This is a genomic window from Bifidobacterium amazonense, assembly GCF_018555435.2.
Taxonomy (GTDB): domain Bacteria; phylum Actinomycetota; class Actinomycetes; order Actinomycetales; family Bifidobacteriaceae; genus Bifidobacterium; species Bifidobacterium amazonense.
In genome coordinates, this window is the sequence record NZ_JAFEJT020000001.1 from 115343 (window position 1) to 164649 (window position 49307).

Annotated in this window: 41 protein-coding genes (1 of these 41 cut by a window edge); 27 read left to right on the forward strand and 14 right to left on the reverse strand. The window is 64.8% G+C overall.

The genetic code is table 11. From position 1 onward, the window contains the following. Positions 1-3275, forward strand: partial view of a chromosome segregation protein SMC gene (smc, locus tag JS533_RS00430; RefSeq protein ID WP_241512599.1) — the 3' portion only. Its footprint begins 436 nt before the window's first position; only the last 3275 of its 3711 coding nucleotides appear in the window; its start codon lies off the left edge, out of view; it ends in the stop codon at positions 3273-3275. Between the two features lie 47 nt (positions 3276-3322). Here the strand turns inward: smc and JS533_RS00435 are convergent, their stop codons facing one another. Together JS533_RS00435 and JS533_RS00440 are read right to left on the reverse strand one after the other, a co-directional pair. Beyond that, positions 3323-4321 (reverse strand): lipid II:glycine glycyltransferase FemX, encoded by a 999-nt coding sequence (locus JS533_RS00435; protein WP_241512600.1) that lies wholly within the window; start codon positions 4319-4321, stop codon positions 3323-3325. Positions 4322-4393: 72 nt separating this feature from the next. Continuing rightward, positions 4394-5959, reverse strand: coding sequence for a UDP-N-acetylmuramoyl-L-alanyl-D-glutamate--2,6-diaminopimelate ligase (locus JS533_RS00440; protein ID WP_241512601.1), 1566 nt, complete (start codon positions 5957-5959; stop codon positions 4394-4396). Between the two features lie 302 nt (positions 5960-6261). Here JS533_RS00440 and JS533_RS00445 point away from each other — a divergent pair, with 302 nt between their 5' ends. Beyond that, positions 6262-6939: a sigma-70 family RNA polymerase sigma factor gene (locus JS533_RS00445; protein WP_241512645.1), complete on the forward strand. Its 678-nt coding sequence runs from the start codon at positions 6262-6264 to the stop codon at positions 6937-6939. After that, positions 6936-7355 (forward strand): hypothetical protein, encoded by a 420-nt coding sequence (locus tag JS533_RS00450; protein WP_274619117.1) that lies wholly within the window; start codon positions 6936-6938, stop codon positions 7353-7355. Before JS533_RS00445 ends, JS533_RS00450 begins: the two co-directional genes overlap by 4 nt. A gap of 103 nt (positions 7356-7458) precedes the next feature. On the opposite strand, the gene JS533_RS13830 is transcribed toward JS533_RS00450, so the two are convergent. Then, the gene (locus JS533_RS13830) at positions 7459-7533 is read right to left on the reverse strand and encodes a 50S ribosomal protein bL37 (RefSeq protein WP_003817083.1); all 75 of its coding nucleotides are present in this window, start codon (positions 7531-7533) and stop codon (positions 7459-7461) included. Positions 7534-7643: 110 nt separating this feature from the next. Then, positions 7644-8594: an aldose 1-epimerase family protein gene (locus tag JS533_RS00455; protein WP_241512602.1), complete on the reverse strand. Its 951-nt coding sequence runs from the start codon at positions 8592-8594 to the stop codon at positions 7644-7646. 222 nt (positions 8595-8816) lie between these two features. On the opposite strand from JS533_RS00455, the gene JS533_RS00460 reads away from it, so the two are divergent. After that, positions 8817-9809 carry a 4-hydroxy-3-methylbut-2-enyl diphosphate reductase gene (locus tag JS533_RS00460; RefSeq protein ID WP_241512603.1) on the forward strand — a complete coding sequence of 331 codons (993 nt, stop codon included), beginning with the start codon at positions 8817-8819 and terminating at the stop codon, positions 9807-9809. A 12-nt stretch (positions 9810-9821) separates the two neighbouring features. Here the strand turns inward: JS533_RS00460 and ybaK are convergent, their stop codons facing one another. After that, positions 9822-10331, reverse strand: a complete 510-nt coding sequence (gene ybaK, locus JS533_RS00465) for a Cys-tRNA(Pro) deacylase (RefSeq protein WP_241512604.1) — start codon at positions 10329-10331, stop codon at positions 9822-9824. A gap of 184 nt (positions 10332-10515) precedes the next feature. Next, positions 10516-13095, reverse strand: a complete 2580-nt coding sequence (locus JS533_RS00470; protein WP_241512605.1) for an alpha-L-arabinofuranosidase C-terminal domain-containing protein — start codon at positions 13093-13095, stop codon at positions 10516-10518. 181 nt (positions 13096-13276) lie between these two features. On the opposite strand from JS533_RS00470, the gene JS533_RS00475 reads away from it, so the two are divergent. The 4 genes from JS533_RS00475 to JS533_RS00490 all read left to right on the forward strand — a co-directional run bounded on the left by JS533_RS00475 (position 13277) and on the right by JS533_RS00490 (position 19997). Next, the gene (locus JS533_RS00475) at positions 13277-14869 is read left to right on the forward strand and encodes an extracellular solute-binding protein (protein ID WP_241512606.1); all 1593 of its coding nucleotides are present in this window, start codon (positions 13277-13279) and stop codon (positions 14867-14869) included. Between the two features lie 277 nt (positions 14870-15146). Continuing rightward, complete coding sequence (locus tag JS533_RS00480) at positions 15147-16169, forward strand: LacI family DNA-binding transcriptional regulator (protein WP_241512607.1); 1023 nt, start codon at positions 15147-15149, stop codon at positions 16167-16169. A 265-nt stretch (positions 16170-16434) separates the two neighbouring features. Further along, entirely contained in the window at positions 16435-18132 is a 1698-nt protein-coding gene (locus tag JS533_RS00485) for an ATP-binding cassette domain-containing protein (RefSeq protein WP_241512608.1), read from the forward strand. Then, entirely contained in the window at positions 18129-19997 is a 1869-nt protein-coding gene (locus JS533_RS00490) for an ATP-binding cassette domain-containing protein (RefSeq protein WP_241512609.1), read from the forward strand. Before JS533_RS00485 ends, JS533_RS00490 begins: the two co-directional genes overlap by 4 nt. A gap of 108 nt (positions 19998-20105) precedes the next feature. Here JS533_RS00490 and gap read toward each other — a convergent pair whose 3' ends face one another. Both gap and JS533_RS00500 read right to left on the reverse strand, forming a co-directional pair. Beyond that, a complete protein-coding gene (gap, locus tag JS533_RS00495; RefSeq protein WP_241512610.1) occupies positions 20106-21164 on the reverse strand; it encodes a type I glyceraldehyde-3-phosphate dehydrogenase in 1059 nt (352 codons plus the stop codon). A gap of 261 nt (positions 21165-21425) precedes the next feature. Next, positions 21426-22151 carry a thiamine diphosphokinase gene (locus tag JS533_RS00500; RefSeq protein WP_241512611.1) on the reverse strand — a complete coding sequence of 242 codons (726 nt, stop codon included), beginning with the start codon at positions 22149-22151 and terminating at the stop codon, positions 21426-21428. 107 nt (positions 22152-22258) lie between these two features. On the opposite strand from JS533_RS00500, the gene JS533_RS00505 reads away from it, so the two are divergent. The 14 genes from JS533_RS00505 to JS533_RS00570 all read left to right on the forward strand — a co-directional run bounded on the left by JS533_RS00505 (position 22259) and on the right by JS533_RS00570 (position 36525). Continuing rightward, complete coding sequence (locus JS533_RS00505) at positions 22259-23950, forward strand: spermidine synthase (RefSeq protein ID WP_241512612.1); 1692 nt, start codon at positions 22259-22261, stop codon at positions 23948-23950. A 285-nt stretch (positions 23951-24235) separates the two neighbouring features. After that, positions 24236-24937, forward strand: a complete 702-nt coding sequence (gene infC / locus JS533_RS00510; RefSeq protein WP_033494849.1) for a translation initiation factor IF-3 — start codon at positions 24236-24238, stop codon at positions 24935-24937. An 18-nt stretch (positions 24938-24955) separates the two neighbouring features. Continuing rightward, entirely contained in the window at positions 24956-25150 is a 195-nt protein-coding gene (gene rpmI / locus JS533_RS00515) for a 50S ribosomal protein L35 (RefSeq protein WP_033494847.1), read from the forward strand. Positions 25151-25200: 50 nt separating this feature from the next. Continuing rightward, positions 25201-25584: a 50S ribosomal protein L20 gene (gene rplT / locus JS533_RS00520; protein WP_033494845.1), complete on the forward strand. Its 384-nt coding sequence runs from the start codon at positions 25201-25203 to the stop codon at positions 25582-25584. Between the two features lie 89 nt (positions 25585-25673). Then, the gene (gene xerD / locus JS533_RS00525) at positions 25674-26669 is read left to right on the forward strand and encodes a site-specific tyrosine recombinase XerD (protein ID WP_241512613.1); all 996 of its coding nucleotides are present in this window, start codon (positions 25674-25676) and stop codon (positions 26667-26669) included. Positions 26670-26894: 225 nt separating this feature from the next. Next, positions 26895-27734, forward strand: coding sequence for a ParA family protein (locus JS533_RS00530; protein WP_241512614.1), 840 nt, complete (start codon positions 26895-26897; stop codon positions 27732-27734). A gap of 80 nt (positions 27735-27814) precedes the next feature. Continuing rightward, positions 27815-28747: a segregation and condensation protein A gene (locus tag JS533_RS00535; RefSeq protein WP_241512615.1), complete on the forward strand. Its 933-nt coding sequence runs from the start codon at positions 27815-27817 to the stop codon at positions 28745-28747. Next, entirely contained in the window at positions 28744-29421 is a 678-nt protein-coding gene (gene scpB, locus JS533_RS00540) for an SMC-Scp complex subunit ScpB (protein ID WP_420838600.1), read from the forward strand. The genes JS533_RS00535 and scpB overlap by 4 nt, the downstream gene beginning before the upstream one ends. A 407-nt stretch (positions 29422-29828) precedes the next feature. Next, complete coding sequence (locus JS533_RS00545; protein ID WP_338024155.1) at positions 29829-30632, forward strand: NUDIX hydrolase; 804 nt, start codon at positions 29829-29831, stop codon at positions 30630-30632. 267 nt (positions 30633-30899) lie between these two features. Then, complete coding sequence (typA, locus tag JS533_RS00550; RefSeq protein ID WP_241512616.1) at positions 30900-32828, forward strand: translational GTPase TypA; 1929 nt, start codon at positions 30900-30902, stop codon at positions 32826-32828. Between the two features lie 627 nt (positions 32829-33455). After that, complete coding sequence (locus JS533_RS00555) at positions 33456-33641, forward strand: hypothetical protein (protein WP_241512617.1); 186 nt, start codon at positions 33456-33458, stop codon at positions 33639-33641. Positions 33642-33806: 165 nt separating this feature from the next. After that, on the forward strand, positions 33807-34406 hold the full coding sequence (locus tag JS533_RS00560) for an alcohol dehydrogenase (protein ID WP_241512618.1): 600 nt from the start codon (positions 33807-33809) through the stop codon (positions 34404-34406). Further along, positions 34403-35470, forward strand: a complete 1068-nt coding sequence (locus tag JS533_RS00565) for a prephenate dehydratase (protein ID WP_241512619.1) — start codon at positions 34403-34405, stop codon at positions 35468-35470. Before JS533_RS00560 ends, JS533_RS00565 begins: the two co-directional genes overlap by 4 nt. Positions 35471-35529: 59 nt before the next feature. Then, the gene (locus JS533_RS00570; RefSeq protein ID WP_241512648.1) at positions 35530-36525 is read left to right on the forward strand and encodes a prephenate dehydrogenase; all 996 of its coding nucleotides are present in this window, start codon (positions 35530-35532) and stop codon (positions 36523-36525) included. A gap of 28 nt (positions 36526-36553) precedes the next feature. Here the strand turns inward: JS533_RS00570 and JS533_RS00575 are convergent, their stop codons facing one another. The 4 genes from JS533_RS00575 to JS533_RS00590 form a co-directional block, all read right to left on the reverse strand. Further along, complete coding sequence (locus JS533_RS00575; protein ID WP_241512620.1) at positions 36554-36805, reverse strand: DUF6725 family protein; 252 nt, start codon at positions 36803-36805, stop codon at positions 36554-36556. A 118-nt stretch (positions 36806-36923) separates the two neighbouring features. Then, positions 36924-37898 (reverse strand): hypothetical protein, encoded by a 975-nt coding sequence (locus JS533_RS00580; RefSeq protein WP_241512621.1) that lies wholly within the window; start codon positions 37896-37898, stop codon positions 36924-36926. 52 nt (positions 37899-37950) lie between these two features. Further along, positions 37951-38577 carry a hypothetical protein gene (locus JS533_RS00585; protein ID WP_241512622.1) on the reverse strand — a complete coding sequence of 209 codons (627 nt, stop codon included), beginning with the start codon at positions 38575-38577 and terminating at the stop codon, positions 37951-37953. A 495-nt stretch (positions 38578-39072) separates the two neighbouring features. After that, the gene (locus JS533_RS00590; protein ID WP_241512623.1) at positions 39073-39705 is read right to left on the reverse strand and encodes a hypothetical protein; all 633 of its coding nucleotides are present in this window, start codon (positions 39703-39705) and stop codon (positions 39073-39075) included. Between the two features lie 684 nt (positions 39706-40389). Here JS533_RS00590 and JS533_RS00595 point away from each other — a divergent pair. From JS533_RS00595 to JS533_RS00605, 3 genes are read left to right on the forward strand one after another with little or no spacing between them, the layout of a single operon-like run. After that, a complete protein-coding gene (locus tag JS533_RS00595) occupies positions 40390-41538 on the forward strand; it encodes a hypothetical protein (protein WP_241512624.1) in 1149 nt (382 codons plus the stop codon). 5 nt (positions 41539-41543) lie between these two features. After that, complete coding sequence (locus tag JS533_RS00600) at positions 41544-42152, forward strand: ABC transporter ATP-binding protein (protein ID WP_241512625.1); 609 nt, start codon at positions 41544-41546, stop codon at positions 42150-42152. Between the two features lie 10 nt (positions 42153-42162). Continuing rightward, complete coding sequence (locus JS533_RS00605) at positions 42163-43296, forward strand: hypothetical protein (protein WP_241512626.1); 1134 nt, start codon at positions 42163-42165, stop codon at positions 43294-43296. Between the two features lie 27 nt (positions 43297-43323). Here JS533_RS00605 and JS533_RS00610 read toward each other — a convergent pair whose 3' ends face one another. After that, positions 43324-46236: an ABC transporter permease gene (locus JS533_RS00610; RefSeq protein ID WP_241512627.1), complete on the reverse strand. Its 2913-nt coding sequence runs from the start codon at positions 46234-46236 to the stop codon at positions 43324-43326. After that, positions 46233-47138, reverse strand: coding sequence for an ABC transporter ATP-binding protein (locus tag JS533_RS00615; RefSeq protein WP_241512628.1), 906 nt, complete (start codon positions 47136-47138; stop codon positions 46233-46235). The genes JS533_RS00610 and JS533_RS00615 overlap by 4 nt, the downstream gene beginning before the upstream one ends. An 86-nt stretch (positions 47139-47224) precedes the next feature. Here JS533_RS00615 and JS533_RS00620 point away from each other — a divergent pair, with 86 nt between their 5' ends. After that, on the forward strand, positions 47225-48133 hold the full coding sequence (locus tag JS533_RS00620; protein ID WP_241512649.1) for a tyrosine recombinase XerC: 909 nt from the start codon (positions 47225-47227) through the stop codon (positions 48131-48133). A 45-nt stretch (positions 48134-48178) separates the two neighbouring features. Beyond that, positions 48179-49036 carry an exodeoxyribonuclease III gene (locus JS533_RS00625; protein ID WP_241512629.1) on the forward strand — a complete coding sequence of 286 codons (858 nt, stop codon included), beginning with the start codon at positions 48179-48181 and terminating at the stop codon, positions 49034-49036. The last annotated feature ends 271 nt before the right edge of the window (positions 49037-49307 follow it).

Here is a 49307-nt window from a genome sequence, read left to right on the forward strand (position 1 = left end):
TCGACCAGATCCTGCGGGCCGATCCGAGCGGCCACCGCGCGTTCATCGAGGAGGCCGCCGGCATCCTCAAGCACCGCAAACGCAAGGAGCGCGCGCTGCGCAAACTCGCCAATACGGAAACCAACCTGTCCCGGCTTGACGACCTGCTTGCGGAGATCCACCGCCAGCTCGGCCCGCTCGGCCGCCAGGCGCGCGTCTCCCGGCGCGCCGACGCGATCCAGGTGACCCTGCGCGACGCGCGCTCGCGACTGTACGCCGACGACGCAACACGCGCGATGACGAACCGCGACGCCGCCCGGAGCGAGCTTGCGGCCGTACGCGGCGAACTCAACGGCCTGCGCCGCGACCTCGCCCATGCCAAGGTGCGCATCGAACAGGTCGAAACGGCCAGCGCACAGGCGTCCCCGGCCATCGCCCAAGCCAGCCGGCAGTGGCAGGAACTGTCCGAAGCACGCGAACGGCTGCGCTCGCTCGCCTCCATCGCCGCGGAACGCGAACGATCGCTGCTGGCACAGGTGACCAACGATTTCGGCGACGATCCGGGCCTGCTCGAACACCGCGCGCAGGAGATGGACGACCAGACCATGCGGCAGCGCGAGCTTGAACGCAACGCCCGGGCCTCGCTTGACCAGGCCACGGAACGTCGCGCCGACGACGAACGCCGGCTCGCCTCGCTCCGGCAGACGATCGGCGAACTGCGACGCACCACGCAGCAGCGCGACGCGAACATCGCCAGACTGCGCGAAATGATCGCACGAGAGGAATCCGCCGTGCAGCTGGCAGCCAGCCGCACCCGCGACTTCACCGAACAGCGGGCCTCGCTCGACCGGCAGCTCAAGGAGGCCGCCGCGCAGCGCGACGCGTTGGAGCACGCCGCCGACGCCGCCGCGGCCGACGACGGCACCGCCGCACTCGACGAGGCCCGGCGGCGGCTCGCCACGGCGCAGGAGACGCTCAACGCCGTCCAGGAACGCCAACGCGACGTCAACGGGCGCATCATCTCGCTCAAGGCCAAGGCCGAGGCGCTCGCCGACACGCTCGACAACCGCAACGCGTCCGGTGCGCTCGAACGCGACGCCGACGTTGACGCGATGGGCCGTCTCACTGACTTCATCCGCGTGGCCGACGGCTGGGAGGACGCCGTGGCGCGCGCACTCGACGTGTTCGCCGGTGCGATCGTCGTGCCCTCGCGAGGCAATCTCGCGCACGCGCTCGACCGCGCCCGCGAGGACCGTCTCGGCAAGGCCGTCGTGCTCACGCCGGTCGACGGCGGACCGACGCCGGACGAAACGGCCGCCGCGACCGACGACGAGCGGGAGCGCATGTGCGCCTCACACCTGATCGCCGCGAACCCCGACGCGCAGGACGCCGAACAGGCGGCCGGCGTGGCGCGCGCCGTGCGAGTCCTGCTCGCCGACGTGGCCGCCGTCGACACGCTCGACGAGGCGATCGCGGCCGTCACCCACGATCCGGACGCGGCCGGCGACCCGAACAGCCTGAACGCGGGGGAGGAGCCGCGCTTCGCGCAGGCCGTCACCAAGGCCGGCGAAATCGTCAACGCGGTGGGCGCGGTGGGCGGCTCGTCCCTGTCGCAAAGCGACCTGTCGCTGGCCGCACGGCGCGACAAGGCGCTCCAGCAGGTACGCGAACTGAGCGAACAGGCCGAAGTCCTCGGCGCCGACGTCGAACGGGCGCAGACCGAGCGGGACAGGTTGCGGCTCGCCGTCGAACAGGCATCCGCCGCATGCACCGAACATCGCGTCAAAGCACGGCAGGCCGCCGAATCACTGCAGGCCGCCGCAGGACGTGCGGCCGGACTCGAACGCCAGCTGTGCGAGCTCGACAACCGTCTCGCCGCGGCCAAGGACGACGGCGAAACGCATCGGATCAAAGTCGACGACCTGAACCGCGCGCTCGTCGCGGCGCAATCATCCGCGGACGGCACCGCCGACTCCGATGAGCTCGACGCGCGCGAACACGAACTCGAAGCCTCGCTCGACGTGACGCGCGAACACGAGGTCGCGGCCAAGATCGCATGGACCGAGGCGCAGCGCAAGGCCGAATCGTTCGAACGACAGGCCGGACTGCTTCACGACCAGGCCAAGCAGACCGCAGCCCGACGCGAGCGCATCGCGCAGGAGAACGAACGCCGAAGCGCGCAGGCCGCACACGCCGGCCGCGTGGCCGCCGACGCGCTCGCCGTGGCCGATCTGGCCGGTCGGGCCGCCGATGACGCGGCCGGGCGCCGCGACAAGCTGCAGGCGGCCGCCGCCAGCCATGACGAGGAGCTGAAATCGCTGCGCGCCACGCGCGACGAGCTCGAGCCGAAGGTCACCGACCTGACCGCGCGCGAGCATGTGCTCGACGTGAACCGGGAACGGTACGCCGCCGAATGCGAGCAGATCGAACGGCGCGTGGCCGACGAGCTGGGCAGCGGCCTCGACGAGCTGATCCGCGACTACGGTCCCGACGTGCCCGTGCCGGTGCTCGACGACGCCGGACGCCCTGTGCCGGAGGGGGAGCGGGCCGGGGACCCGACTGCTGAGCATACGGCCGCGCGCACGGATGACGCAGGCGAGCCTTCCGGGTTCCGAACCGTGCCCTACGTGCGCGACGAGCAGGTCGCACGGCTCGAGAAGGCGAAACGCGATCTGGCCGCCCTGGGCAAGGTCAATCCGCTGGCCACCGAGGAATACGAGGCTCTTGAGGCGCGTAACCGTTATCTCAAAGGGCAGCGCGACGACGTCGCCAAGTCGCGCGACGATCTCATGCAGCTCATCCGCGACCTCGACGGGACGATGGTCGACGTGTTCCGCAGCGCGTTCGAGGACACGGCCGCCGCGTTCGAGCAGGTGTTCGCCACGCTGTTCCCGGGCGGTACCGGCCGTTTGCGGCTCGAAAACCCCTCGGACATGCTCTCCACCGGCGTGATCGTCGAGGCGAGCCCGGCCGGCAAGCGCGTCAAGCAGCTGAGCCTCCTGTCCGGCGGCGAACGGTCGCTCACGGCGCTCGCGCTGCTGTTCGCGATCTTCACCGCGCGGCCCAGCCCGTTCTACGTGATGGACGAGGTCGAGGCGGCGCTTGACGACGTGAACCTGACCCGTCTGCTCAATGCGCTCGATGAGCTGCGCGCGCACGCCCAGCTCATCGTCATCACGCACCAGCAGCGCACCATGTCGATCGCCGATGCGCTGTACGGCGTGACCATGCGCGCCGACGGCGTGACGGCCGTCGTCTCGCAGAGGCTCGAACGCGAAACGCAGGACGCGGACTGACGCAGAGGCCCTCTCCGGCTTCCGTCGGGGAGGGCCTCTGCCGTCGCCTACTTGCGCAGCGACTTGCGCACCTTCTGCACGGCGCTCAGCGTCGCGTAGAACGCCTTCTTGATCGGCACGTCGCGGCCCGGCGCCACCGGCGTGACCTCCTCGGTGAACTTGGTCTTGAACTCGTTGAGACCCATCAGCGACGGCGCGAAATCGGAGCCGATGCCCATCAGATCGTACGCGGTGATGCCCTGGGAACCGAGGATGCAGCACTCCTGATACAGCAGCTTGTCGGTCACGTGCAGCCGCATCACCTCGCTGCGCATGCCCGCGTAATAACGCACGGCGTGCGTGCCGTTCACCGTCACGATCGACCATGCGACCACGCGGCCGTCGATGCGCGCGGCGAACACACGGCAATGATCCGCGCCGAGCGCGCCGATCATGTCCGAATAGTCGCTCATCGGCGCCGGGACGAATCCGTCGCGCTTGCCGGTCTCGACCATCACGTCGTAGTATTCGCTGAAATCGGCCATCGCCTGCGCGGTCTCGTCCGCGCATTCGGCCGGGCACTCGCGCAGCGCCTTGCGCACGTCGCGGCGTCCGCGGCGCTTCATGCGCGTCAGGATCGCGTCGTCGCCGCCGGTCACGTCGATCACCACGGTCTGGTCGTACGGCACCGTGGACAGCACCGGCACCGTACCCGCCGCATACCACAGGTCGATGCGCAGGAACGCGACCTTGCCGTCCTTGGCGTGCACCGCCTTGGCCAGGGCGTCGACGGTTTCGCGTTCCTCGGCCTCGCTCGGCTTGGCGACCCACGTCGGGCCATGCACCGAACGCAGATAGTGGTATCCGTGCGTTTCGAAGTCGATCAGCGAAATGAACGCGACCGTCTCGCCGTCACGCTTGACCAGGTACGCGCCCCACGGCGTGCGGCCATCGATGTCGGCCTGATAGGCGGCCCAGACGGCGGTCTGCTCGATCGGCAGGTTCACGCCCAGTTCGGCGGCGGTCGATTCGAGAACGGCGGGGGTGACGGCTTCCAGCGTGATCATGTTGCTCCTTGCGATTGACTGGTGACGAGTGTAGTACGGGCTTGCGAACCGCGTCGCGGCGGTCCGGTCGGATCAGTGCTGTCCGATGGCGAACAGGCGGCGGATGACATGGCCGTCGCCTTCGTACGGCGCATGCTTGCCGTTGACCTTGATCCACCGCTCCTCGCCCTTGCCGATGACCAGCAGCACGGTGAACCGGCCTGCCTTCGCGTCGGCCCGGGCCTCGGCGACGGCGGTTTCGATGGCCTTGACGCGGTCGAGAATGATGTCGCAGCCGACATGCGGGTTGGTGATGTAGCCGCGCATCTCGTCGAGGATGTCGATCATCGGCTCTCGGACCGTGTCCTCCGAGGTGAGGATGATCCGGTCGACGTGGTCCTGCGCGCCGTCGATGATGCCCTGACGGCGGTCCACGGCCTTGTCTCCGACCGAACCGGTGACCAGCACGAGTTTCGGATCGCGATCGGCGTACTTGCGCAGCACGAAATCGACCAGCGTCCTGGTGCTCACATAGTTGTGTGCGTAGTCGACGTAGGCGACGACGTTGCCGTCCGGATCGGCGAAACGCTCCATGCGTCCGGAGATGCGCACGTGCTCGATCGCGGCGAACGCCGGGGAGCCGGACGGCACTCCGGCCAGCCGCGCCAGCGCGATCGCCGTGGCCGCGTTCGCCGCGTTGAACCCGCCCTCGAGCTCGAGCGCGAAATCGCCGACCTGCGTCCCGTGATCGAGAAACACGTACTTCGTCGGGTCGGACGGATCGGGCACGGCGGCGAAATCGAACGACGAGCCGGAAACGCGGTCGTCGCGCAGCGCGAACGTGGAGACCGGCACGCCGGCCCTCGCCGCGTCCTGACGGATCAGATCCGCATGGTCGCAGTCCTCGCCGAGCACCAGCGCGCGGCAGTTGTAGGAGATCTGCCGCTTGCAGTGCAGATAGTCCTCGAACGTGGGATGCTCGATCGGGCTGATGTGGTCGGGGGAGATGTTGAGGAACGCGGCCACGTCGAACGTCAGGCCGTAGACGCGATCCACCTTGTACGCCTGCGAGGAGACCTCCATGACGAGGTACTTCATGCCGTTATCCAACGCCTCGCGCATCATGCGGAACGCGTCGAGGCTCTCCGGCGTGGTCAGCGCCGATTCGGCGTACGTGTGACCGTCAAGGCAGTTGTCGACGGAGGAGAACAGGGCGCAGCGGCCGCCGGAATACGCGTTGAGCACGGCCTGCGTGAAGTACGCGGTGGTCGTCTTGCCCTTCGTGCCGGTGATGCCGATCACGGTCAGCTCGTCCTGCGGGCGGCCGAAGAACGCGGCGGACAGCAGGCTCATCGCCTTGCGCACGTCGTCCACGATCAGGCCGGGTGCGTGCGTCGCGGACGAGAAATCGGTTTCGGCCACATAGGCCGCCAGTCCGCGCTCGTCGACGCCGTGCAGATACGACGGTTTGAAATTGCCCTTGCAGAACAGCAGCGTGCCATCCGCCACCTGACGTGTGTCGTACGTGACGTCCGCGAACGGACGGTCGCCGCCGCTCACCTGCGTCGTGTCAAGCGTCCACAGATCGCCGGCGATGACCTCGCGCAGCAGATGATGTTCCTCGAGCAGCCGTGCGGCAGATCGCAGCGTCAAAGCCATGTGATTCTCCCTTTGTCGTTACCGACTAGCCATTCTACCGTCGCACATGTGCATGTTCGGTGGCGGCGACGGTCGTGCGGGCCGGGGCGTGGCGTCCCGGGGCGGGAACGGACGCGCCGCTACAATGGTGAACCGTGATGGACGAGACGGTTGAGGAGCGTGCGGCGGGGCCCTTGCACGAGCGGCAAACCACCGCGGACGGTGACGTGACGGAGAACGTGGCAGGTGGCGTGGCGGAAGACGCGGCGAAGAAGACGCCGGAGACGACGGCCCAGAAGCGTGCGCGCTTCGAGCGTCTCGCCATGCCCGCGGTCGACGCCCTGTACCGGCAGGCCATGAAGCTCACCAACAACACCGACGATGCGCAGGATCTCGTGCAGGACACGTTCGAACGCGGCTTCAAGGCGTTCGACTCGTTCGACCCCGGCTCCAACTTCGAGGCGTGGATGACCACCATCGAACGCAACGCCTACTTCAACCAGTACGCGAAGGCCAAACGCCGCCCGCAGCGCGCCAACGACTCGACCGGCGAATACGACGACTGGGACATCTACTCCGCGTCCGAACACTCGTCGGAGGGACTCAAATCCGCCGAGCAGGAGTATCTCGACACGTTCGCGCCCGAGGAGATCATGAAGGCGCTCTCGCACCTGTCCCCGGAACGTCGTCAGGTGTTCATCGACACGGCGATCGACGGCAAGACCTACCAGCAGGTCGCCGACGAGCAGGGCGTGAAGATCGGCACCGTCATGAGCCGGCTCAACCGCGCCCGCACGCAGCTCAAGCGCGAGCTGGCCGCATATGCGCGCGAACGCGGATACGGTGCGACGGGCGGGACCGTGAAGGCTTCCGCACCGGCCGACACGGCTGGCACGGCGCACGGACCGTCCGGTTCCGGGCATGGTTCACTGTCCGCGAATCGCGATCGCGACGGCGATAATGGAACCGGGAAGAAGCAGGCTCGGAAGGAGCGGTCATGAGCGAGCACATCGAGCGTCACAGCCATATCGCGGTGACACGGCGGACCGCCGACGGCACGATCGTGCGCACCGACGTGCACGTCGCCGAATCCGTGCCGGTTCCGTCCGTGGCTTCCGTCGTGCCGACCGCAGCCGTCACCGCGTCCGCGACCGTCACGACGGGTGGGCCGTCGTCCGTTTCCGGCATCAGCCCCGACGCGCTCGCCGGTGCGGGAGATCCGGGGGAACCGGTCGCGTCGGTCACGCCGGCCGTGTCGGACGACGCGTGCTTCGACCCGAACACCTGCTGCGACGAGCGCGAGCGCGCGATCATCATGTCCCTGCGCGCCTATCTGCGCCCGGACGTCGCGCCCGAATGCCTGATGCGCCGGCTGCGCGAGACATTGGACCACTGCTGCTGCGACCCCGACGAGTGAACGCTGGGTTTGGTCGCCGGATGGGCATGCGAAAAGCCCCCGTGGGATTCGTTCCCGCGGGGGCTTTTCTGGCGTTGTTCACGCAGCCTGATACAGGCTCGGATCAGGCGTTCGGGCGCTTGCCGTGGTTGGCGGCCTTCTTGCGGCGATCCTTGCGCTTGCGTCCGCGCATACCCATGATGGACTCCTTTGCTGACGATTGATTAAGCCTACGGGATTATCGCACACCCGCGCGACGTTCGCAACCCGGACGTTGCCGTCCGGTCGCCTGCCGGCCACTTGGGGAGGCTACTTGAGCGCGGCCTTGATGAACAGCTTGGTGACGCTCGTCTCGCCCGGCTTGATCACGATCAGCTCGTTGCCGGTGTTGAACGCGTTCGCGTACGCGGTCTGCGGTTCGACGGCGGTGCCGGCCGGGTGCTGCCATGCCGGGAAGCCGGTGCCGGTGCACACCTGGAACGAGGTGATCGTCTCATCGCCGCCCACCTTGATCTCAAGGCCGTCGGGGCGGGTGAACGTGGCGGTCACGGTGCCGTCGGCGTCGTGGTGCACGTCGGTCCACGCATCGTCGAACGGCTGGCCGGTCAGCAGCGGGTTGTCGCGCAGATCGTACTTGGTGCCGTCCACCGGCTCGGTGCCGGTCGGGATGAGGTTCTCGTCCACGGTCACGTGCGTGTCGGCCGGAACGGTCAGGCGGCACTGCGCGTTGTGGCCGTCGATCTCGTCGCCGTAGCCGTTGAAGCCGTTGTCGAGCCACGGGTGGATCGCGAGGGCCCACGGCGCGTTCGCGTCGCCGTTGTTGTAGGCGCTGACGGTGATGTGCAGGCCGTCCTCGCGCAGCTCATGCTTGGCGGTGACGATCAGATCGAACGGGTAGCCGAGCATGTTCGGCACGCGCCACGACTGGGTGACGGAGGATTCGGTGAGCTCCTCGAGCTTCCAGTAGGAGCGGTAGCCGTAGCCGTGGATGGCGGTGTTGCGGTCATGCTCGTCGATCGGCAGCGTGTACGTCTTGCCTTCGAACGTGTAGGTGCCGGCCTCGATGCGGTTCGGGAACGGGATGAGCAGCTGGCCGTGGCAGCAGGTGATCGGATCGTCCGGGCCGAGCGGCACGATCACGTTCCTGCCCTTGTAGGTGACCTTGCGCATCGTCGCGCCGAGCTCGGTGATCACGGCGGACCAATCGCCGTAATGGATGGAATACTGCTGGCCGGTGCGCGGCGGGAACTGCTTCGTCATAATGCATCACTCCATAGTGAATCACGTGGTGGTTTCAGTTGTTCGGCAACGGATGTTACCGCTAACAACACAGTGTACCGCGCCTTCGGCGGATAGAATCCGAATGTCGTGCTGAATATATGGGGAAAATTGCGGTTTGCCGGACGGAGGAACCCGTCGATGGCCGTTTTCGACGGGGAGCGGGTAAGGTATGGACGGACAACGCGATGAAAGGCGGACGTGATGGCGAAACGAATCGTATTGGCCGACCCGCGCGGCTTCTGCGCCGGCGTGGACCGGGCGATTCTGACGGTGCAGACGATTCTCAAGGCGGCCGGGAGCCTACGTGAGGACGGTCTGCCGCCCGTGTACGTGCGCCGCCAGATCGTGCATAACCGGCATGTGGTCGAGGATCTGGCCGCGCAGGGCGCCGTGTTCGTGCAGGAGCTCGCCGAGGTCCCCGACGCGGCCGCGAAGGCCGGCATCCCGATCGTCTTCTCCGCGCACGGCGTGTCGCCGACGGTCAAGGCCGAGGCCGCCGCGCGCGGCATGCACGTCGTGGACGCCACCTGCCCGCTGGTGAGCAAGGTGCACCGCGAGGTGCTGCGCTTCGTCAAGGAAGGCTACGAGATCGTCTACATCGGCCATAAGGGCCACGACGAGGCCGTCGGCGTGGTGGGGGAGAACCCCGAGCACGTCCACCTGATCGAACACGCCGGCGACGTGGACTCGCTTGATTTCGCACCGGACACGAAGCTCGTGCTGCTGAGCCAGACCACGCTGAGCATCGACGAGACGGCCGGCACGATCGCCGCGCTCAAGGCCCGCTTCCCGTGGATCAAGGAACCGCCCAGCTCGGACATCTGCTACGCCACGTCGAACCGGCAGGCCGCGGTCAAGCTCGTCGCCGAGCGGTCGGATTGCGTGGTGATCGTCGGTTCCGCGAACTCGTCGAATTCGGTGCGTCTGATGGAGGTCGCGCAGGATGCGCTCGGCGAGCGCGGGGTCGCACACCGCGTCGACGACGCGGGGGAGATGGACCCGTCGTGGTTCGACGGCGTCGAGGCGGTCGGCGTCTCGTCCGGCGCGTCCGTGCCCGACGAGCTGGTCTCCGGCGTGATCGCCTCACTGCGCGACCGCGGCTTCACTGACGTCACTTCCGTCGAAACCATCAAGGAAAACATGCATTTCGTGCTGCCGGCGGAACTCCGCCGGCAGCCTTCACCGGCGCGGTAGTGCGTCGGCGGTCTACCACGTGCCGATGGGGGCGGCGACCGCGTCGAGAACCTTGAGCAGGTCTGCCGGCGCGATGCCGATGGAGAAGCCGCGCTTGCCGCCCGACAGCAGGATGCGGTCGTACTGCATCGCGCTCTCATCCAGCACGGTCTTGTGATGCACCTTCTGGCCGAGCGGGGAGATGCCGCCGACCACATACCCGGATTCGCGCATCGCGACCTTCGGATCGGCCATCGCCGCCTTCTTCGCGCCCACGGCCGCGGCCAAGGCCTTCAGATCCATGTGCCCGCTGACCGGCACCACACCCACCACGCGTTCGGAGCCCGTGTCGGCCATAAGCGTCTTGAACACCTGATGCTCATCGAAGCCGAGCTTGGTGGCCGCCTCCACGCCGTAGCCGTCGTCCATGTGATCGTTGGAATGCTCGTATTCGTAGGTCTCGAACGGCACCCCGGCCCTCTCCAGCTGCACGGTCGCCGGAGTCGAGCCCTTGCCCTTCTCGTTCTTTGATTTCTTGCCCATGCCGCCCCATCATACGACGGTGCGCCGATGCCATGCCTCCATGTCCGCATGCCGCCGCAGACATAGGGTCGCAACAGCGCAGTGCGGCGACCCCATGTCTGCGGCAGGCCGGCCGTCGCGCAGACATGGGGTCGCGAACCGGGGTGCAATGACCCTATGTCTGCGCCGGCATGGCATGCGCCCGTCAACGCACGCGCAGCATATGGAAGGAGTGCGGACCGACGGTCAGACTGACCGCGCCGTCTTCGACGTCGACGAGACGGGTCGCGGGCCGCACCCGTTCGGGCGCGTCGAAGTCGTTCTCGGCATCGAGCGGCACGCCGTCGATCGCCTCGACCACGGCTGTCCGCAGTTCGGGGCGCGGCGATCCGGACGGCTCCGACCCGCCGTCGCACGCCAGCCGCACCGTCACCGGCCGCGTCGCATCGGTCACGTTGACCAGCTTGATGATCGTCTCGCCGGTCGTCTCGTCGCGCACCGCCGAATAGTAGAGCGGACGCGGATCGGGGCGTTTGAACGTATGGTCGAAGATCGACGTGTCGTCGATCCATCCGCGCACGCGCGCGCCGTCAACCGACAGTCGGCAGCGGTAGGCGACGCCGCGTTCGGTGATGATATGCGTGTTGTGCGTGCACAGTCCGCCGTTGGTGACGCCGTGCAGCCCGCACAGCCGCTGCCATCCGTTGATGTAGTACCTCAGAAGATTCCTGTCGTCGTGCATGGCGAAGTCGAGTCCGAACCCGTACCTGCCGTCCAGCTCTCCGCGCAGTTCGCCGTTGCGGCGCGTGAACGTGAACTCGACCGTGTACGAGTCGGCGCGCACGTCGTCGAAGTCCCGGCACGCATGGTCGGCGTCGATCGTGAAATCGTCGTCGCGCAGCAGCACGTCGCCGTTGGCGTCGCGCACCGTGAAGCCGGTGACGTCGATACGGGCGTGCGTCGTGGTCATGCGCAGCAGTCCGGCCAATGACAGCGGTTCCGGTGTTGCCGCGGCCTTCGGCATGTCGTCGTCTGCGGCGAGCAGCTGCGTGCCCTGACCGGTCATGAACATGCGCTGCACCCAGTAGCTGGGCGTGCCGAACGCGCGTGTGCCGTCGAAGTAGATCATGTCCGGATCCCAGTTGCGGTAGGCGACGTTGCACAGCATCGGCGCATAGCAGGCGAGGCCGATGCCGGGCGCCTGCTCCACGCCGGTCAGGAACGCGGCCTCCGCAAGCGCATTGCGCCACGCCTTGCCGCACGACGCGTATTCGCCGAGGAACGCGCGAGGCCAGCCCTTGTCCGCACGGTAGGAGGCGTAGCGGTCGACGTTCGCGATGAACCATTCGGGATCGTGATAGAAATGCTCGTCCATGAACGCGGTGCCGGTTTTCGCCGCATCCGCCCATATCCGTTTCTCCTGCTGTCCGCTGATCGAGGGGCCGGCGGAACCGATGAGCCGGATGTCGGGGTAGCGTTCGCGTACGGCCTTCGCGATGATGTCGTAGCGTTCGTAGAATTCGCTTCCGGTCTCCTCGTTGCCGATGCCGAGGTATTTCAGGTGGAAGCTGTCCGGGTGGCCCATGCTCGCGCGTACGGCGCCCCACGTCGAGTCGGCGGGCCCGTTGGCGAATTCGATCAGGTCGAGCGCCTCGTCGACCCACTCCTGCATGTCCTCGAGCGGCGCGGCCTCGAGGTTGTGCGGATCCCAGCCGCCGGCGATGACTGGCAGCGGCTCGGCGCCGATGTCCTCGCAGAACTGGAAGAACTCATAGTAGCCGAGTCCGAATGTGCTGTTGTAGTTCCAGCTGTTGCGCCGCGCGGGGCGCGCCTCGACCGGTCCGAGCGTGTTCTTCCACCGGTAGATGCTGTCGCGGTCGGATGCGTCCAGCGAGCCGATGTGCATGACGCAGCCGCCGGGGAAGCGCATGAACTTCGGTTTCATGTCGGCGATGAGCTGCGCGACGTCGCGTCGCATGCCGTTGGGGCGGTTGCGGAACGTGCGTGCGGGGAAGAGCGAGACCATGTCGAGCGAAAGCCGGCATGGCGCGTCGACGAGCAGCGTGAGCCGTCCCGCCGGGTCGACGCGGTCGCCGCCGGCGTTCGTGTCGCGGCGCTTGCCGGCCGTGCCGTCGTTCTGCATGCCGGAGCCGGCGCGAGAGCCGTCCCGCCCGTTGATGAACGCGGTGACGGTGCCTTCGACGCCCGCCCATGCGCCGCGTGCCTCGGCCGGGATCGGCAGCACGGTTTCGCCGTACACCTCCGTGCCGTCGGCGTTCTCCAGCCACACGATGATCGAGATCGGATCGGCGTCGTCTGTGCCGCTGCCGTTGCCGTCGCCGTGGACGCCGTCGAGCCGCACGCGGCAGGAGAAGCGGTATTCCTCGCCGCCGCGCACGGGGATGCCGTCGCCGTAGCCGAGGTTGGAGATGCCGGCGCCGTCGCCGCAGCGCACGACGTTGAGCCGCGCGTAGTGCCGGTTGCGCTCGTTGAGAGGGTGCGCGTCGTCGACGTGCAGGAAGACGAGCGCGTCGCCGCGCTGGACCTTGCGCCATGCGGTCAGTGCCGTGTACGACGCGTTGTCGACCGGATCGAATTCGAACGACCGGTTGCGCACGAGCTCGGCGTACAGGCCGCCGTCGGCCGCATGGTTGAGGTCCTCGAAGAACACGCCGAACAGGTCGCCCTGCTCCTTGACCGGCGTGTCGCGCACGGTGACGGTGATCGGCGCGGCCTGCATTTCGGCCTGTCCGTTGGATTCGGGCGCCGCGTTGCGCTGGGTCATGATGATGTCTCCTTTGTTTGGCCGGCGTGTTGACTCGTGTCACGATTTGCGTTTCGTCGACCGTCGATTTATGATATCGATATGAATTTTATATCGATATGAAACGCGGTGCAAAATTCACAACACGCCGGGCCGATCCGAAGAAGAACGCGGCACGGCGATAACGACGAGCAAAGGACACATGATGAGGAAGTCATATTCCACGGCGAAGAAGACCATTGCGGCCATCAGCGCGGCCGCCTGCCTGACCGGACTCGCGGCCTGCGGCGAGGACAGCAAGACCGACGCCAACGGCAAGCCGATCGTCACCGTGCAGATCATCAAGCGATCGCCCATGATCGCGGTCAGCAAGATGAAATACGCCAAGGATCTCGAAAAGGCGTGCGATTGCACGATCGAATGGCGCGAGGCGTCCGAGAACGCGTGGAGCCAGCAGAAGACCGCGTCCCTTGCTGCCAGCGAAGTCGCGGATCTGACGATCTGGGGCTACAGCAATCAGGATCTGGCGAAGTATCCGCTGTTCGAGGACCTGTCGGACGACCTCGACAAGATGCCCAATGTCCAGGAGTACTTCAAGGAGTCCGAGGCGTCTCGCCGCTTCGCCACCGATCTTGACGGTCATATCTGGCAGATCCCCTCCAACGCGGGCAATTCCCCCGCCGCGCTTGCCGGCGGCCAGTTCATGCGCATCAACAAGACGTGGCTCGACAAGCTCGGCCTTGAGGTGCCCCGCACCTGGGACGAACTGACCAACGTGCTCGAGGCGTTCAAGACGCAGGATCCGAACGGCAACGGTGAGGCCGACGAGATCCCGTTCAGCCCGCACGCGCTTGGCACCACCGGATTCGGCTGGTACGACAGCTTCCTGCTGCTCAACTCCACCGGCATCACCACCCAGTTCTTCAGCACCGGCACGCAGGGCCTGTACTCCAAGGACGGCAAGGTCGGCAACTTCATGCAGACCGACAACTTCCGCCGCGTCATCGAGTACTACCACGCGCTGGTCGAGAAGGGACTCATCCCGCAGAGCGCCATGACCAAGGACGATTCCACCTGGAGCGGCGAGGTCGGCGGCGACACCGCCCGGGTCGGCGTCTCCTTCGGCTGGGAGGTGTCCGATTTCGGCAAGAACATCGACCAGTACATCACCATGCGCGTGCCCAAGGAAACGGCCGATATGCCGGATTCCGAAGTCACGTGGGAGGCTCCGGTCGCCGACGTGTACAACGGCGCCGCCGTGTCGGCCAACGCCAAGAACAAGGACGCCGTCTTCAAGATCATCAACACCATGCTCGACCCGGATATGACCATCGAGGGCTATTACGGCGACATGGGCACCTATGTCACCAAGGAGGGGGAGAACAAGTACTCCGTTCCGGAGAAGACCTTCGCCGACACTTCCGTCACCTACGGTCTGGCCGATCGAACCCTGGCGTGGATGCGTCCCGACTTCACCGTCGGCGGCCCCGGCATGGCGTCCAGCGAACGGGCGATCAAGGCCGCCGAGGTGTATGCCCCCGACCAGAAGAACATCGGCGAGGGGGACACCATCCCGCAGTGGGTCACCCCGAGCTCCGACGACCAGACCACCATCTCCAACATCAACACGCCGCTGTTCTCGTACGCCATGCCGGTGATCGCCAAGTGGATCTCGCAGGGAGGCCTCGACGACGCCTCGTGGAACGAGTTCCAGCAGAACCTGAAGACGCTGCAGATCGACGACGTCGTCAAGATCTACCAGAAGTGGGTCGACACGTACGCCAAGCAGAACTGACCTGCGACACCGACCTGCAAAGCCGCCATCATGGTCTGGCATATCGGCGGGTTTCCGCCCGCTGCCATGTCGGACCATGATCGGCTAAGGAGAACTACCACGACCACGGCCTTCCGATCCGGACGGCACGGCTCGACGGAGCGACGCGGACGATTCCTGTTCCTTTCCTCGTCCAAGTCCGTTCCGCAGCTGCGCCATCATCGGTTCGGAAGGCCTTTACAATAGGGGACTGTCGGCCGAGCCGGCGGTCCTGTCACATTGCACAAAGGCGGTAATCATGGTCACGTTCAAGGATGTCGCGAAGGAGGCCGGAGTCTCCCCGGCGACCGTATCCTACGCGCTGCGCGGCGGAGAGCACGTCTCCAAGCACACCATGGACAAGGTCACGGCCGCCGCCCGCAAGCTCGGCTATGTCGCCAATCCCTCCGCCCGCTCCCTGCGCCGCGGCCGCACCAACGTGATCGACATCGTCGTGCACGAGCTCGACGTGCCGTACTTCTACTCCCGGCTGTCCGACGTGGCCTCCGACGTGATCCGCGAAGCCGGCTACCAGGCCGTCGTGGTGAAGACCGGCATGGACCCGAACAATGTGAGCGCCGCCGTCAGCTCGATCTCCAACCAGTACTGCGACGGCGTGATCCTCAACCCGTCCGGCCTGCCCGCGCAGGAGATCAAACGGCTGAGCGTGAACCGCCCCGTCGTGCTGCTCGACGAGGCGCATGACCGGCCTGTGCTCGACACGGTGATGACGCCCAACGAGGAGGGCATCGCCGCCGCAACACGGCATCTGATCGAACGCGGCTGCCATGATCTGCTGTTCATCGGCGGCGGCCGGGACGAACTCGACCGTTACGCGGAAGGTTCGCGCGACACCGGCCCGGCGCGCACGCACGCATTCCGCGAGACCGTGCTGGACGCCGGACTGCCGTGCGACGACGCGCGGCTGATCACGGCCGGCTGGTGGACCGAACCCGGACTCGAAGCCGCGCACCGCATCGTCGACTCGGGCCTCACGTGCGACGGTGTGGTGTGCGCCACCGATTCGCTCGCCTTGGGACTGATCCGCGGCTTCGCCGACCGCGGCGTGCGGGTGCCGGACGACGTCCGCGTGATCGGCTTCGACGGCATCTCCGTGGGTCGGTGGACCGTGCCGACCATCAGCACCGTCGAGGTCGACATGACCGATCTCGCCCGCAAGGCCGTCGACATGCTCGTCTCGCGCATCGAAGGCACCTACGACGGCGAGCCCCGCCGCCAGACTGCCGCGTTCCGTCTCGTCGAACGCGAATCCTCCCGGTAGGCAGCTCCCTGCCCATCATGACGTGGAAACGCCTGAATGGGCTATTTGGGCCCGTCAGGAGCCGAGCCGATGCGGCATGGGCGTATAGTCTACGTATATGGGGAAAGGCGATGATTCGGTAAGCCCGACAGTCTGCACGCACATGGGGGGCGACGTGGGCAAGGCCGCCGGTCCATTGCGCTCGTTCCGGGAATTCTGGCATGAACAGGATGCTCGCGGTCGACGTGTCGTCGGGATGTATCTGCTGCTGACGATTCTGGATGATATGGCGAACCTGCTATTGGGCACTGCGGTGATCGTCATCGCTGGCATGCTCTCGTTCGCTTGGACGGCGAAGCTCGCCATGCTGCTGGCGTCACTCGGCGTCTATGCAGGGCTGAAACTACTGGCGTTCGATGCGCGCAGCGCCATGGAGACGAACACGTTCACCTACCGTTACCGGCGTATCAGCGGTTTCGGCGACCTTGTCATGGACACCGACTATGAGACGCTGCAATCCGTCGACGAACAGACGCGCATCGACGCGGCGTCCGGCGCCGTGTTCAGCGCGGGCAACCGCGGATTGGAATATCAGATCAACCAGCAGCTGCGTCTTGTCGCATGGATGGTCACGCTCGTGACGAGCGTGGCGGTGCTCGGTATGCTCAACGTCAAGGCGTTGGCCGTCGTCGTCGCGTGCAACGCGATCAGCGTGGCCATATTGGCCATGCAATCCGGCTCGGTCGAACGGCGAGAGCATGATCTGTCGGTCCGGCGGTCGAAGCAGAACCTGCTGTCCGGACAGGAAAGCGACAAGTCGCGCGGCGACGACATCGTATACAACCGCCTGCTGCCGTGGCTGCTGGCGCATAACCGGCGCGACACTGATGGCATCATCGGCGCAATGCTCGGGGTCGAAGGCATCCGGTCTTCGGCGAATGCGGCGAATGGCGTCATCGCCTTTGTCTCGACCCTTGCGGTGATTCTCGTCGTCGCGTCGGACGGCGGGACGGACATGCCGTACGCCACGCTGTTCCTGTATGTCATGCTGTGCATGAACATGGCGAATACGGTGCAGGGGGCGTATGAGACGGTGCGCGATCTGCGACGCAACGCGCCGATGATGCGCGACTGGTACGCATACGTCGACGAGCGAGCCGCCGTGACGGCTCATAAGGCCATGGCCCATAGTGCGGGCGATGCCGCCGCTGCCGCGGATGATGGCGTGACCGTGACCTTCCGCGGCATCGGATACCGGCCGTCACCGGATTCGGAAGACATCCTGCACGATGTGAATCTCACCTATCGGTCCGGACAGTCCATCGCCTTCGTCGGCAGCAACGGCGCGGGCAAGACCACGCTCGTCAGCGTCATCGCCGGGCTGTTGCAGCCGACAGCAGGCCATATCCTCATCGACGGACGCGAAGTCGGCTACGACGAATACCGTGCGTTCGCACGGGCGCATGTCTCGCTGCTACCGCAGGACAATTCGCTGTTCTCCCTGACCATCGCGGACAATCTGAAACTTGGCATGGACGCGTCCGACGACCGGATACGCGACGTGCTGCGCTCCGTGGGCCTGCTCGACAAGGTCGACTCGCTGCCGCACGGCACGGGCACGTACCTCGGCACGGAGCTCGATCCGGACGCCACACAGCTGTCGGGCGGGCAGAAACGGTCGATGCTCGTCGCACGCGTGCTGCTGCATCCACAGCGCATCTGCATCTTCGACGAACCGACCTCGGCGTTCGATCCGGTCAAGGAAGACGAGTTCTACGCGCTGATGTCGGCATTGGCCGGTGATCGCACGCTCATGTTCGTCTCGCATAACGTCGGCACGACGAGTTTTTGCGACATCGCCTACGTGCTCGACGGCGGTACCGTGGTGCAGTCCGGAGATCCCAAACGGCTGATCGGGGAGACGGGTGCATACCGCGACTTGTTCGCCGTACAGGTGACGGACGGCGAGGAGGCGACGGAATGACGATCATCGACAAGAACTATGACGCGTTGCTGTCGATCGTGATGAAACGCGGTGGTGGACTGATCGCCGTGCAATCGGCGCGTACGGCATGTCGGCTCGGCGATGTGTTCCTGCGCATCGCTGCGATCAACTGGTGCTTCATGCGGCTGAGCATCACCCCCATCGTCATTCCGCCGGTCCCGCTATGCATGTTCATCGTCGGCGACGTCATCCTGCAGCTCGCCGCCGCCCTGCTGGACGTCTCGGTCGCGACGACGGGCAAACGATTCGACGACCGGTGCGCCGACGATGCGCTGCGTGCCGTGTTCGAAGCCGATCCGGGTCGGCGAGCCGGGCAGGGATTGGCCGACCGGCTCGCGGATTACCGGTTCGATGTCGCGTATATCGGCAGTGTCGGCCGCAATGTCGCCTATGTATTCGATTTCGCCGCGTTCGGATGTTCGGCGATCGTGTATGTGGCCGGTCTGGCGTGGTTGCTGACCGGTATTGTCGTCGCCAGTCCGGCATTGGGCATCGTCACCGCGTTCGTGGCGGTGATGCTGCTGGTCTGGGCGGCGGTCACCATGATGACGCCCGATGAGGGCGATTCCAAGGTGTTCGACGACATATTGCGTACGGAACGTCAACGCAGATACTATATTTTCGACATCGTGCACCGCTATCCGGTCCATGCGGTCATCGATTCGTTCCATGCCGGCGATTTCATCAAACGACGGTATCGTGAGCTCAACGATCGGGGGCTGCGCGAGAACCTTATCTATATGAACGGCATAGCCTCAGGCCAACGGCGTTTCCTCATCCGTCAGATCGTGCTGTTCGTGGTGCTGATCGGCTCCCTTGCCGTCGCTTCGGTGATCGATGCCGGCGTACTGTATCGTTTCCCCCTGTTCGTCGGCATCGGCGCGCAGGCGATGGCCAGCGGCGTGCAGGCGATGAACGCCCATCGGCAGATACGACGCGTCTCGCCGCATCTGGGCAATGTGGTATCCATGCTCACGGCTGATCCGGGGCGGGGAAAGTCCGATGCGGGGCGGTCGGATCGGCCCGGGGCCGGTGGGAACCATTCGCATGACAAGACGTATATGACGGGAGCCTCCATCGAATCGACCATGACGGTGGATTTCGAGGGGGTATGGTTTTCCTACGACGGTTCGGATGCATATGCTCTGCGGGATGTGACCCTGCACATGGATGACGGCATCACCGCGATCGTCGGATTGAACGGCGCGGGCAAGTCGACGATGCTGGGGCTGATGTCTGGCGTGCTGCAGCCGACGAAGGGTCGTGTATTGGTCAATGGCGTCGATACCCGCGATCTGGATTTCGACAGGTACATGGATATGGTCGGGGTGCTTCCACAGGAGCAGCATCTCTTTTCCGGCACCGTTCGGGACAATGTGCTGTCCGGTCTGACGGGCCATGCTCGATGCGCGTCGGAGCCGGAGGATATGGCCGAACGACTGCTCAAGGATGTCGGGGCGAGCGACTCGCTGCTGTCACGCATCGATCGGCACGTCGAATCGTTGGAACCGGACAACATGAACATCAGTGGCGGCGAGACGCGTCGTGTGGCATTGGCTCGCTTGCTGGCCGTGCCTGGGCGACGGCTCTATCTGCTTGATGAGCCGACCTCGGCGTTCGATCCGGAGGCGCAGGCCAGATTCTTTCGCCGATTGAGATCCTTGGTGCGGGGAGTCTCCGTCGTGGTGGTGACGCACGACGTCGAATCCTGTGTGCACGCCGACCGTATTCTGGTGATCGAGGACGGACGTCTGGTCGAACAGGGGCGGTTCGACGATCTCGCCGTCCGTGACGGCGGTCGGTTCGCCTATCTGCTGGAACGACAAAGGAAGAACCGGCATTGACGGCTCCTCGCGTTTACGAATCCGGCATACAAAAAGGCCCCTTCCCGGATTAGACGGGAAGGGGCCTTAGCGGTACCTAGCGTGATCCTAGCGGGTCACGTGCCGGGCTCACTCGGAGATCTCGGCGAAGTACTCGAGGGTGCGCACCATGTTGGAGGTGAAGCCGTACTCGTTGTCGTAGAAGGCGACGGTGCGGGCCATGGTCACGCCGTCAACGGTGTTGACGTCGGTCTGGGTCGGATCGAAGACGCCACCGTGGGTGTCGCCGATGATGTCGCCGGAGACGATGCCATCCTCGTTGTAGCCGTAGTACGGGGTCTCGGAGAAGGCTTCCTTGAACGCGGCGTTGATCTCGTCGACGGTGGTCTCCTTCTCAAGCACGGTGGTCAGCTCGGTGATGGAGCCGTCCGGGACCTGGACGCGCTGGGCGTGGCCCTGCAGCTTGCCGTTGACCTCCGGGACGACCTTGCCGATGGCCTTGGCGGCGCCGGTGGAGTGCGGGATGGTGTTGATCGTGGCGGCGCGCAGGTCGCGGCCGGACTTCTTGCCGCGCGGGCCGTCGAGGATCATCTGGGTGCCGGTGAAGGCGTGCACGGTGGTCATGAAGCCGACCTTGATGCCCCACTTGTCGTTGAGCAGCTTGACCATGGCGGCCATGGAGTTGGTGGTGCAGGAGCCGGCGGACACGATGTTGTCGGTCGGCTTCAGAATCTCGTGGTTCACACCGAACACGACGGTCGGGGTGGTGGCGTCCTTGGCCGGGGCGGAGATGAGGACCTTCTTGGCGCCGGCGTTCAGGTGGGCCTGGGACTTCTCGGCGGAGGTGTAGAAGCCGGTGCACTCGAGCACGAACTCGACGCCGTCGTTCTTGACCCACGGGATGTTGTTCGCATCCGGCTCGGCGTACACCGGGTACTCCTTGCCATCAACCACGATGGCGGAGTCGGTGGCCTTGACGTCGACCGGGGTGCCGTCGGCGTGCTTGAAGGTGCCGTGAGTGGAGTCGTACTTCAGCAGGTAGGCGAGAGCGGACGGGGAAGTCAGATCGTTGATGGCGGTGACTTCGATGTCGGCGGCCTCGCCGCCCTTCTGCTGCAGGTCAAAGATGCGGCGGAAGGCAAGACGACCGATACGACCGAAACCGTTGATACCAATCTTAACTGTCATGTAATTCTCCCTTGTAGGGTGACCCGGCACATGCCTAGACATGTTGGGGCCATTGTTTACCAACATGTCTCACTTTAATGCGTCGCCTGTACCTTTCGCAACGATTCGCGGGTGTGTTTTCGCCTGTCGGGCAAACTTTGCGTGAACGCTCACATAAGGGTTGCGTCCGATCCTTCCGCTGTCGGAAGCGGCTGCCGCGAGCCCGAAGCGCCATGCGCATCGCGCGCGTCGCGCAGGACCATGCCGGCGCTCCGATGTGGCCTATTTCACGAGAATGGGGGAGACGTGCGTGTCGAGCGCGCCCAAATCGCCCCCGAACTCACGGTATCTCGTCACATGCGGCGTCGGCGACTCGGCCGGGAACGTGACGATCAGCGTGCCGTCGTGCACGTTGATCTCGGCCGCGACGCCGGAACGGAACTCGTTGCTGACCCCCTGCACCACGTCGCTGGTCAGCGTGCCGTCGATCAGCTCGTACTTGAGTCCCGGCTCGTTCACGCCACGAGACACGTCCGAATGCGAGAACACCGACACCATGCGCCCGGGCGTCGTCTCATGCGCGGCGAACGAGAGCGCGCCGTCGCGGATCGCCGTGACGATCGTGCCGTCGCCGTGCAGGAAGCCGATGCCGCCGTGCCGCGCGAGCAGCGCCATGAGCTGGATCGCGGAAATCGTGTGGTCGATGCGCCCGCCCAACGCACCGTATATGTGGAACGTGCGGCAGCCGCGCGACCAGCCGACCTTGAGCGCGCTCAGCAGATCCGGATCGTCCTTCTCGCTCGGCAGCGTGATCGTATGCTCCGCATCCGTCGGACGCGCGCCGTGCAGCGAATCGAAATCGCCGATCACCACGTCCGCACGCACGCCCAACGCGCGCGTATGGTCCAATCCGCCGTCCGCCGCGATCACGAACGCGCCGTCCGGCACGTCGATCGGATCATCGTAGTATTCGCCCGCCGCGAAAATCACGCAAGTCTGTTCGCTCATGCGCCTCACTGTACGCCACGCTCCGGGCGTGAACGGGCAATGCGCCGAGACGCACGGTGGTGTAGTCTCGCGAGAAGTACTGGCGACACGGAAGAACGGGAGACGACATGGCGAAGGCGGATGCGAAGACGGAACGGCCGATCCTCAGATCGAAGATCTTCCTGTACGTCACCGAATTCTTCTCCGGCATGGCCGTCATGGCCGCCGAACTCGGCGCGTCGCGACTGCTCGCGCCCTACTTCTCCAGCTCGCAGATCGTGTGGACCATCATCATCGGCACCATCATGATCGCGCTCGCGCTGGGAGCCGTCTTCGGCGGACGCTGGGCCGACAAGGACCCGAACCCGGACAAGCTGTACTTCCGCATCCTCGTCGCCGCCGTGTGGATCGCGCTCATCCCGCTGGTCGGCAAATACCTCATCATCGCGATCTCCGGCCTGCTCATCGTCACCGTCTCCACGAACTTCCTCGTCATCGCCGCGTTCGTCAGCTGCATGATCATCTTCGTGCCGCCGCTGTTCCTGCTCGGCACCGTCACGCCGGGCCTCAACAAGTTCGCCACCGACTCGCTCGAGGACAACGCGTCCGTCGTCGGGCGGCTGTCGGCCTGCAACACCGTCGGCTCGATCCTCGGCACGTTCCTGCCGACGTTCGTGACGATCCCCGCCGTCGGCACGTTCGTCACGTTCCTCATCTTCTCCGGACTGCTCCTGTGCCTGCCGATCGTGTACTTCCTCGCCACGCGCATCCGCCGCGTCGCCTGCGCCGTCGCGGCCGTGATCTTCGTGGCCTCCGGCGTGCTCTCGCCGATGAGCGGCTTCGCGTTCTGGGAGAACCAGTCGGTCGTCGCCTACGAGGGCGAGTCGATCTACAACTACCTGCAGGTCAAGAACCTGTCGGACCGCATGATCCTGTCGACCAACGTGCTCTTCGGCGTGCAGTCCGTCACCATGAAGCAGCCCGGGCTGACCGGCATGTACTACGACACCGCGCTCGCCGCGCCGGCGCTGGCGGACAAGGCCGACTCCGCGCTGATCCTGGGCATGGGCACCGGCACGTACGCGCGGCAGCTGCGCCAGTACTATCCCGACATGAAGATCACAGGCGTCGAAATCGACGGCAAGATCACGCGTCTGGCGGGGGAGTACTTCGACGAGCCGGGCGACATCGACGTGTCCACGTACGACGGGCGCGCGTGGCTGGCCGCCAGCCACGACACGTACGACGTGATCATGGTCGACGCGTATCAGGACATCACGATCCCGTTCCAGATGAGCTCGACCGAGTTCTTCGCGATGGTGTACGGGCATCTCAAACCGGGCGGCGTGATGGTCGTCAACATGAACATGATCTCCGACGGGGCCGGCTCGATCAACGAGGCGCTCACCGACACGATCTCGACCGTATTCGGCTCCGACAACGTGCGCACGGCCGACGTGCCCGGCACGACGAACCGCGAACTGTTCGCCAAGACCATGGACATCGTCGGGGCGACCACGGCGATGAAGGAGGACGAGCGCATGTCCTCGCTGTCCGATCCCGGCACGCTCGAGACGCGCGCATACGATCGCACGCACAGCCACGAGCTCGCCGCGACGATGCACGACGTGGCCGGACGGATGGAGACGGTCCGCGATCCGCGCGATGAGACGGACGCGACGATCCTGACCGACGACAAGGCGCCCGTCGAGGTGCTCGGCATGCGCGCGATCGACAACATCATCGCCGAACAGGCCGGGCCGTATCGCGAGCTGCTCAAGCGTGAGGGCATCTCCGGACTGCTCAAGGCCGTGCAGTAGCGCGACACGCCGGTGGCGGCGATGTGGTAGTATCTACAAGGCTTGAGAAATCAAGAAAGCGGGGCAACCCCACCTGGAAGCCTTTCATGGCCTCGGGTTCAAGGCAACAGCCTGCCGGTCGCGACGAGAATGGTCGCGGTCGGGCGCGCATGATGATTGTCGCGCATAGCACGATATCGATGAGATCGACGTGTGGTTTTGTGATCGATGCCGCGAAGGCGTTGGTTCGGTTGTGCCATGAATTCGAATGTCGCGAAAGACGCCGGTGGACCCGCTTCGGAGAACATGAGGATTGGAGTCATCATCAGCGACGAACCACGCATTAACGACGAGATTCGCGTCTCCCAGGTGCGTCTGATCGGCCCGAACGGCGAGCAGGTGGGAGTCATCGCGACTTCCGTCGCACTGAACCTGGCCAAGGAAGCGAACCTCGATCTCGTCGAGGTGGCGCCCAACGCGAAGCCTCCGGTCGCCAAGCTCATCGACTACGGCAAGTTCAAGTACAACGAGAAGATCAAGGCCCGTGAAGCCCGCCGCAATCAGAGCACCGCGGAGATCAAGGAGATCCGCTTCCGCCTGAAGATCGACGAGCACGACTTCCAGGTCAAGAAGGGCCACGTCACCCGCTTCCTGAGCGGCGGCGACAAGGTCAAGGTCACGATCATGCTGCGTGGTCGCGAGCAGTCCCGCCCGATCGGCGGCGTGGAACTGCTGCAGCGACTGGCCGACGAGGTGCAGGAGTACGGCACCATCGAGTCCGCTCCCAAGCAGGAGGGCCGCAACATCATCATGACGCTTGCGCCCAAGGGCAAGAAGGTGCACACCCAGTCCGAACAGCGTCGTCGCGGCGACCAGTCGCGCGCCGAGCGTCAGGCCCGTCAGGCGGCACGTCTGGCGGCCAAGCAGGAGGCGACGGCCGCGGCCGCAGCCGAGGCGCAGGCATCGGTGTCCGGTGCCGAAGACAACCAGACTTCCGAAACGAAGTAACCAACAAGGAGGGCAGCAATGCCGAAGATGAAAACCAATTCCGCCGCGTCCAAGCGCGTCCGTGTCACCGGCAAGGGCAAGCTGATGCAGGCCGGCAGCGCCATGCGCCACAACCTGGAGCACAAGTCCGCCCGCAAGCGTCGTGCGCTCAAGGCCGACGCCGTGCTCGCCAACGGCCAGACCAAGGTCATGAAGAAGCTGCTGGGCCTCTGACGCCGAGCCGATTCGAAACAAAACGTCATTAGAAAGCTGAGGAATAGAATATGGCACGTGTCAAGCGCGCAGTGAACGCCCACAAGAAGCGTCGCGTCGTTCTCGAGAGGGCTTCCGGCTACCGCGGCCAGCGCTCCCGTCTGTACCGCAAGGCCAAGGAGCAGCTGCTCCACTCCTTTACCTACAACTTCCGCGACCGCAAGGCTCGCAAGGGCGACTTCCGCAAGCTGTGGATCCAGCGCATCAACGCCGCCGTCCGCGCTGAGGGCATCACCTACAACCGCTTCATCCAGGGTCTGCGTCTCGCCGGCATCGAGCTGGATCGTCGCGCCCTCGCCGAGATCGCCGTTTCCGACCCGGAGTCCTTCAAGGCCATCGTCGAGGCCGCCAAGGCCGCTCTGCCGGAGGACGTGAACGCCCCGGTCGAGGCCTGAGACCGGCATCCGCAAGGATAGGTCTTACGCATTGAAACCCCGCCATCGTGCGGGGTTTCGTGTTTCCGCCACGATATGATAGGGGGATCATGAGCGACGCGGACAACGGGCTGAAGCGTCTGCGCGAACGATTCATCGCGCATATCGCGGTGGAACGGGGATTGTCGGCGGCGACGGTCGCCGCCTACGAGTCCGATCTCGGCAAGTACTTCGCGTGGTTGGGGGAGCGTGGCATCGCCGATCCGGCGCGTATCACGCGTCGTGATGTGGAGGACTACGTGGCCTCACTCGATGCGGCCGGGGAAAGCGCGCGCAGCAAGTCGCGCCGTCTCGCCAGCGTGCACATGTTCCACCGGTTCGCGCTGGCCGAACATGTGGTGACCGACGACGTGTCGGCCGCGGTCAAGCCGCCCAAGGGCGCCTCCACGCTGCCCGACGTGCTCACCGTGGACGAGGTCGCGCGCCTGCTCGACGCGGTGCCACGGCCGTCCACGGCAATACCGGAAAACCCGCCGATCTCTGCGGCGACGGCATCCCCCACGACGGTCGCCTCGATCGAAGACGCCGCGCTGCTGCGAGACAAGGCCCTGCTCGAGTTCATGTACGCGACCGGCTCTCGCGTCTCCGAGGCGGTGGGCGCCGACCTCGCCGATATCGACCTCGACGAGCATGTCGCGCGTCTGACCGGCAAGGGATCCAAGCAGCGTCTCGTGCCGCTCGGCACCTACGCGTGCGAGGCGCTGCGCCGCTACATCGCCGCAGGCCGGCCCGTGCTCGAATCCGTGGCGAAAACCAAGCCGGAACGACGCGCGATCTTCCTCAACAAACGCGGCAAACGGCTGTCACGGCAGTCCGTGTGGGAGATCGTCCGGCTCGCCGGCGAACGTGCGCACATCGACAAGCCGCTGCATCCGCACACGCTGCGCCACTCGTTCGCCACGCATCTCATCCAGGGCGGCGCCGACGTGCGCACCGTGCAGGAGCTGCTCGGCCATGCCTCGGTGACCACCACGCAGATCTACACGCATGTCAGTCCGGAGAATCTGATCGAGACCTACCTGACCGCCCATCCGCGGGCCCGGTGAGCCGGCGGAACGACTGCCGCGATCGCAACCGTCGCGGCATGGCCGGCGGAAACGCGCGGCAGGACACGCGGAAGATGCGCGCACAGCCGATTCGTACAAACGTGCGACCATAATAAGCATGGATTTTTCAGCGGAACACGCCTGCAGCGCCGCGTTCGGGCCCCACGGGACGAACGCTCGGCGCGACGGGGTTCCCTCAATGACGGAGATGATAAGGTAACTAGTATGCCTACCGATCTGCTTGGACGCGAATACGAGACCTTCCCCGCACCAGAACCGTTGAAACAGCACGGTCCCGCGCGGGTCATCGCCATGTGCAACCAGAAGGGCGGTGTCGGCAAGACCACCAGTTCCATCAACATCGCCGGCGCGCTCAGCCAATACGGCCGTCGCGTGCTCATCGTCGACTTCGACCCGCAGGGCGCGGCCAGCGTCGGCCTCGGCATCAACGCGAACCTCGTCGACAACACGATCTACACGGCGCTGTTCAACCCGCGCATGGACGTGCACGAGGTCATCCAGCACACCGAATTCGAGAACCTCGACATCATCCCGGCCAACATCGACCTGTCCGCGGCCGAAGTGCAGCTGGTCACCGAGGTCGGCCGCGAGCAGATCCTCGCCAGCGTGCTGCGCCCCATCAAGGACGAATACGACGTGATCATCGTCGACTGTCAGCCCTCGCTCGGTCTGCTCACCGTCAACGCGCTCACCGCGGCCGACGGCGTGATCATCCCCGTGGCCGCCGAGTTCTTCGCGCTGCGCGGCGTCGCCCTGCTCATGCAGTCGATCGAGAAGGTGCAGTCGCGCATCAATCCCGGCCTGCAGGTGTACGGCGTGCTCGTGACCATGTACATGAAGACGCTGCACTGCGAGGAGGTGCTGCAGCGCATCTACGAGGCGTTCCAGGACAAGGTGTTCCACACGGTCATCTCCCGGTCTATCAAGCTGCCCGACTCCACGGTCGCCGCCGCGCCGATCACCATCTTCGCGCCCGGCCACAAGACCAGCAAGGAGTACCGCGAGGTGGCCCGCGAACTCGTCGCCCGCGGGGTGATCGCCTGAACGTGGCAACGACCGAACCCACAACCACGCCTGATGGGCCTGATATGGCCGACAAGCCTGATATGGCCGACAAGCCTGATATGACTGATACGGGGTCCACGGCAGCCGCATCGGCAGGGGACGGCGGCGCGTCCGCCGGTGCGCAGCCAGCCGCTGACGTATCGGAGACGGAGTGTCAGGAGCGAACGGATCGTGCGGATCGCGGTTTCCGTGTGACGCTCGACGTGTACTCCGGTCCGTTCGACGCGATGCTCGGCATGATCGCCAACCGCCGTCTCGACCTGACCGAAGTGTCGCTGTCGGCGATCACCGAGGAGTTCCTCGCCTATGTGCGCGGCATGGACTTCGCGCGCAATATGGACGAGGCCAGCGGATTCGTCGACGTCGCCTCGATTCTCGTCGAAGCGAAAAGCGCCGCGCTGCTGCCCGGCACCGACGAGGGACCGCGTGACGACGCGAGCATGGAGGCGCTGCGTGAGCGCGATCTGCTGTTCGCGCGCCTCCTGCAGTACCGTGCGTTCAAACAGGCCGCCGCCGACTTCCGCGCACGGTTCGCCGCGAACGCCGGCCGATACCCGCATCCGGCGTCGATCGATTCGGCCGTCGCGTCGATCCTGCCCGAACTTGCGCTGACCGCGACGCCGCTCGACCTCGCACGGCTCGCGGCGCGGGCCATCGCCAACCGGCCGCCGGAGGAAGTGACCACACACCAGCTGCACGTGCCGCCCGCCGACCTCAAGGAACAGGCCGCGCTGGTACGCGACCGGCTGCGCGCGTTGGGGGAGGGCGAATCGCTCACCTTCGACGAACTGGTCGAGGACGCGGCTTCGCAGGCGCAGGTCGTCGCGCGCTTCCTCGCCGTGCTCGCCTTCTTCAAGCAAGGGTCGTTGCAGTTCAAGCAGGACGGACCGTACGAGCCGCTGCACCTGCGTTGGCCGCGCGGTACCGCCGGTTCGGCCGACGGTGAGGACGACAACATGACGACGGATATCAGCGAAAAGGATTTTGCATGACGGCAACGGAACCAACCGGCACGGCGGTCAACGAGATGGCCGGAACGGCAGTCGATACGGCAAACGGCGCGATGCCGGACGCCACAGCGACGGACGCGGCGCCGGCACAGCATACGGACGACTACGAGGGCGGCCTGCGTGCCTGCCTCGAAGCGGTGCTTATGGCCGCCGACGAGCCGCAGCAGGAAGCCGATCTGGCGCGCGTGCTCGGACGCAGCGCGGCCGTGATCGGCGAGACGCTCGACCTGATGCGCGCCGACTACGACGCCGAACAGCGCGGATTCGAACTGCGCCACACCGCACGCGGATGGCAGTACGCGAGCCGCGCCGTGTTCGAGCCGGTCGTCACCGCGTTCGTCACCGACGGTCAGACCGCGCGACTGTCGCAGGCCGCGATGGAGGCACTCGCGATCATCGCCTACCAGCAGCCGGTCACGCGTGCGCAGGTCACGGCGATCCGCGGCGTGAACTCGGACGGCGTGATCCGTTCGCTCACCGTGCGCGGACTTGTGCGCGAGGACGGCGCGGATCCCGAATCGCGTGCCGCACGACTCGTCACCACCGAACTGTTCCTCGACAAAATGGGATTGGACAGTCTTGCCCAGCTGCCCGAACTCGCCCCGTTCCTGCCGCCGTCCGAGGCTCTCGCCGACGTCGCGTCCGCAGAACGGTAAGTGACCCGGCAACGGGCAATTGGAATCGCGCTACCGCGCGATGCTGTGTTGCCTGCGAACACTCCCGTCGCCGTGCGTGGCATCTTGTAGTCGGTAAAGCCGACGGCAACCGAAGTAGCTGTCGGTAGTAAAGCTGGCGGAGCCTCGGCCCCCCCCCCCTCACTGAGGGGGCTCCCGACGAAGTCGGGTGGGGGAGCTCCGCGGCCGAAGGCCGCCAACAACACCGCATCGCGCACAGCGCGATTCCGAAACCGGCCGGACGCACTCGCAAACCCATACACGGCACAATGCGAAGAGCCATTTATGGTCATTGGCACCATTACAATATCGGGCTGAATACGGATGCGAACGGGTTGAGACGACCCGTTCGCATCCGCGACGAATCGTGCGAGACAGGGAGTGCGGCAATGGGATACAGCAACGTCAGCGAACGCAGGATGCAGCCGCCGCAGATCGGCGTATCCGTCGTGATCCTCGCGCTCGGACCGGCCTGCGACGCGGGCCGCGGCCGGCTGTGGCTGCCGCTCGTGCGCCGCGTACGCCAGCCGTTCCAAGGCCGATGGGCGCTGCCCGGCGGCGACCTGCGTGCCGACCAGTCGCTCGAACAGTCCGCGTATCTCGCGCTCGAATCGACCACCAGCCTGCATCCGAAATATCTCGAACAGCTGCACACGTTCGGCGACCCCGACCGCTCCCGCGGCGGTCTGCCGATGGTGTCGATCGTCTACTGGGCGCTCGTCGGACAGGCCGAAACGCGCGACTTCGCCGAAGCGGACAACGTACGCTGGTTCCCCGAAAACGAACTGCCCGAACTCGCGTTCGACCATCGGCAGATCATCGATCATGCATTGCGTCAGCTGCGCGAACGCATCGCCTATCCCGAGCTCGTCGCACGGCTTGTCGGACCAGAATTCACGTTGCGTCAGCTGCACGGATTGACCGAGGCGATCACCGGGGACAGCGTCGACTTGGCCAACTTCCGGCGCAAGATGCTCTCCAGCGGCAGCATCGTCGAAACGGGGGAGAAGGTCCGCGAAGGACGGCAGCGGCCGGCCGCCGTTTACCGGTACGTCGCGGACGAGCGGCCCGCGGACGGACTGGCAGGAGAGGATCTCGACCGGCTCGCGCAGCGTGCGGCGGACGGAGCGGCGGATGCGACGGCGGTGCGGGGCGCGGCCGATGCGGTGATGTCTGCGCTGACGACGGACTGACTACAGGCCGACGACGGGTTGACGACGAGACAACTGACGGCGAACCAGCTGACTGCGACTCGATGATGAACCGACGGTGACTCAACCAACGGCGATCTGGCGGCGAACGTGACGGTTGGGACGCTGGATCACGTACGGTGCATATCGCCTCCGTCGAAGCGTTCCGGTATGCTTGGGCCGGTTTGTGTGCAAAGAACAGGGTGAACCAGTTCCCGACCCGATTGAAATTTACGCAAGCAACGACAAGTCGATTAAGAGAGGTTTTCGATGGCGGTTCGTGGTGATATTCGAAATGTGGCGATCGTGGCGCACGTCGATCACGGCAAGACCACGCTGGTGAACGCAATGCTCCAGCAGTCCCACGTGTTCAACGAGCGCGAGGCCGTGCCGGATCGCGTGATGGACTCCAACGATCTCGAACGCGAGAAGGGCATCACCATCCTCGCCAAGAACACGGCCGTCGAGTACACCGGCCCGCTGGCCGCCAAGTACGGCTACCCGGACGGCATCACGCTCAACATCATCGACACCCCCGGCCACGCCGACTTCGGCGGCGAGGTCGAGCGCGGCATCTCGATGGTCGACGGCGTCGTCCTGCTCGTGGACGCCTCCGAAGGCCCGCTGCCGCAGACCCGCTTCGTGCTGCGCAAGGCCCTCGAGGCCAAGCTGCCGGTCATCCTGTGCGTGAACAAGGTCGACCGTCCGGACGCCCGCATCGAAGAGGTCGTCTCCGAATCCACCGACCTGCTGCTCGGCCTCGCCCAGGACGTCGTCGAGGAAGGCATCGACCTCGACCTCGACCACCTGCTCGACCTGCCGGTCGTCTACTGCGCGGCCAAGGCCGGCTACGCCTCCGCCAACCAGCCGGAGAACGGCGCCCTGCCGGACAACGACAACCTCGAGCCGCTCTTCGAGGACATCATCAAGTACATCCCGGCCCCGGAGTACGAGGAAGGCGCGCCGCTGCAGGCCCACGTCGCCAACATCGACTCCTCCGACTTCCTCGGCCGACTCGGCCTCGTGCGCATCTACAACGGCACGCTCGAGAAGGGCAAGACCTACGGCCTGTCCCGCGTCGACGGCTCCATCGAGAACTTCCGCGTTGTCGAGCTGCTGCGCACGCAGGGCCTCGACCGTCAGCCGGTCGAATCCGCGGGCCCGGGCGACATCGTCGCCGTCGCCGGCGTCAACGACATCATGATCGGTGAGACCATCGTCGACCCGAACGACCCGAAGCCGCTGCCGCTCATCCACGTCGACGACCCGGCCATCTCCATGACCTTCGGCGTCAACGACTCCCCGCTCGCCGGCCGCGAAGGCAAGGATCACAAGCTCACCGCCCGCATGATCAAGGATCGTCTCGACCGCGAGCTCATCGGCAACGTGTCCATCAAGGTGCTGCCGACCGAGCGTCCGGACGCGTGGGAGGTGCAGGGCCGCGGCGAGCTCGCGCTGGCCGTGCTCGCCGAGCAGATGCGCCGCGAAGGCTACGAGCTGACCGTCGGCCGCCCGCAGGTCGTCACCAAGACCATCGACGGCGTGATCAACGAGCCGATGGAGAACACCACGATCGACGTGCCGGAAGAGTACATGGGCACCGTCACGCAGCTGCTCGCCGACCGCAAGGGCCGTATGGACTCCATGTCCAACCACGGTTCCGGCTGGGTGCGCCTGCAGTTCACCGTGCCGTCACGTGGCCTGATCGGCTTCCGCACCGCGCTGCTGTCCGCCACCCGCGGCACCGGCATCGCCTCCTCGCTGTCCGCCGGCTACGCGCCGTGGGCCGGTGCCATCGTCACCCGCCAGAACGGCTCGATGGTCTCCGACCGCGCCGGCGTGGCCACCCCGTACGCCATGCAGCGTCTGCAGGCCCGCGGCATCTTCTTCGTCGAGCCGCAGTCCAACGTGTACGAGGGCCAGGTCGTCGGCATGAACAACAAGCCGGACGAGCTCGACGTGAACATCACGCTCGCCAAGCACATGACCAACATGCGTTCCTCCACCGCCGACGTGCTCGAAACCCTCACCCCGCCGGTCAAGATGAGCCTCGAGGAGTCGCTCGACTTCGCCAACGAGGACGAGTGCGTCGAGGTCACGCCGGAGTCCATCCGCGTGCGCAAGATCATCCTCGGCCGCGAGGACTGGTACAAGTGGCGCGCCAAGCAGCGTCGTCAGAATAATCAGGCTAACAAGTAGCCTGATTATTCTGACGACGCTGCCTTCGCGGATGCCTGTATTGCATCCGCTTACCTCGGCTACGAACAGTCCACTGGACTGTTCGTTTAACGCCTCGGCGTCGTCAGAACAACCAGGCCAGCAAGTAAGGCCTGCTAAGCCTGTCTGACTAAACCGGTTGGGGGCCTCGGGATCCATTCCCGAGGCCCCCAACCGGTTTTGTCTCGTCAGCCATGCCATATCAGGTCACGCGATGGTATTTCGGCGTGTTTTTCCATCGCGTGACTTTGCCTGTGGTCACGGGATGGCATTGACTCGTTTCCATTCCATCCTATGACCTTGGAATCCGGGTTTGGGGAGCGGTTCCGAGGTCACGGGATGGTATTTTGCTCCAATTTTCCATCCCGTGACTTTGCTGTTGGTCACGCGATGGCAGAATCGCCTGTTTTTCCATCCTGTGACCGCGAAACCGAGTTTTTCGGGGTCACGCGATGGCATTGACCCGTTTCAATCTATCGCGTGCGTGATCGGCCAGTCACGCGATGGCAGAACCGCGCGTTTTTCCATCGCGTGACCAGTATGAGACTATGAGACCAGTGTATGAGGCCAGACGTGGGTCAATAGGCCACTTCAAGGAGGTATGAATCGATGGGATTGGACTGGTCGGTTGAGCTGAACACGGTTTTACGTCAGGCGTTGACCGATAATGGCATGCCGTTCCGCGTTACAGGGAAGAACCAGCTGAGTGCTGAAGCTCGTCGGCAGGCCGAAGCTCATGAGGGTGCGACGTTCTCTTCCGTCGATGATCTGATGAGGAATCTTCAGAATGTCTAAAGCAGTTTTCGCATCACACAGTCCAAGAGAGAACGCTCTGGAGCTTATCTCGGGAGTATCCGGTTTCTTGCCGATCGTCCAAGAGTCCAGTAGTTTGTGCCTTGGGGTGTCTCGATCGTGGCACGCAGTACGCGGCGAGTACAAGGCGACCCTATACTGAAACGCATGACTTCAACTCGGAATGATCGGATGCGGCCGTGGTCGCATGAGCTGAATGCGCCGTTGCGCGTGCTGGTCACGGCGGCGGCCGGCGTCGCCGCGGCGCTTGTCGGCACGTTCGCGCATCGCATGGGCGCGTCGATGAACATCCCGTACGGGCTGGTGCTGGCGTTCGCGATCCTCGGCATGTCGGCGTGGTGCGCGCGCTCGCGCGGCGGCGTGACCGATCTCGCCGTGCATCTGATCGTCTCGTCGGCGACCGCATGGCTGATCGCCGCAGGATCCGCGGGCGGCGACGTGCTCACGCCGGCCGGATTCAATACCGATACCCTGCCGTACTTCAGCCAGCACGCCGGCTACATCTGGCTGCTCGGCGGCATCGTCGTGCAGGTCGCATTGCTGATGATGCCGCCGAAATGGTTCCGCATTGACGCGGAACCGGACAAGCGGATGCGCACGGTCGCGAACGGCGTGCAAGATACGACCGTTGATGAATCGGCCGCCGCACCGCACGATGGTGCGCAGACAGGTGCACATGCGAGACGTGCGGAAGACGACGCCGACCATGACACCGAAACCGGGCAGGGAACGGCGGCGAGGGCATGACGGACGCGAACCAGGAGCACAACGTGCGCACACTGCACTATCTCGGCCCGGAAGGCACGTTCACCCATCAGGCCGCACTTGAGGCGGTGGCCGAACTGTCTCCGCTCTGCGGCGGCATCACGCTGCAGGCCGAGCCGGACGTGACCACGATCCTCAATGCCGTGCAGACGCGCGGCGACTGGGGCGTGATCGCATGGGAGAACAACATCGAAGGCTACGTCGTGCCGAATCTCGACGCGCTCATCGACGCGGCGGACGTCGCCGCGTTCGCGCGCGTCGGCGTCGACGTGTCGTTCGACGCGTTCGTCCGTTCCACCGGAGCCGAGCGAGAGGACGGACGAAAGAACCGCGACGTCGCCGCGAACGCGGACGAGCTCGTCGCACATTGCACGACGATCACCGCGCATCCGCACGGACTCGCGCAATGCCGCCGTTTCGCCGCCGAGCATGGCTTGAAACCGACTCCAGCCGCATCGAACGGGGCCGCCTGCCGTGATCTCAAACCCGGACAGGTCGCGCTCGGCCCGTCCATCTGCGGCGAACTGTACGGGCTGACACGCGTCGCCACGGCCGTCGAGGACTATCCCGGCGCACACACAGATTTCCTCGTGCTCGCGCCGCGTGGCGAAGTGCCGGAACTGTTGAATGAACTCAAGTCGCGCACCGGGGAATTCGAATCGATCGTCACGCTGATCCCGCTCAGCACCGGTCCCGGCGTGCTCGCCAACCTGCTCGACGTGCTGCGCGACGCCGGACTGAACATGACCAGCTTCATCTCACGGCCGATCAAGGGCCGCGGCGGCACGTACAGCTTCATCGCCACGATGGACGCCGCCCCCTGGCAGGAGCGCTTCCGTACAGCGCTCACCGAGGTGGCCGAACACGGCGACTGGGTGAAAACGTTGGCCGTCTACCCGCGTCAGGAACGGCCGAACCCGCCCGTCTACGCATGGTCGCTGCCCAACGGCGGCGTGCGCCTCGACCCGGACTCGGAAACTTCGGCAACGTTGTCCGCGAGCGGATGGCAGAACGAGACGACGACGCGAAAGGAACTGCTGTGGTAGAAGACAACGACAAGTCGCGTGACAACGTGCGCGGCGACGGTTATGGCAACGGTCGCGACATGACGATCGGCATCGTCGGCCTCGGCCTGATCGGCGGCTCGCTCGCCCGCCGGCTCGTGCGGCGCGGCGTGCCCGTCATCGCATGGAACCATCGCGACCACCCGTATGCGCAGGCCGAGGCCGACGGCATCCGCTGCGTCGCCTCGCTGGCCGAACTGGCCGTGGCCAGACCGCGCGTGATCGTCCTGTGCAACCCGCTCAAGGCCATGCCGTCGATCCTCGACGCATTGCAGCCGGTGCTCGACCCGGCCGTGACCACGCTCACCGACGTGGGCAGCGTCAAGGGCATGGTGCGCGACCAGGTAGAGGCTGCCGGATTGGGGGAGTGCTACGTCGGTGCGCATCCGATGGCCGGCAACGAGCTGTCCGGCTGGCAGGCCGCCGATCCGGCGCTCTACGACGACGCATTGTGGGCGGTCACCGTACGCGACGACACGTCGTACGAACGGTTCCTCGACGTCGCGCGACTGATCGTCGACGGCGCGGGCAACCGCATCATCGTGCTCGACGACGACACGCACGACCGCGCCGCCGCGCTGATCTCGCACATGCCGCACGTCGTCGCCACGGCGCTCATCAACCAGCTCGTCGACGATCCGAACCGCAACATCGCGGCCGCGCTCGCCGCCGGTTCGTGGCGCGACATGACGCGCGTCGCACTGACCGACCCGAACCGCACGCGCGCGATGGTCGACGAGGACGCCGCGAACGTGGAGCGTCTGCTGCGCGAAATGGCCGAACGGCTTACGGCCGTGGCCGATGCGCTGCGCGACGGGGACGGCGAGACAATGACCCGCTTCTTCGCCGCGGGACAGCCGTTCCGCAACTACAAGATGGCCCAGCGTACCGACGACGTGCGCTACGAGGAACGCGACGTCGCGTTCGACCCCGCGCATTGGCAGGCCGATCTGCTGGCGTCGGCGCGTCGCGGCGAACACGTCATCGGATTCGCCGGCGAGCACGCCGTGCGCGTGCAGGTGCGTTCCGCCGTATAGCGTATAGGAATGATGTGGTGCGGCTCGACTAGGGGCGGGTGACGTGCCGTTCGGGCACCGGTTTGAGCGTGATGATCGTGTCCGCGTCGATGGTGACGTTCTGCTCGGGGCGGGAGCCGTTGGCGGCCGCGTCGCGCGTCAGCTCGAGCCGGTGACCGTCCCACGAGCGGACATGGCCCACGTAGTCGCGGTATTTCATGCGATGATCGACCGGATCGACGCCTTCCGACACGCGCACGACCACGCGCGCATGGGCCGGGATCTCATTGGGAATGGGCATGATGGCCTCCTTCGGCTACCGTACTGACGATTCCATCCTACGCCAGCGTTTATGGATTCCAGCGTCACCGGCTCCGTTTGCGTGCAAAAAAGCTGGGGCTACTTTCAACCTCGTGCGCTCACGATTGCGACGTCGCCGTGATGGCGACATGCGTACGGAGGTATTCGTCGATGGCGGCCAATCCGCTGGTGTCGCCTTGTTTGATCTGGGCGACGAGCTGGTCGTAGTCCACGGTGCCGCCCGACTGCATTTCGGTCATGGCTCGCGCGTCTTCCTGTGAGACCGAGTCGGGATCAGTGACCGCTATATATGCCCAGTACCTGACCCACAACTGTATGGGGAACCCGTTGATGTCCTTCGTTTCGATCAGTTTCTCGCTGGGATCTCCGGGGTCTTCGGACCACGACATAACGACGCGGCATAGTTCGAGGTCCGTCCTGTCTCTGCCGGAGAGGTAAGCGTGCACGGTCGAATCGAGCACGTAGCTGATGTACCATGCGTCCGGCATCGTGACCCGGTAGATGGGATATTCGATGACTTTTTGAGTCATGAGAAGATTCCCGTATTGCCATACGATGTCTAACGCCCCATTGCTGCGCCTCTGGTAAACCCTGTACTGACCGGCGGTTTGCGTTTCCCACTCAGATGGTGCGTTTGCTGGATCGGAGGTTTTGCCGAGCTGCAGTATCCTGTCCATGCACGATCGTGTCTCGTCGACGATGGTGCCGACAGTCGTTTCGGTATGCAGCCATATGCGCGTGTGATCCTCGGAACGTTGCCATGACACGGTATTGGAATTCGTGTTCTTGGGTTCGCACTCGAGCCATACGCGGTCGAACCCGGTGTCGATGGGAGTCGGGGCCGGCTTGTCGGTCTTCCACGTGCCGGCTACCGGATCCTCAAGCGTGTGGTCCTTCCGTTTCGGGCTGGCGTATCTTGTCAATGGGCCGGCGTTCGTGTCCGTTCCGGCAGTCACACCCGGTGGTGACGGTGCGTCGCCACCGGCATCCGACGACGAGCAGCCGGACAATCCGCACGTTAGCATCAGCATTGTTATCAATCCGGCCGTAAATTTCTTCATTGGATGCATCATACGTTCCTCGTCTCGTTGTTCGTAGTGATCAGATCAACATCGTCAACTTGAGTCAGCGTTGCGGAGAGGTCGTGCATTGGACGAACACCCCTGCTTGCAGCGGATCATAATCAGGGTACGCGGGATCCTCGTATGGGCCGAGCACCCTGTATCGTGCGGCCGGATCCTCCAGCATATACAAGTATTCGTCAAGTGTCATCGACTTGTCGATCAGTTTCTTGCGTTGCAGACATTCAAGAATCAGCTCATTGATGTCCTTGTGCTCCGGGTTGTTACGTATTTGCCGTGCGAGTTCCAACAATGGGTCGAATCCGGTGGACTTGCCGCATCCATCCAGATGCCGTCTGGTTTCCTGTGCGGTTTTGCCCCGGGCACGTTCGGTGGGGTTGACTGCTTCTCCGCCGTCGCCTTTGTCGATGTAGATCCATTCGTAGCCGAGGTCGGCCATGCACTGGGTCATATCGGATTCGATCTGGGCCTGTTCGGCGTCGTCGATGACCCCGTCCTCAAGCACTTTGCGCACGGTCTCGTTATCGGACTCGTCACGTACCTGTTTCAGGGAAGCGCCCCACGGGCCGGAAAACGGATCAGCCTGACCGCTCGTCGACTGCGTGGCGCAGCCAGGGCACCCTAACACCAGCACAGGCAGCAACAGTGCTATCACTCGTCTGACTTTCATTGATTCTCGTTCCAGTATTCGCTTGTCGAGTCAAATGAAATAAAGGATTAGCGGTACGCCGTCAGATTTAACGGGCCGCATCTTAATTGCTTATTCCACTCGGTAATGTCCTGTGTATCCGACTCGGTCGATATCATCTTGAATCGCACGGGATTGATAATTCATAGGCATCCATGGCCCTCGTCTATATACATTGGGATCACGCGGCATGGGTTTGTAATATCCCCATACCTCGTGTTGAGCCTCGCATCCTCGTGTCGTTGTTTGCGCATACAAACTAGTAGCTAATCCCCCGCAAGGTGCTTGACTGCTCGCTTTCGCGGAATGCGCTGTCGAAATCATCATACTGATTATTACTACTGCTATTATCGGGATGACAATACCTTTTTTCATCATATTTATTGTATTCATAGCTCATCCTTTGAGTGATGATTTGTCTTAGCGATAGATTTTTATAAAGAGTAGCAATGCATCCATGTTTTTGCTGTTCAAGACTTACTGCATTGGAGCTACGGAGCATTGCTGGAATGTTTGAGCTTGTTGTGGATCGTAGTCGGGGTTTTCGGGATCTTTGTACTTGTCGAACAACTTGTCGCTCAAACTAGTGTCGCCACTCTTCATAGAGTCCCAGTACTCGTCGAATGTAACCGACCTGTCGACGAGGCCCTTGCGTTGAAGACAATCAAAGATCGGTTCGCTGGGATTTTTATGTTCGGGGTTGTTGCGTATCTGCCGTGCGAGTTCCAACAATGGGTCGAATCCGGTGGACTTGCCGCACTTTTCCTTGGCCTGATTGGATTCCTGTCCGGTCGCGTTCCGTGTCCGCTCGGTGCTGTTGACTGCTTCTCCGCCGTCGCCTTTGTCGATGTAGATCCATTCGTAGCCGAGGTCGGCCATGCACTGGGTCATATCGGATTCGATCTGGGCCTGTTCGGCGTCGTCGATGACCCCGTCCTCAAGCACTTTGCGCACGGTCTCGTTATCGGACTCGTCACGTACCTGTTTCAGGGAAGCGCCCCACGGGCCGGAAAACGGATCAGCCTGACCGCTCGTCGACTGCGTGGCGCAGCCAGGGCACCCTAACACCAGCACAGGCAGCAACAGTGCTATCACTCGTTTAAGTCTCATCATTATTCCTTGCTGCAATCGATTGGCGGGTACGACTGTCGATCCGCTCCAGACAAGATAGCGGACCGACAGTCACCTTTGCTGACTATTACATGTACACTTTGTAGGTTCCCGTGTATCCGACGACATCAACGTCAGTCCGATCCGCTGCGGATCGGAAACCGGCGGGCATCCAAGCACCATAACGATGAACTGTGCCGCCCTGCGTTGGATTAGGTTTATAAAGGCCCCAAACGTGGTGCTGCGCTTGACAATACCATGTCGTTGCTTCCGCGTAGTAGCCATTAGCAACCCCATTACAGGGTGCCGCTCCGTATGAAATTGTTTCCGAAGCCTGTGCCAATGTAAATCCAGATCCGATTATAAGAACGGACAACCCGGCCGCAATAACGCCGGTAGTAATTTTTTGTAGCATTTTCATGGATATTTTCCTCATCGTTGAGTGATTTATTACTGTTTATTAGATAATGAAACATCCAGACAAGAGCAGTATTGCACTTGGAGTTATAGTTCGTATCTGCACAACAATACGAAACCGGCCCCCATTCCCTCCGGTAAAAAAGAAGTCTATCCTCTTTCTTATCGACACGCAAGGCACGTCATGGCGTTCGTTGGCATAGTATGGAAGAACTGGTGCGGAATGGGCCGTGCCGGGACGATGTGGTGGTGTGGTGAGGGGGTGTCATGGGATTTCGTATAGGCAAGCGGCGTAGCGGCGGTGCGCCGGTGGCGGTGTCCGTGATGGTGCTGATAGGACTGGTGCTGGCCTCGTGCGGTGTGGCGGGAGGATTCCTGCTGACGAAAAGCATGATCCCGCCCACGCTGGTGTCGACAGCGAAGGGCGGGACCGTCAAGCCCGTGTCAAGCCGGTACGATGATGTGCGCAACGCGACGGTGACGGTTTCGTCGGGTGCAGGACAGTCCGTAACGTCCGTCGGAGCGGGCACGGTCACCAGCAGCTCGTGTACGCCCGGCATGACCGTGCGATCCGGTTCGAGCCTGTATGCGATCGACGAGGTCGGCCAGTTGATGCTGCACACCGATGTGCCGATGTACCGCATGCTTGAATCTGGCATGAGCGGTCGCGACGCGGCGGCGCTGAACGCCGAGCTGATCCGGCTCGGCTATGCCGCTCCCAACACCGATACGATGACGTGGGACACGATCGTCGCATACAACGCGCTCGTCCAATCGGTCGGTGCCAAACCGCTCACCAAGGACACCGGATGGGCGATCGGACCGGCGAACTTCGTGTGGCTCAGCCAGACGTCCGCTCCCATAGCCGCATGCACGGCGAAGGTCGGGCAGAGCGTCACGTCCGGCACGGAGCTGTTCTCCACCGGTTCGACGCCGACCAGCGCTGCGGTGAGCCTGCCGAACACGCAGGTGGTAGCCGGCGACCGCGTGATCGTCGTGGGCGACAAAAGATTCGACATGCCCGCCGACGTGACGGAGATCACCGACAAGGGCGAGTTGGACGCGATCATGTCAAGCAATGAGTATCTTGTGGCGAAAACGCAGGCGGGCATGGCCACCGGCGACGGCACGGCTTCCAACGGCATGTCGGATGCGACGGGCGGCTCGGGCGGCGCGGCGGGATCATTGTCGGTCACGTTCACCTGGGTGCTGAAAACGCCGCTCGACGTGTGGGAGGTGCCGCCGTCCGCCCTGTATAACGTGACCGGCGACACGGGTTGCGTCGCATCCGACGGCAAGCCGATGCCGGTGACGATCATCGCGTCCGAACTGGGCAAGACGAAGATCACCGTGGACACGGACTCGCTCGGCCGCATCGACATCGCGCCCGGCGACGACGCGACGCCATGCAGGTGACCGCCATGGGACCCGTAGTGGAGCTGAAGAACGTGGGACACGCGTTCGGGGAGGGAACCCGCCTGTTCCGGGGAATCACGCTGACCTTGCTACCGGAGCGCGTGTATGCGCTGGTCGGCCCGTCCGGCTCGGGCAAAAGCACGCTGCTGTCGATCATCGCAGGCTGGCAGACACCCAGCGAAGGCGAGGTCGTACGCCGGGACATCGGCAAGATCAGCTGGGTGTTCCAGAATCCGATCGGCGTGGCCCGGCGCACTGCGCTCGACCATGTCATGCTGCCGTATCTGGGACAGGGATACGCGACCGGCGACGCCGAACGCATGGCCCGCGAACAACTGGAACGGTTCGGACTGGCCGATTCCGCCGGCAAACGGTTCGGAGAACTGTCCGGCGGCGAAGCACAACGGCTGATGCTGGCTCGCGGCGTCGCGACGAACGCGGACCTGCTGCTGGTCGACGAGCCGACCGCACAGCTCGACATGCGCACCGCCGACGCGGTCGACCAATACCTGGGCGCGTTGTCACGATCCGGCATGATCGTGGTCGTCGCCACGCATGACCATCGCACGCGCGACGCGGCCAGCGACGTCATCGACCTCGAACACTACCAGTAGGGAGACCGGCATGACGCAGCACAGGCAGCATGACGAACCCCGACCGCCACGGCAGGTCGCCCGTGTCAGGGCGCGCATCGCCATGCGCGAGGCGTGGCGCAGCATCATCTCCGGCACCAGCCATACGCTTGCGGCCACGCTGGCGCTGGCCCTCGGCATCGCGCTCCTGTTCGGCATGGATCTCGCCCAGACCGATCGACTCATCGGCGAGGCGGACTCGTACGCGCAATCCGGCGCGGCCACGTACACGATCACGCTGCAGCACGGCATCGACGGCGCCGCATGCGAGGGACTTGTCGGCGTCAACGGCGTGCAGGCGGCCGGCGCGCTGCGTCAGGCGAGCCGCAAGATCACGTTCGCGACGCTGCCGTCCACCGGCATCCCCACCTATGAGACGACGCCGAACGCGGTCAGTCTGTTCTCGCCCGCGCTTGCCGACGACGGGAACGGCATGGGCGTCATCCTGTCGTCGGACGTGGCGGACACGCTCGGCGCGCGGGCCGGACAGACGGTCGCGTTGAAGGGCGGGGGAAACGCGCGCGTGCGCGGCGTCTACGATTATCCGGACGACGGGCGCGACGGCCAGTATTCGTACGCCGTGCTCGAACCGGTCAACTCCACGAGGCCGTTCGACGTGTGCATGGTGCGCACATGGCCCGTGCCGGACGATATCGATACGCTCGTGTATCTCACCGCGACCATCACCAGTAAGGAGCAGCGTCCGCAGATCAGCCAGCTCAACACGCGATTCGGCAGCACGCCGCCCTCGGCGAGCCGGTTCGACGAGCGGCTCACGGCGTTCGCCCCGTGGGTCATGCTCGTGGTCGCGTTCGCGCTCGGCTTCGTGATGATCCGCATGCGCAGGCTCGAATTCGCGTCCGCGCTGCACGCGGGGCTGCCCAAAGGCGTGCTTGTCCTGCAGGTGCTGCTGGAGCTGTTGGCGGCGGCGATTCTGGCGGTGCTGCTGTGCTCCCCGCTGTTCGCATGGGTGTGGCTGACCGGAAACCCCGCGAACATGGCGGCGTTGTACAACACGTTCCTGCGCGTGCCCGTCGCCGGGTTCGCCGGGCTTCTGCTCGGCGGGTTCGCCGCGATCCTGCTCACGCGCGAACGCCAACTCTTCGCCTACTTCAAAAACCGGTAGATGGAATCGCGCTGTGCGCGATGCTGTTTAATCGGTGGCGACGGCGTCGAGGACGGGGACCTTGAGCGCGCGACGGGCCGGCGGCAGGGCGGCGATGATGCCGACGGCGATCGAGCACAGCAGGAACGCGCCGAGCTGACCCCACGGGATCGACAGCTTCTCCAGACCGTTCGACTCGTACACCTGCCGGATCACCACGCCCGCGGCCGTGCCGACCACCACGCCGATCAGCGTGCCGAGCACGGCGATCATCGACGCCTCGATCGCCAGCATGCCACGCACCTGACCGTTCGACGTGCCGATCGCGCGCAGCAGGCCGAGTTCGCGCGTACGCTCCGAGACACTCAACGCGAGCGTGTTCACGATGCCGAACACCGCGATCACGATCGACAGGGCGAGCAGCGCGTACAGGATGATGAGGATCTGGTCGACCATCGAACTCATCGTCGACTTGAACTCCTCGCGATCCTGCACGTTGACCACGTAATACGGCTTCACCGCGTTCACCAGACGCTTCTTGAGCGCGGCGAGATCCTCGCCGTCCTTCGCGTTGACGAACAGCATGATCGTGAACATCGTGTAGTCGTTGGCGATCTTGCCCGCCAGCGCATCGTTCATGAGCACCATCGAGCGGTACACCGAGTTCTCGATGATCGCGCCGATCCTCGCCTTGACGTGCGTTTCCAAGGTCTTCGTCTTGACCAGTGTGGACGGGTCGACGTTCTTCGCCTCCTCGGCCGCCTTCGTCGCCTCGTCGACCTTGGCCTGCGCGCCGGCCGCGTCGCCCGCGGCCATGAGCCGCTGCGCCTCGGCCTGCAATGCGGCGATGTTGTTCTGCACCTGCTGCTGATAGTCGGCCTGCGCCTTGGCCGTCGCCTCCTTGTCGACGACGACCTGCCGGCCGTTGACGGTGACCGTGTCGCCAACCTTCCAGCCATTGTCCTTGGCGACCGTGATGCCGACGACCAGTTCGCCGCCGCGCAGCGCCTTGTCCGCGTCGCCGGAGTTCGTGACCGGCGCGAACACGTCGGTGAACAGCGACGGCTGTTCGGCGAACGTCATCGCCGTGGTCTTGTCGTCGCCGGAACCGTAGGTCACGCCGAGCAGCATGCGCGAACGCGACACGGACCCCACACCCTTCGTCTTCTCGATCGCCGTGACCGCGTCATCGGGAATGCGCCCGTTCGACGCGGACATGGCCGAAAAGTCCGACGTGAGCCCCGAGTCGACGATGCCGGCCACCGACGCCTTCGCCGACGAGGCGACCACCGACAGGCAGCTGACGATCGCGACGCCCACGAACAGCGCGGCGGCCGTGTTCGCCGTACGCCGCTTGCCGCGCGACAGGTTGCGCGTCGCAAGACGCCCGGTCACGGTGAACACGTGCGCGGGAATCCAGCCGAGCACCGCGCCGGCCGGTCCCACCAGCGCGGGGGAGAGCACGATCACGCCGATCACGACCAGTCCGGCGCCCACGCCAAGCGGCCAGCCGGTGCCAAGCGACGTACCCCAGTCGTTAAGCAAGCCCCACGGCGAGATCGCGACCGTATCGTCGGCCTTCGCCAGCGCGATGCGCCAGCAGAACAGCCACGAGACCACGCCGCACGCGATCATGAGCAGTCCGGCCAGACCACGTGGCCACACCGGCTTTTCGGGATTCACCGTCTCGTTCATCGCCTGGATCGGCGGGGCCATCGCCGCGCGCCGGGCGGGCAGCGCCGCGCCGACCAACGTGACGAACACACCCACGAGCAGACCGACCAGCATGTCCGAAGGGCTCGGATCCACCGCGCCCGACATCGGCATGCCCATATGGCCCATGCCGGCCACGATGAGCCGCACCATGCCCCAGCCGAGCCCGATGCCGCACACGGAGCCGGTCAGACCGAGCACGATCGCCTGCACGATCACCGTGGAGAACACCTGCGCGGGGGAGGCACCGACCGAACGTAGCAGCGCATAGCCGCGCATCGACTCGCGCACGATCATCGAGAACGTGTTCGCGATGATGAACGAGCCGACGAACAGTGCGATCACCGCGAAGATCAGGATCAACGGCTGGATGAAGCCGAGCGCCTTCTTGGTGGCCGCCGCGCTGTCGTCGCGCACGCTTTGGCCGGTGACCGCGCGCGCCTTCGAGTCGGACGGCAGCGCCTTGGCGATGCGGTCGGCGAGCGTCTGCTGCTGGGTGACGGTCAGCGGCTTGCCATCGTTGGCGGAGCCGTACACGCCGATGTTGCGCACCATGCCGACCTGTCCGGTCTCCTGCTGGAAGTAGTCCTTGGCGACGCTCGGCGCGAGTCCGATGATGATCGAACCGGCCTGGCTGGAGTCGGTGTCGAAGATGCCGACGACCTTCACGTCCACGGCGCCGTCCGGATAGACGAGCTTGGTGGTGTCGCCGACCTTGAGCCCGGCCGTGTCGGCTGCGAACGAATGCAATGCGACTTCGCCCTTCGTCTTCGCCCAGCGGCCTTCGGTAAGCGTGGCGGAGCGCCACGTTCCCTTGGCCAGGCCGAGCGCCACCGTGGGCGCGCCCGTGGTGGATACCGCGTTGCCGTCCTTGCCGACGAGCACGATGCCGGAGACCGAGTATGTGATCGAGACGGTGTCGACGCCCTTCACCTTGGCGATGGTGTCGGCCAGCGATTCGTCGATGCGGTTGTACGACTTCGACTCGTCGGACGACGATGTTGATGATGACGACGTCGATGACGATGACGCGGACGACATGGACGTGTCGTCCTGCTGTTCCTCGCTGCCGCGCACGTACACGTCGGCGTCCGAGTTCGACGCGAGCATCTGGTCGACCTGGCTGCTCATCATCTCGCGGAAGCAGAACGAGCCGACCACGAACGACACGCCGAGCGCGATCGCGATGATCGACATGACGAACCTGCCGAAATGGGCGCGCGCGTCGCGCAAGCCGATGCGGATCACTGCACAGCCTCCCGGTCCGTCGTCGCGGCGGTGGCCGCAGGATCCGTCACGGCTCCCATATCCGTCGCGGCAACCATGGCGGCCGGCGTTCCGGCTTCCTCCACCTCGTCACCCTCGCCGGCGAACACCTCGAGGATCTCGTCGTAGGTCGGATGCCGCAGATCCTGCGTGATGCGGCCGTCCGCAAGCACCAGCACGCGGTCCGCGTACGAGGCGGCGCGCGGGTCGTGCGTCACCATCACGATCGTCTGACCGTACTCGCGCACCGAATCCTTGAGAAAACCGAGCACTTCGCGGCTCGAATGCGAATCGAGGTTGCCGGTCGGCTCGTCGGCGAAGATCACGCTCGGCCTCGCCATGATCGCACGCGCGCAGGCGACGCGCTGCTGCTGGCCGCCCGACAGCTGGCTCGGCCGGTGCGTGAGCCGCGAACGCAGGCCGACCACGTCGACGACCTTGTCGAACCACGCGCGGTCGATCGGCCGCTTCGCGATCTGCAGCGGCAGCAGGATGTTCTCCTCAGCCGTGAGCGTCGGCACCAGGTTGAACGACTGGAAGATGAAGCCGATCTGGTCGCGGCGCAGCTTGGTGAGCTGCCGCTGGTTCATCGAGGACACCTCGAGTCCCTCGACGATGACCTTGCCGCCGCTCGGCTTGTCGAGACCGGCCATGCAGTGCATGAGCGTGGACTTGCCCGAACCGGACGGGCCCATGATCGCGGTCATCTGCCCGCGCATGAACTCGACGTTCACATGGTCGAGCGCGACGACCTGCGAATCCTTGTCGCCGTAGGTCTTCGTCAGATCGATCGCCCGGGCGACCACCTCGCCGCCGTCCGTCGCCACGGTGCTCGCCCCGGTCTTCACGCCGTGTGGCGCTTTCACTGCCGCATGCCGTCCCATTGCCGCCTCGTTTCCCTCGTTTCGGTATATGCACAGTCTATCGGCGGTCGGGTAGCATGAACATCGGTGCATGCAAGGAGGACATGATGGCTTTCGACGACGCGTTGGACGGGTTTCTGGCCTATCTCAAGGCGAACCGCGGGCTGAGCGCCAATACGCTGAAAGCGTACCGTTCCGATCTCGGCGCATGCCTGGACTGGCTGGCTGCGCATGACTGTGGGGAACTGCCCGCGATCACGACCGACGATCTGCGCGAATGGATGGCCGAGGCCTCGCGTACGCACGCGCGTTCGAGCATGGCGCGCAAGGTCGTGGCGATGCGTGGCTTCTTCGCCTGGGCGCACGAGCGCAACCTGATGCCGGCCGATCCGGCGGCCGTGCTGCTCACGCCGAAGATCCCGAACACGCTGCCCGCCGTGCTCACCGAAGCGCAGGCCGAACGGCTCATGGACGACACGGACGCGCGCCGTGACGACGATCCGGCGAAGGAGGCGATCGACCTGCGCGACGCGGCGATCATGGAAACGCTGTACGCCACCGGCATCCGCGTCGCCGAACTCGTCGGACTCGACATTGCGGACGTGGATTTCTCCAATCGCACGCTCAAGGTCACGGGCAAGGGCAACAAGCAGCGCGTCGTGCCGTTTGGTGCGCCCGCCGCCGCGGCCCTGAACGCATGGCTGGAACGCGGCCGTCCGCAGGTCCTCGCCGCAGCAGGCGAACGGGCGCTGTTCCTCGGCGCGCGCGGCAAACGCATCGACCAGCGGGTCGTGCGCGGCATCGTGCACCGGCTCGCACGCGAGGCCGGCGTGCCCGACGTCAGCCCGCACGCGCTGCGCCACAGCGCCGCCACGCATCTGCTCGACGGGGGAGCGGACCTGCGCGAGGTGCAGGAGATGCTCGGCCATTCGTCGCTCAAAACCACGCAGCGGTACACGCACGTGTCCATCGAACAGCTCAAGTCGCGCTACGCGCAGGCCTTCCCCCGCGCTTAGCCGCGCATAGTCACGCATAACCGTGCATGGGCTACGATGGGGGCCATGATCACCATCACCACATCCAACGTCAACGGCATCCGTGCCGCCGAACGCAAGGGCATCGCCGACTGGGCCTCACGCAACGCGCCGAACGTCTGGTGCATGCAGGAAGTACGCGCCCCGCAGCCCGACATCGACCGCATCGTCGGCCGGCTCGCCGGCGAATACGCGGAAGCGGGCGCGATCGAACAGGCCGGCGACCTCGCGCTGACCAACGAGATCTGCCGCGTCAAGGGCCGCGCCGGCGTCGCCTTGCTCAGCGACCTGCCGGTCGTCGCACGCCGGTACGGGCTGCCCGGACTCGACGAGGACGTCGATTCGGGACGCTGGATCGAAACCGACCTGCGTACGCCGCAAGGCTACGAGATCACCGTCGTCTGCGTGTACGTGCACGCCGGCAACGCCGACGATCCGGTCAAAATGAGCCAGAAATACCGTTTCCTCGACACGATGCTCGTCCGGCTCGGCCAGTTGCGCGACGAGGCCGCGCACGGCGGCAGACAGGCCGTGCTGTGCGGCGACTTCAACATCGCGCACACGCCGCTCGACATCAAGAACGCCAAGGCCAACGAAACGCATGCCGGATTCCTGCCCGAAGAGCGCGCGTACGTGGACCGATGGCTCGGCGAATACGAGTTCGTCGACGTGATGCGCGACCTCGCCGGCGATATCCAGGGCCCGTACACGTGGTGGAGCCAGCGCGGGCGCGCGTTCGACAACAACGTCGGCTGGAGGCTCGACTACCAGTTCGCCACGCCGGAACTCGCCGAAACCGCGCGCGGGTTCGTCATCGACAAGGCGCCCACCTACGAGGCGCGATGGTCCGACCATGCGCCGCTGACGATCACGTATGACGTGTGATCTTCGCCGCGCGGCATCCATATCATTCAGGCAACCACAAGGCAAACGCAAGGCGTGGTGCTACGCTAGTCACGGTTGCAACCGTCAATGAAATGAGGAACACCAATGGGACTGTTTGGATTCGGCAAGAAGAAAAAGCATCAGGACGAAGCCGTCGCTGACCAGACCGAAGACACCACCGAGACCACCGACACCGATACGGACGCCGACGAGCAGGCCGCCCCGGCGTACCCGACCGAAGCCGTCACCGAATATGAGGGCCGCGGCGAAC

Bases quoted from the DNA above. Each gene is read 5' to 3' on its own strand.
- JS533_RS00490 (WP_241512609.1), top strand. From the start codon at position 18,129: ATGACGATCATCGACAAGAACTATGACGCGTTGCTGTCGATCGTGATG.
- JS533_RS00440 (WP_241512601.1), bottom strand. From the start codon at position 5,959: ATGGCTTTGACGCTGCGATCTGCCGCACGGCTGCTCGAGGAACATCAT.
- JS533_RS00445 (WP_241512645.1), top strand. From the start codon at position 6,262: ATGCCCGCGGTCGACGCCCTGTACCGGCAGGCCATGAAGCTCACCAAC.
- ybaK (WP_241512604.1), bottom strand. From the start codon at position 10,331: ATGGGCAAGAAATCAAAGAACGAGAAGGGCAAGGGCTCGACTCCGGCG.
- JS533_RS00480 (WP_241512607.1), top strand. From the start codon at position 15,147: ATGGTCACGTTCAAGGATGTCGCGAAGGAGGCCGGAGTCTCCCCGGCG.
- gap (WP_241512610.1), bottom strand. From the start codon at position 21,164: ATGACAGTTAAGATTGGTATCAACGGTTTCGGTCGTATCGGTCGTCTT.
- JS533_RS00605 (WP_241512626.1), top strand. From the start codon at position 42,163: ATGACGCAGCACAGGCAGCATGACGAACCCCGACCGCCACGGCAGGTC.
- JS533_RS00620 (WP_241512649.1), top strand. From the start codon at position 47,225: ATGGCTTTCGACGACGCGTTGGACGGGTTTCTGGCCTATCTCAAGGCG.
- JS533_RS00460 (WP_241512603.1), top strand. From the start codon at position 8,817: ATGGCGAAACGAATCGTATTGGCCGACCCGCGCGGCTTCTGCGCCGGC.
- JS533_RS00485 (WP_241512608.1), top strand. From the start codon at position 16,435: ATGGCGAACCTGCTATTGGGCACTGCGGTGATCGTCATCGCTGGCATG.
- JS533_RS00505 (WP_241512612.1), top strand. From the start codon at position 22,259: ATGGCGAAGGCGGATGCGAAGACGGAACGGCCGATCCTCAGATCGAAG.
- JS533_RS00530 (WP_241512614.1), top strand. From the start codon at position 26,895: ATGCCTACCGATCTGCTTGGACGCGAATACGAGACCTTCCCCGCACCA.
- JS533_RS00555 (WP_241512617.1), top strand. From the start codon at position 33,456: ATGGGATTGGACTGGTCGGTTGAGCTGAACACGGTTTTACGTCAGGCG.
- JS533_RS00590 (WP_241512623.1), bottom strand. From the start codon at position 39,705: ATGAGACTTAAACGAGTGATAGCACTGTTGCTGCCTGTGCTGGTGTTA.
- JS533_RS00535 (WP_241512615.1), top strand. From the start codon at position 27,815: ATGACTGATACGGGGTCCACGGCAGCCGCATCGGCAGGGGACGGCGGC.
- JS533_RS00595 (WP_241512624.1), top strand. From the start codon at position 40,390: ATGGGATTTCGTATAGGCAAGCGGCGTAGCGGCGGTGCGCCGGTGGCG.
- JS533_RS00545 (WP_338024155.1), top strand. From the start codon at position 29,829: ATGGGATACAGCAACGTCAGCGAACGCAGGATGCAGCCGCCGCAGATC.
- xerD (WP_241512613.1), top strand. From the start codon at position 25,674: ATGAGCGACGCGGACAACGGGCTGAAGCGTCTGCGCGAACGATTCATC.
- JS533_RS00625 (WP_241512629.1), top strand. From the start codon at position 48,179: ATGATCACCATCACCACATCCAACGTCAACGGCATCCGTGCCGCCGAA.
- JS533_RS00560 (WP_241512618.1), top strand. From the start codon at position 33,807: ATGACTTCAACTCGGAATGATCGGATGCGGCCGTGGTCGCATGAGCTG.
- rpmI (WP_033494847.1), top strand. From the start codon at position 24,956: ATGCCGAAGATGAAAACCAATTCCGCCGCGTCCAAGCGCGTCCGTGTC.
- JS533_RS00500 (WP_241512611.1), bottom strand. From the start codon at position 22,151: ATGAGCGAACAGACTTGCGTGATTTTCGCGGCGGGCGAATACTACGAT.
- JS533_RS00435 (WP_241512600.1), bottom strand. From the start codon at position 4,321: ATGATCACGCTGGAAGCCGTCACCCCCGCCGTTCTCGAATCGACCGCC.
- typA (WP_241512616.1), top strand. From the start codon at position 30,900: ATGGCGGTTCGTGGTGATATTCGAAATGTGGCGATCGTGGCGCACGTC.
- JS533_RS00575 (WP_241512620.1), bottom strand. From the start codon at position 36,805: ATGCCCATTCCCAATGAGATCCCGGCCCATGCGCGCGTGGTCGTGCGC.
- JS533_RS00455 (WP_241512602.1), bottom strand. From the start codon at position 8,594: ATGACGAAGCAGTTCCCGCCGCGCACCGGCCAGCAGTATTCCATCCAT.
- JS533_RS00470 (WP_241512605.1), bottom strand. From the start codon at position 13,095: ATGACCCAGCGCAACGCGGCGCCCGAATCCAACGGACAGGCCGAAATG.
- rplT (WP_033494845.1), top strand. From the start codon at position 25,201: ATGGCACGTGTCAAGCGCGCAGTGAACGCCCACAAGAAGCGTCGCGTC.
- infC (WP_033494849.1), top strand. From the start codon at position 24,236: ATGAGGATTGGAGTCATCATCAGCGACGAACCACGCATTAACGACGAG.
- JS533_RS00565 (WP_241512619.1), top strand. From the start codon at position 34,403: ATGACGGACGCGAACCAGGAGCACAACGTGCGCACACTGCACTATCTC.
- scpB (WP_420838600.1), top strand. From the start codon at position 28,744: ATGACGGCAACGGAACCAACCGGCACGGCGGTCAACGAGATGGCCGGA.
- JS533_RS00475 (WP_241512606.1), top strand. From the start codon at position 13,277: ATGATGAGGAAGTCATATTCCACGGCGAAGAAGACCATTGCGGCCATC.
- JS533_RS00580 (WP_241512621.1), bottom strand. From the start codon at position 37,898: ATGATGCATCCAATGAAGAAATTTACGGCCGGATTGATAACAATGCTG.
- JS533_RS00600 (WP_241512625.1), top strand. From the start codon at position 41,544: ATGGGACCCGTAGTGGAGCTGAAGAACGTGGGACACGCGTTCGGGGAG.
- JS533_RS00585 (WP_241512622.1), bottom strand. From the start codon at position 38,577: ATGAAAGTCAGACGAGTGATAGCACTGTTGCTGCCTGTGCTGGTGTTA.
- JS533_RS00450 (WP_274619117.1), top strand. From the start codon at position 6,936: ATGAGCGAGCACATCGAGCGTCACAGCCATATCGCGGTGACACGGCGG.
- JS533_RS00570 (WP_241512648.1), top strand. From the start codon at position 35,530: ATGACGATCGGCATCGTCGGCCTCGGCCTGATCGGCGGCTCGCTCGCC.
- JS533_RS00615 (WP_241512628.1), bottom strand. From the start codon at position 47,138: ATGGGACGGCATGCGGCAGTGAAAGCGCCACACGGCGTGAAGACCGGG.